This is a genomic window from Bartonella sp. AP9QHHD, assembly GCF_042195625.1.
Lineage (GTDB): Bacteria > Pseudomonadota > Alphaproteobacteria > Rhizobiales > Rhizobiaceae > Bartonella.
In genome coordinates, this window is sequence record NZ_JBHIOP010000082.1 from 115344 (window position 1) to 173014 (window position 57671).

Consider the following 57671-nt stretch of genomic DNA (forward strand, 5'->3'; position numbering starts at 1 on the left):
TTTATATTCATAACCAATGAGTTGTTTTGATGGGACAAACCACGAAACAACAGTGTTAAATAAAGCAAAAGCAGCATCGATAGCAGGAAAAAGCGCCAATCCAGTAAAGCAAAAAGACATCCATTGTGTCATGCCAGATAGCTGTAAAAGGGCGTAAATTACCAGCAAAAGAGCAAGCGTCAGAAGAGAGACAGGAACGGCGATGACTCTCAATTTTGAGCAACAGGAAGCGCGTGTCCATTTTATGAGAAAGGGCGGAATATACCCACAAGCCTTTTCAAATATGCCACGACCATCATCAACAAGGTACCACCCCACACAAGAATGATGAGGCATATCTTTAGAAGTGGAATTTGCCATTTCTACAACTTTATGTGCAACTTCCAGTTCACTAAGAGGCGAAAAGCGAGAAACTTTTTCAATGACTTGTCGATAAATATTGCGTGAGTGAGCATCAATTTCAGAAAAATCACTATTTTTACGCAAAATAGAATCGACACAACTCACTGTTTCAAACCATGCTGTCCAATCAACATCATCTATAGCTTTAAGAGAACAGATAATATTTCCCATGGTCACACCATCTGCTGCTTGTCGGGTATGTTCATCAGCTGTTGCAATCTCTAAGCTACTGCCTTGGCTTTTCAATTGCTTTTCAAGCCAAGTTAATGCTACGGTTGAATCGACAGATGCACTGCGCAGGCGATAGAATAAATGTGCTGAAAAAGTTGGATCAACAGTAAATGGTTTATACTGCGTAAAAAGAGAGTGTAGATTTGTTTTATTTTCTACAAGAGAAATTTTATCAGCTACTTGACTAGCAAGATGGCGCATATGTCGCGCTTTTTCGATACGTACTGAAAGACGACGGACATTTTCAATGAGCAGCATTTGCATAACTGAAGGAAGAGCCCACAATTCACCAATTGTGAGCGCACAAACTTCTTGAAATCCGTTGGTCATAGCCATGAGTGTTTCTTGTGAAAAGCTGCTATCGGTATGCGCAATATAAAGCCAAGTTAAAGCAAAAATTCGTGGTATTCCGGCTTTGTGTGTAGAAAGAGGAAGTTGCTTTATGAAGGACTTGGGTAGATTACGACGTAGCTTTTGTATGGTTTTATCAATGGTGTAATGATTATCAATGAGCCATTGAGCAGATGGTGCGATGGTTTCATCATTTCGAGCAGCAAAATCACTGGTATGAAAGGCATGAAGAATAAGTTTAGCATTTTCATTCAATCTCTTGCGAAAATCTCCTACTCCTTCATATTCAGGGAGTAAAATTTCTTTACCAGAAGCTATATCATGCCCTAAGTTATAAAGATCTTCCTGTACCTTATAAATTGCACGAAGAGGAAAATCCGTATTAATAAAATGATCTTTTTTCTCTTTTTGAGAAAAAAAGCACTTTATGAAAGGTATTATGCACGTCATAGTGTCCCATTGTTATTCAATTACATTGTTTTTTATTTAAATTTTAAGCATTTTATCTGAATAGTGAACCGTTGTTAGACAAAAAACAAACTTTTTGTTTTTATTTGCAAGCATTTATAATTTTTGTTTCAATAATTTAAAAATAAGCAGACAATTTTTTTATAAAATAAAAAGGTCACTCCTAATGAGTGACCTTAATAATAAAACCAACTTTAATGATTGATGATTAATCTTGTTCTTGTTTTTTCAAAGCTGCACCCAGAATATCACCAAGAGAAGCACCTGAATCTGTAGAACCATATTGTGCAACAGCTTCTTTTTCCTCTGCAATTTCTAAAGCTTTAATCGATACTGAAATTTTACGTGTTTTTTTATCAAATGCTGTGATGCGAGCATCAACCTTTTGCCCAATTGCGAAACGCTCAGGACGTTGCTCATCACGATCACGCGCAAGATCAGCACGCCGAATGGTTGTCTCAAGGTTGTGGTCAATCAATTTCACACCAATGTCATTGTCGTTAACAGCAATCACTTCGCATGTTACAACTGCACCTTTTCGCAATTCGCCAGAAGCAGCTGCTTCTCCAACTTTATCGCTGGAAAGCTGCTTAATTCCAAGAGAAATGCGCTCTTTTTCAATGTCAACATCAAGGACCACAGCCTTAACGATATCGCCTTTATTATAAGTATCAATAACTTGTTCACCAGGACGGTTCCAATCAAGATCAGACAAATGAACCATACCGTCAACATCGCCTTCAAGCCCAATAAACAGACCAAATTCTGTTTTATTTTTAACCTCTCCTTCAATTTGCGAATTGACAGGAAATTTATTGGCAAAAGCTTCCCATGGATTTTCAAATGTTTGTTTTAAGCCAAGAGAAATACGCCGTTTAGAAGGATCAATCTCAAGAACAACCACTTCTACTTCTTGTGATGTAGACAGAATTTTTCCAGGATGAACATTTTTCTTTGTCCAGCTCATTTCAGAAACATGGATCAGCCCTTCGATTCCTGGTTCAATTTCAACAAAACCACCGTAATCAGTAATGTTGGTAACAGCACCCGTAATTTTTTTACCAATCGGATACCGGACACTGATGCTTTCCCAAGGATCACTTTCAAGCTGTTTCATTCCAAGAGAAATACGGTGCGTATCTTGATTAATGCGAATAATCTGCACTTTAATCGTTTGGCCAATTGTGAGCACTTCAGATGGGTGATTAACACGCCGCCATGCCATATCTGTAACGTGCAAGAGACCATCAATCCCACCAAGATCAACAAAGGCACCATAATCTGTAATATTTTTCACCACACCTTCAACGATTTGATTTTCTTCAAGATTTTGTACGATTTCTGAACGTTGCTCAGCGCGACTTTCTTCTAAAACAGTGCGGCGTGAGACCACAATATTGCCACGACGACGATCCATCTTCAAAATTTCAAAGGACTGTGAATTATGCATGAGGGGTGAAACATCACGAATGGGACGAATATCAACTTGGCTGCGAGGCAAGAAAGCAACGGCACCATCAAGATCAACTGTAAAACCACCTTTTACTTGGCTAAAGATCACTCCATCAACGCGTGCACCAGCATTGAATTTTTCCTCCAAACGGACCCAACTTTCTTCGCGCCGTGCTTTTTCACGCGATAAAACAGCTTCACCCATCGCATTTTCAATGCGTTCAATGTAAACCTCAACTTCATCGCCAACTTGCAAAGAACCATCTTTTGCTTTAGCTCCAAATTCTTTGAGAGGAATACGTCCTTCGACTTTAAGACCAGCATCAATAATGGCCATGTCTTTTTCGATTGCAATAACACGACCTTTAACAACAGATCCTTCATTAAGATCATTAGTTTGAAAAGATTCTGTTAAAAGGGCTTCAAAATCCGCTGTTGTGGGATTGTATTGTGACATAAGAACTCCTAATATATACCTTGTATTATAAGGTATGAGCGCTAGGTTAGTGTTAACATGAGTAACTCCCTAGCCTTTTCCTTGAATAAAGGAAAAAAGTTAGCGCTAGGCTGGAAGTTACCTTAACGAATTTATCCAATTATATGCATTTTTATGATTGGATCAACAAAACTGCATGCAATTTCAAATGTTGCTTCTATACTCAATTCTGACGTATCAAGCAAGTGGGCGTTTTTTGCTGGTTTTAGTGGACTTTGTTTGCGCGTTATATCGCGACTGTCGCGCTGTTCAAGTTGAGCTAGGATTTCATGATAATTTGCTTGAACACCTTTTTTTAAAATCTCTTGGTAGCGGCGTTTGGCGCGTGTTTGAACATTGGCTAGAATATAAAACTTGATATCGGCATCAGGACAAACAATCGTTCCGATATCACGCCCATCAAGCACACAGCCGGGCAAAACTTTAGCAAAGTTGCGTTGTTTTTCGACAAGAATTTTGCGTACAGCAGGGTTAATTGCTATTTTTGAAGCCGCTTCACCAAGTTCATGAGAAGAAAGAAAAGAAGGATTTAAGGTATTAAAATCAAGTTCTTTAGCATAAATAATAGCATTTTTTTCATCATTAAGAGCTAAATTTTGTTGTAAAAGCGTATGAGCAACACTACGATAAGTAAGACCAGTATCGAGATGACGAAGGCGATAATGTGCAGCAATTTTGCGTGCTAAGGTTCCTTTGCCTGAGGCAGCAGGTCCATCAATGGCGATAACAAAAGGCTTCAAGCGATTTTTCCCCCAAGTTGTTTTATAAAAGGAATAAATTCTGGAAAGCTCGTAGCGATCATTCGTTTATCATCAATGGTAACAGGTTTTTCTGACACAAGCCCAAAAATGAGAAAACACATAGCAATTCGATGATCAAGATGTGTGGCAACATACCCACCCCCCAAACCTTTGGCAGAACCTTTTCCATAAACAATAAGAAAATCTTGACCTTCTTCACAGTCTACGCAATTAATTTTTAATCCTTGAGCAACAGCAGACAATCGATCCGATTCTTTTACACGCAATTCTTCAATTCCTAGCATAACTGTTTTGCCTTCTGCAAAGGCAGCTGCTACTGCCAAAGCAGGATATTCATCTATCATCGATGGAGCACGTTCTTTGGGCACCGTAACGCCTCTAAGGACCGATGATTTTATCCGTAGATCAGCAACATCCTCTCCACCTGTTTGACGTCGGTTCAAAAATTCAATTTGAGCACCCATTTCCCACAATGTTTCGATAAGTCCTATTCGAGAGTTATTTATCAAAACATTTTCAATGGTGATATCAGAGTCTTCTATAAGAAGGGCTGCGATAATTGGAAAAGCAGCAGAAGAAGGATCACCCGGAATATGAATCGTTTGTCCAGTAAGATGGGGTTGACCATTAAGATGAATCAAACGCGCACCTTCGTTATCTTTTTCTATTTCAAGTTGCGCACCGAATGCTTTTAACATTTTTTCCGTATGATCTCGTGTCAGAACTGGTTCAATAACAGTTGTAGTGCCGGCGGTATTGAGTCCAGCAAGCAGGATTGCTGATTTAATTTGGGAGGAAGCTATTGGAACACGGTAACGAATCGGATTAGCCATTTTCGGACCATAAAGCGTTAAAGGAAGGTGATCGTCGCGCGTTGCCTCAATTTCAACCCCCATGAGACGCAGTGGATCAAGGATACGTCCCATTGGACGTTTAGAGAGAGAAGCATCACCAATAAAGGTTGTTTTCATATGATACGGACCAACCATTCCCATAACCAAACGAGCACCTGTTCCAGCGTTTCCAAAGTCTAAAGGTTTTTGTGCAGCTAAAAGGCAACCATTCCCTGTTCCTCGTATGATCCAAAAGTCTTCTTTTTTAATAATACAGGCACCCATAGCTTGCATAGCAGCAGCTGTATTGAGTACATCAGCGCTTTCAAGTAATCCATGAATATATGTCTCACCACTTGCTAATCCTCCCAATATAAGAGAGCGATGAGAGATTGATTTATCTCCTGGTATTTGAATTTTTCCAGAGAGACTACTCGATTTATAGGTGGTTATAGGGATTGCTTTTTGCATGGAAATTCTATTTAATTCTATCTAACTTTTATGAAATTGTGCATCCTTTAGCACATGCTTTAAAAGACGTCATGAAAAAATCACTGTGGAACAGTGTATTTATCTTTGACAAAGGTATTATTTTTCGATTAAGCACCATAAAATTTATCTTTTAATGGAATAATAGTTAATCAAAGAGGCACGGTTTATGGCAAAACAAGAACTTGGAACTAAACGTGTTGATCCAGAAACAGGAAAAAAATTTTACGATCTAAATCGCGATCCTATTGTGTCGCCCTATACAGGGATTTCTTATCCGCGTTCTTACTTTGAAGTTGCAGCAGCGGAAGCAAATAATGAAGAAGAAGTTGATACTGAAGAGCTTGATACAGCACTTGAAAAATCTGCTTTTATGCTTCTTGAAGATGATGATGTGGATTCTAAAGATGACGATCTTCCTGATTTAGAAGATAGTGATGTAGATCTTGGTGATGATGATGATACATTTTTGTCTCATGATGGTGACGATGAAGATGATGACGTTACTGATATTCTCGGAGGCGGTGTTTCTAATGATGACGATGCTTAAAAGAAGTAAAAGAGGACATCTTTTCTATTGAATGTAAATTCTTCTTGATCTTCAATTTTGATCGTTCTAGAAAAGCTGGAATTGTATACTGTCTTTTTGGGACAATTTGTTTTTATAGGGGCTATAGCTCAGCTGGGAGAGCGCTTGCATGGCATGCAAGAGGTCAGCGGTTCGATCCCGCTTAGCTCCACCAAAAAGACCAACTGTTCTATCAAGGGAATCAATTATAATAAAAGATGTGTGCATCAATTTAAAAGGTTTATGTGCTATTTAATTATCATTCCAATAGCGCCTGTTCCTTGCATCTTAATGATATTATAATACATTTTTAATCATTTGTTGGATTATAAAATTTACTGTCGCAACCGTGAAAGTAGATAATTTTTTATGCTTTGCACAGAAATAGAAAATGAGCTGTTTAACCTGCGCCTTGTCTTAAAGGACAAAATTTGAATTTCCTTTACCACAATATTTCCACAAATATCATAATATGTTGGTTACCGGTATCTTTTTTAAAGATATGAAGTACTTAAACAAAGAGTAGAGAATAAAATATTAAAATATACTTCTCAATTATTGCGAATCAGAACTTTTTTCGAGTATTTTTAGCCTGATCAGATGTTCTGCCAATTAAAAATTATCCACCTTGAGTAGCGTATACCTGCTCAATACTAAGGTATATTAACACTTAAATAATATATTGAATCAATTAATTTTTTTCCCTGCACGTCATAAACAAGGTCGAGGTGTAAGAGCAAAGTGGTGCTATCATTATATGTGCTAATTCCCAATGTTACGGATAATTCTTACATTTGAGAATGTATGTTCATAAAAAAACATTTTTAGTCTTTTCTTTCACAGTTTTTATCCACATACCCATTGTGCTTGTTATGTGCAAGCCAATGGTTTTATTGATTCAACCTCAAGAGATCTGAAACGATAAAACCCTACGCCATTCGAGATTCTTACTTTAATATGAATAACGATATATTATCTTTATAAATCAATATCTTAAATCATTTAAGAAAAAGAATAAAAATGCTTCTCATAAATATTCTCAAATGCAAAAGCTATCACAACATTGGAGACTGACTTGTTACTTCATAGGCGTTACAAATCTTTCTCTGAATATTCCCTACCCTGAATATTCATTGTGTATAAAGTTGCATATACCTTATCATCCTATAAACAGGAGTATTTTTACAATACAATAAGATAACTTCTTTCAATTAAGATGAACTGGATGGACGACTATGTTTTATTTCATACAATACTAAATACACTTAGTTTTTTTGAAGACTGTAGCGCCCTCTTTATACAAAACAACGTTTTTTCGTTTAATGCATTTCTCGTTTTTTTATATTGAATATTTTACCCTTTTTATGATGCCCGAATTGCATTTGTTTTAATTGCTATTTTATACGCTTAACAAAGAAAATATTCATATAATAATCAGCCAGTAATACGCATAATGAAAATAAAAAATGATATTATATTTTAAAATTTTTCTTCAATAACCTCTAGTACTTAGCCCAATGCGAAATGCCAACACTAAATAGAAAATGGTTTCTATTATAAATTTTTTTAACAAAGGAAGTAAAAATGTCGAGAGTATCTTCAAATATATTGTGTATTGCAAAAACTTTCTGTTGCTTGAGTTTATTCTAAAAAATAACAATTTATTTCATTGAACGATCGGAAAACGACACTATTTTATCATATCATGCGGAATTTTGCTTTCGAATAATTTTATCCCATCAATTCCCTGATTGAGATTTTCAAAAATCTTCCCTAATGCCATCCACATCTTTTTAATTGCTGTTCATAGAGCCTCGATATCCTTGCCATGCGCTGTGCTGTCTGTGAAAGCGCAGCACTGACATGCCCACCACTACGTGCATAAGCACCATGCCCCATATGATAATTTAAATAAAGGCTATATGCATCATCAAACCTCACCCCATTGCGTTGAACACTTTGGCTATGATACCAAGCAACAAAATCAGCAGCATCTGCGAAATTCGTACGCCATGCAAAAGACTTTCCTGTAGAGCGAAGATACATTGCCCATGTACTATCAAGCGCTTGAGCATAACCATAAGCTGTCGACCGACGCTTCCATGGGATAAAACCAAGTAGTTTTTTGCGTGGAGGGCGTGCATTGTGACGAAAGCTCGATTCCATCTTAATGGTTGCAAGAATAATAGGCATAGGAATTCCATAGCGCATTTCCGCTCTTTGAGACACCTTACCCCAATTGTCAAAAAAACCATTTTTTTGTGCTAAAATAGCACAAGCATTATTTGTGTGGATGGGAGTGGTTGTTGCGCATCCCTCTAGCAAAAACACCAGTGCCCCTAAAAACAAAAGGTGTCGCATATTCCTATTCCTCTCGTTTAAGAAATAAAACAAGATAGAGATACTAAAAAATGATTACCAATCAATAAAGAACATGATCTAACTTGTAATATCTAAGAAGCTTGCTTTGCTTTATTCCTCATCAGCAAAACGCAATGTTTGCGACTGAGCCAATGTTGTCATTTTTGTTGGTTCAGAGTAATTTTCTTTTAATTCGACAGTTTCAATGCGATTTGCCCGTTTCATGATTTTGGAGGACGATATCAAAATTCCCTCTATATCTTCACCTGCTTTATGAAAGTGCTTCTGTAGTGCGCGAACACGCGTATCCATTCGTCCAAAATCTTCCATCAATTTTGCTACTTCTGATTGAATTAAATGCGCTTGTTCACGCATACGCGCATCTTTCATAATGGTTTGTACCACTTGGACAGAGAGCATCAACAAAGATGGTGAAACAATAATCACATGGGCTCTATTGGATTTTTGTACCAATGCCTCAAAGTCCTCATAAATTGTTGCGAAAATCGATTCAGATGGCACAAAAAGGAAAGCAGTGTCATGGGTTTCTCCAGGAATCAAATATTTTTGTGCAATATCACGAATATGAACTTCCATATCGGTACGAAATTGGCGTTCTGCCTCTTGACGCTCTTGCGCTGATTCTGCCTTACGCATAGCATTCCAAGCTTCCAGAGGAAATTTAGCATCAACAACAAGAGAAGGAGCTTTATTGGGCATATGAATGAGACAATCTGGGCGCTTTCCATTGGAAAGAACAGCCTGAAAAGCATAAGCGTTTGTTGGTAAGGCATCGGCAATAATTGCTTCCATCCGCCCTTGACCGAAAGTACCACGCGTCTGCTTATTGCTTAAAATGGACTGCAACTGAACAACTTGTCCCGTAAGCGATTGAATATTATTTTGTGCTGCATCAATCACTGCTAAACGCTCTTGCAAACGATTCAAATTTTCATAAGTAGATTTGGTCTGTACCTGAAGTGTTTGGCCTAAGCTTGTTGTCATCCCATTGAGTTGCTCACTGAGTGATTTATTCAATTCAGCCTGCCGTTGACCAAAAATTTCCGCCATCGTTTGCATTCGTCCTTGCATTTCAGCTTGTGTTTTCAGCAAGGTAGCCATCTGCATTTGTGCCTCACGTGCGCGTTCAGCAATTTCATTTTCCAAAAATGCTTTTTTTCGATGAGAATGTATCAACATAAAAAATGCCAAACAGACAAGTATAAATAAAAGCAAAAGCATTAGTTTAGAAAAAAAATCACCAGCGAGTATGGAAAAAAACGAATCAAACATAAATTGTAATATAACGCTCTTATTGTAAAAAAACGCAAGAATCCGTTATTCAATATTGACCAATAACAAACCATTGATTAATCTCTACTTATGCCAATGAGATCTTTAGTTACTTTACCTGATCCGATTTTACGGGAAGTGTCCAAACCTGTTGAGCAGGTCGATTCAGCTCTCCAAAAACTTGCGGATGACATGTTGGAAACCATGTATAATGCTAAAGGCGTTGGTCTTGCTGCTATTCAAATTGGTATACCGCTACGTATGTTGGTTATAGATGTCTCTGGAAATTCTGAAGATGAGCAGAAAAAACCACTTGTTATTATCAACCCTGAAATTTTATGGCTTTCAGATGAGCGTAATATTTACAAAGAAGGTTGTCTTTCTATTCCTGATTATTTTGCAGAGGTTGAACGTCCTAAACGCCTTCGTGTTCGCTATCAGAACCGTGAAGGAAAACAAACAGAAATTGAAGCAGACGATCTCTTAGCAACTTGCTTGCAGCATGAAATTGATCATTTAGATGGGCGCCTTTTTATTGATTACATTTCAAAGATCAAACGCGATATGGTGATACGAAAATTTAAAAAACGCGCAAAAGAAAAAAACATGCAGGAAGCAGTTTTGTAATGGCTTTACGATTAAGTTTTATGGGAACACCAGATTTTTCTGTTCCTATTTTACATGCTTTATTGGATGCAGGTCATGATGTTGTTGCTGTTTATAGTCAACCCCCTCGTCCAGCAGGACGTCGAGGACTTAAATTAATCCCCTCCGCTGTTCACACCGTAGCAAAAGAAAAATCCATTCCTGTCTTCACGCCTCAAACACTCAAAACAATCGAACAACAGGAGCAATTTGCAGCACTTTCTGTTGATGCTGCTATTGTGGTGGCTTATGGACTCCTTTTACCCAAAGCTATTCTCGAAACGCCACGTTTTGGTTGTTTTAATGCCCACGCTTCACTCTTACCACGTTGGCGTGGTGCTGCGCCTATTCAACGAGCAATTATGGCTGGTGATAAAGAAACAGGTATCATGATCATGAAAATGGATGAAGGACTTGATACGGGGCCTATCGCTCTTTCTCGCTCCATCCCCATTACTGATAACACCACCACTGCTGAGCTTTCAAACAGACTTTCACATATTGGCGCAGAACTTATGGTAGAGACTTTATCCACTCTTGAAAAAGGACAACTTAAACTGACCCCACAATCAGAAGAAGGCATCACCTATGCCGCCAAAATTAGAAAAGAAGAGACCCGCATTGATTGGACAAAACCTGCAGAGTTTATTCATAGGCATATTCGCGCGCTCTCTCCCTCTCCTAGTTGCTGGTGCAATATGAATATCGGTGGACGAGAAGAACGTGTAAAAATTCTTGATAGTCGTTTAACAACAGGTCCTTCTCTTGAAATTGGACGGATAGAACCAGATTCTTTGATTATCCATTGTGGGCAAGGACGGATAGAAATAACCTCTCTCCAAAGATCTGGCGGTAAAATTCTTGAGTGCGCAACCTTTTTGCGAGGTGCTCATATTTCTGCTGTTTTTTAAGATGCCACGTTTTAAACTCACTCTTGAATATGATGGTTCAAATTATGCTGGTTGGCAGCGTCAAGCAAAACTTCACACGATACAAGGAGCTCTTGAACAAGCAATTTTTTACTTTAGTGGACAACAATTGACCATAACAACAGCAGGAAGAACCGATGCGGGCGTACATGCTACGGGACAAGTTGCGCATGTTGATTTTGAAAAAAACTGGTTCTCCCATACTGTGCGTGACGCGCTCAATGCTCTTTTACGTAAACAGGGAGAGGCGATTTCAATCTTAAATGTAGAAAATGTCCCTGATGACTTTGATGCACGATTTTCCGCTGTAAAACGCCATTATCTTTTTAAAATACTTAATCGTCGCTCTCCACCAGCTTTAAATGCCAAACGCGTGTGGTGGATACCAAAACCTCTTCATGCTGAAGCCATGCATGAAGCTGCGCAAAAGCTTGTAGGACAACATGATTTTACAACTTTCCGTTCAGCACATTGCCAAGCCAAAAGCCCTATTCGCACCCTTGAACGTCTCGATATTCAAAGAGAAGGTGAAGAAATTTTCCTTTATGCACAAGCTCGTTCTTTTCTTCATCATCAAATCCGTTCATTCGCAGGAAGCCTCATGGAAGTGGGTATTGGACGTTGGACAGCTCAAGATCTCGAAACAGCTCTTCATGCTAAAGATCGTAAACGTTGTGGTGTTGTTGCCCCCCCCTCAGGACTTTATTTAACCAAAGTAGAGTATTAATTATCCTTCAAGAGTGAGCATCTCAAAAGTCGTTAAGGCAGTTTATAAAAAGAACGAATTTCTTCAAAAGCTTCTGCTGCTGTATTAACAAATTTCACAAAATTAATATCAGTAGGAGAAATTGTACCTTGTGCAGACAGATACTCAAAATTGACAGTATTGCTCCAAAATTCTTTGCCAAACAATAAAATTGGTACCTGTTTCATACGCCCCGTCTGTACTAAAGTTAGCGTCTCAAACAGTTCATCCAGAGTTCCAAATCCGCCAGGGAAAATGGCTAGGGCTTTCGCTCGTACTAAAAAATGCATTTTGCGCATCCCCAAATAGTGGAAATTAAAACACAAATGCGGTGACACATACGAATTAGGCTCCTGCTCATGTGGTAAAATAATATTCAAGCCAATCGTTGGGGCACCAACATCACAAGCACCACGATTTCCCGCCTCCATGATTCCTGGTCCGCCCCCCGTAACAACCACAAATTCACGATATTGTGTCGTAGCAGAATAGAGTGAGCACAAACGCGCAAACTCTCTTGCTTCATCGTAATAATGTGACATAGCATGCAAATTTTTCTTTTGTATTTCATTTTTTGCAGCCCACGCTGCTTGCCCAGGTTCAGGAATACGCGCACCACCAAACAAAACAACTGTTGATTGAATATCATATTCTTTAAGGGTTATTTCCGGCTTTAAAAATTCAAGACTAATACGTTGTGAACGCAGCTCTGGACGCATCATAAAATCTTGATCGATATAGGCTAAACGATAAGTAGACGAACGCACCTGTGCTGAATTAGAGACTTTATGGATCTGTTGTAGAGCATCCTTCGTATGGAGAAGTGGCGTCCAGTTTTCTTGCTCCCTTTTTCTTTTTTCTTTACAGCTTTTTTTCATGCACCTGTCCTACTTCCTCATCGTTTTATTGACTGAACACATTTCTTCGCGTAGTTCATAGAGAATAAATCTTGAAGCTTTCAACTTGTTTAACGGAACTCTCGTCATGACCCATATCACACAACTTGAAATTATTATCGAACAAGCTTTTGACGATCGCGATTCTATCGATACTACCACAAAAGGCGAAATACGTGAGAGTGTTGAACATGCATTGAACCTTCTTGATAAAGGTGAAATCCGTGTTGCAGAACGACAAAAAAATGGACAATGGCATGTTCATCAATGGTTGAAAAAAGCGGTTTTACTCTCTTTTCGGCTTAATCCTATGCAAATTATTACTGGTGGAATCAATGGGACACATTGGTGGGATAAAGTTCCTTCAAAATTCTCTGGTTGGCAAGAGGCAGATTTTAAAAGTGCTGATTTCCGTTCCGTTCCTGGAGCCATTGTACGTCATTCTGCTTACATTGCACCCAATGTTATATTGATGCCATCCTTTGTCAATCTTGGTGCTTTTATCGATGAGGGCACAATGGTTGATACATGGACCACCGTTGGTTCTTGTGCACAAATTGGTAAACATGTCCATCTTTCTGGCGGTGTTGGTATTGGAGGTGTTTTAGAACCACTGCAAGCAAATCCAACAATCATTGAAGATCATTGCTTTATCGGTGCTCGCTCTGAAATTGTTGAAGGCTGTATTATCCGTGAAGGTGCTGTTTTGGGAATGGGAGTCTTTATTGGAAAATCAACAAAGATTATTGACCGTACAACAGGTGAAATTTTTATTGGTGAAGTACCAGCCTATTCAGTGGTTGTACCAGGTTCTCTCCCCGGAAAACCTTTACCAAATGGTGAAGCAGGCCCAAACCTTTATTGTGCTGTTATTGTAAAACGCGTTGATCAAAAAACACGAGAAAAAACATCTATTAATGATCTTTTACGTTCTTAGACACAAGATTAATTCATAATAATATTTCATCGTTTTTTAACTTGAATAATAACCTCGAATACAAGGATTCTCTCATTTCAAATCCTTTCATAGTGAATCAATCACTATCATTTCCTTGCTCGTTACAAACACAGTTGGTATGTGGGTAAGAAACACTTCAAGAAAAGAGTGAAATACCTTTAATGAATTCTCTCAAGTGATAAGGACTGTCATAATATTTTGAGCTGAAAAAGAGTATGATAGGTGCGCTTTGCACCTTTCTGACGCGTAAAAGCGGTAATGCCAAATGGATTTTATATCATTCACAGTGTATTTTACGTTATATTTTTCATAGCCCCCGTTGTGAAATGGAGTTTGATGTATTGAGTGATGATTTACGAAAACGAGCACGCCAATATGCAACATAAATGTATTTTGTTTAAAGCATTCTGTTTTACGTGAGAAAGTGATACCATTATGCAATACACAAGAACATGAAGCACGACGCAATTCTATTTAAAAGTGTTCTTTAAACACCTGAACCAATCGACAAAAGCAAAAGCGCAATCAATGAGAGAAAATACCCCTTTTTTCATTATTTGTTCATTTTGAGCGCTTGAATAAATGCCGATTGTGGAATTTCTACTTTTCCAAATTGGCGCATCCGCTTTTTGCCTTCTTTTTGCTTTTCCAAAAGTTTGCGCTTACGCGTAACATCACCCCCGTAACATTTCGCTGTTACATCTTTACGCAAAGCACGAATCGTTTCGCGCGCTATAACTTTACCACCAATAGCCGCTTGAACTGGAATCTGAAACATATGCTGAGGAATAAGATCTTTCAGTTTTTCACACATTGAACGCCCGCGCTTTTCTGCAATCGTGCGGTGAACAAGCATCGATAATGCATCAATAGGCTCTCCATTCACCAAAATAGACATTTTAACTAAATCACCTTCTGCATAATCTGTCATTTGATAATCAAAAGAAGCATAACCCTTTGAAATCGATTTTAGCCGATCATAAAAATCAAAAACAACTTCATTCAGTGGTAAATCATACGTTACCATAGCACGGGTTCCAACATAGGACAAACCAACCTGTACCCCACGCCGCTCTTGGCATAGCTCTAAAATTGAACCAAGATAATTATCAGGAGTCATGATTGTCGCTCGAATCCATGGTTCTTCTATGGAAGAAATTTTAACCACATCAGGCATATCCGCTGGATTGTGCAACTCTTTAACAGAACCATCATTCATATTCATGCGATAAACAACTGAAGGTGCTGTCGCAATTAAATCCAAATTAAACTCACGCTCTAATCGCTCTTGAATAATTTCAAGATGCAGAAGTCCCAAAAAACCACAGCGAAAACCAAATCCCAAAGCCGCAGACGTTTCCATTTCAAAAGAAAAACTCGCATCATTTAAGCGTAATTTGCCCATGGCTGCACGCAAATCATCAAAATCAGCAGCATCAATTGGAAAAAGTCCACAAAAGACAACCGGTTGCGCCGGCTTAAAACCAGGCAAAGCATTTTCACAAGGACGACGCTCTTCAGTAATCGTATCCCCAACCCGTGTATCTGCTACCTCTTTGATAGAAGCAGTGATAAAACCAATCTCGCCTGGTCCTAATTCATCAACCTGTACCATTTTAGGTGTAAAAACCCCAACGCGCTCAACTGGATATTTTGCACCTGTACCCATCATACGAATGGTTTGGCCTTTTTTTAAAATACCATCTATCACCCGTACCAAAACAATGACACCAAGATATGCGTCATACCAGCTATCAACCAACATTGCTTTCAAGGGATTTGCAACATCGCCTGTATGTGGAGGTGGTAATTGTGCAACAATTGCCTCCAGAACATCAGGAACACCCAAACCTGTTTTTGCTGATATTTCTACTGCTTGAGATGTATCAATGCCTATCACATCTTCAATTTGTTCTTTAACACGCTCAGGTTCTGCTGCTGGAAGATCAACTTTATTGAGAACAACAACCAACTCATGGGAATTATCAATGGCTTGATAAACATTTGCTAACGTCTGCGCCTCTACGCCTTGGCTTGCATCCACCACCAACAGAGAACCTTCACAAGCTGCCAGTGAACGCGAAACCTCATAAGCAAAATCCACATGACCTGGTGTATCCATAAGATTTAAAATATAGGTTTCACCATTCTTTGCCTTATAGTGTAAACGTACCGTCTGTGCTTTAATAGTAATTCCACGTTCACGCTCAATATCCATGGAATCGAGTACTTGTTCTTTCATCTCACGTGTATCAAGCCCACCTGTTATTTGAATCAAACGATCAGCTAAAGTTGATTTGCCGTGATCAATATGCGCCACGATGGAAAAATTACGAATATAATTACGATCTATTGTCATATAAGGCGATTTAGCAAAGAATAATACAAAACGCAAAGACCAATTATGTTCCGGCTTCTATCAAAAGAATATAAACCTAAAAATCTTCTCAAAACACAACTTTTTATAGCCTAAAAAATGAGGCTTTTGTTTGCTAAATTAAATCCAAGGGTGATAAAATGATCCTTTCACATCTTATTTGATAACTCATATCTGTAGTAAGCCGGCACCATCACACACTTTGCCAGCCTCCAATATTACGACGATCCTTTACACTTGAAAAATTTTATAAGAGATATGCTTTTCTTGTACAGTCTTTACCCACATGCCCCCACCCACTTGTGATGTGTAAGCAAGTGATTTGGATTGATTTAACATGAAAATGATTTGACGTGAGAAAATTTTACGGTATTCAGGGTTCTAATTCAATTGTGAATAATGCTATATTATAATTATAAATCAATGTATTATCATATTTATATGATGGGCGTGTATATCACTTAGGCTTGCAATAAATTCGCAAGAAATGCTTTTTTATTTGTACGCAATAATCTTCTTTTTTAGCAATCTTATATAAGATAACATGAATATCGAGGGAGTTTCTTCTTAATTTTTAAAACTTTAGAAATAGGCTTTATTGAGCAAAGTTTTTATGTCCTTTTTATACAACTCCTCCCTTCCTTCATTAAATATAAAACACACAAATCCTCTTCGATTCATTGGATAACGCATTGATTTATAATGATCGTTTATTGTTTTGCAATTTAAATTAAAGCTCTGAATATCGCGAGCTTCTCTCATTTTAAATCTTCTCATAATGAATCAATAAATTTTTTGCTCCCCATTATAAAACAGAGCTAGTGTATGGATAAAAACGTTTAAGAAATGAGTAAAAATACCTCTCTCTTTCAAATGCCAAAAGCTATCGTAATATTGAGAACAGATAAAGAAAATGCTCGTGCCTTTTATTTTAAGTAAAATGATGATGCTCTGTGGTTTTTCTATACTTCATGCAAACCGTCAATGAATATGATGTATATTGAGAAAATTATCTTTTAAAAAACGCTTTAATGTACAACGTTATGGGGATACTTTGGGCGTTCTATTTTGCGTGAGAAGCGTAACTCTATTAAAGGACAAAAGAAATAACGTGCGACAGTGCGTAATTTTCATTATTCAAAAACATTACCGTAGATGTTTTTGAAAGTTGTTAAAGCCGAATTTAAAGATGAGCGTTAATTTTTACCTTTATATCACCTCATGCTTTGGCTCAATGAAGGTTGTCTGCCCGGTTCAGAAATCTGACAAACAGATAGAAGCATACTATTTCTCCACTTTGGCATGCAAAAGCTGGAATAATTTATAGAACTTCTTAATCATCTTAGTATTAAAAAAGCTCCAAAAATGAAAACTCTACAAGCAAAAATCTCATGTAATAAAATCATAATAAAAAAATGTATAGCTAATCAATTTTTTTAATTGCTTTATTTTTTTTACGCCATTGTGAAGGTTGTAATTCAGCCACAATTATCCCAATCAGAATAAGCAAACCGCCCAATAAAGCTAAGGGAGATAAATGTTCGCCAGCCAAACGCCCAACAATACCAGCCCATACCGGTTCACCTGCGTAAATGAGTGTCGCACGCGTAGGGGAAATAGACTTTTGTGCCCAATTCATAGCTAATTGAATGATGGCACTCATTAATGCCAATCCTATACCAATATTAAACCACACCCACGAAAATTCAGGGATGCTTTCACCCATCAAAGGCATACAAGCAAATGAAAAAAAACCACTAAAAAATAACTGAATAATGGTTACACGCCGACTATCAACCTTGTTCGCAAAAATTCCGATGAGTATGACTTCTCCAGCAATCGCTAAAGCGCCTAACAAAGTTAAAATTTCGCCTTTTGAAAAATCAAAATTTCCCGGCTTTTGTCCTGAAATAAATACAAGCCCAATAAAAGCGAAAATAATACCAATCCAACAAGCTAAACGGGGAGGTTTTTTAAAAACAATCCATTGCAAGATTGGAACCATCGGTACATAAAGCGCTGTGATAAAAGCTGACTGACTACTAATAATTGTTTGAAGTCCAGCTGCTTGAAAAGCATAACCAAAAAACATGGCTAAACCTATCGCCATCCCAGCGAAAACTTCATAAACAGTTATACCTTTTATAGAGCGCCAAAAAATTACCCCACATATAAGAGATGCAACAATAAAACGAAATCCAACAAAAAACAGAGGACCACTATAGCGTACCGCAATGTGAATGACTAAAAATGTAACGCCCCACAATATTGTCGCAGTAAATATTGCCAATTCTGGCTTACTTAATAAAGGATATTTAAACTGTTTTAGATTCACCATGAAAAACTTTCTCTTCCAATTTTCCCCACAATTTATGAAACAATAAGCGTTCCAACTCCCTGTTCGGTAAACAGCTCTAGTAAAACAGAATGAGGAGTTTTACCATTTAAAATGACAACACCTTCCACGCCATTTTGAAGGGCTTTTATACAAGTCTCTACTTTTGGAATCATGCCTCCTGAAATTGTCCCATTTTTAATAAATTTCTCAGCTTCAGCAACTGTCAATTCTTTTAAAAGTTTACCCTGTTTATCCAAAACACCAGGAACATCAGTGAGAAATAAAAGGCGTTTAGCCTCTAATGCACCAGCAATAGCTCCAGCAAAAATATCAGCATTGATATTATAAGTTTTACCATCGCGTCCTGGAGCTACAGGAGCAAGAACTGGTATCATTTCAGAAGATGCTAAAAGATCTAGCAATGTGCGGTCAACTTCAACAGGCTCACCAACAAACCCCAAATCTAAAACACGTTCAATATGCGAATCAGGATCAATGACAGTTTTATAAGCCTTTTCGGCAAAAACCATATTGCCATCCTTGCCGCATAATCCTATTGCCCATTCACCCTCAGCATTGATGAGAGCAACAATTTCTTTATTTATGGAACCCGCTAAAACCATTTCAACCACTTCAACGATCCGCTCATCGGTTACCCGTAGTCCGTTTTCAAATCGTGATTCAATCCCCATTTTCATTAAAATTTCAGCAATTTGAGGACCACCACCATGAACAACAACAGGATTAATCCCCGATTGCTTTAATAGAGCAATATCACGCGCAAATGCTCGCCCCAAAGCAGGATCACCCATAGCATGGCCGCCATATTTTACCACGACCGTTTCATTTTCATATTTTTGCATATAAGGTAAAGCAGACGATAAAAATGCTGCTTGTTTTTCCAAAACATCTACATCACCGTTTTTAGCATCATCCATCAATAGAGCCTCCTCATCACTTTTTACCATCTCTTAATGAAATTTAGGAAAAGTGAAAACAATAAAACCAAACTTTACTCTATCCACCCCCTCCCCTGAAAATCGTCAATTTTCCTCTAAATTACGAAAAAGGAATAGCAAAATGAAATACAAAAAACTTCCTTTAAAAATTGACAGCGAAAAATTAAACAAAATAGACGTAAAAAAATGTCATTATTTTATGATCTTATATATAAAATTGAAAAGCAAAATTTTGAAGCTAAGCCGTACATTCAACTCATTAGTTTATCCCTATGGATACTTAACAATGAATAGGAATATATACAACCATTGATTTTGTAAGATAAAAATAAAGTTTCTTATAATAATAAAATTAACATATTCCCAAGATAAGAAATCACTCAACTGCTTTATAGCTTATCCCAATAAACTATAACTTTGGTTTTAAAAATTTGACTTTTTCTCAATCATTAAACATGAGGAAATGTCAATTGAACGCTCCTCATGGAGAATCATAATAAGTTGATTTATAATCATAATTTATCTTTTTATATCGTAAAATCGAAAAAAGGCTTTGCAAAATTATCATATATTGTGACTTTATTTCGATAACTCTTCAGAAGCATCTTCGTAAAAGCATTTAATTGTTTAGATTACTCTCTTCGTAAGGTTTTATAAAACTTCTCATTTTTCATGATCGGTCATTAAGTTTTTCTTTCTGCATAGCGATACATGCTTGAATTATTCAATGTTTTGTAGAATTTTTAATTCTTTTAATTATGTTATTTTATGAAAAAAGATTCATTTCGTATACTTCTCTTTCCATATCACTAACAATTTCAATAATATGTCGTGCTGTTTTCTAAGCATATTGTGCTATTTTTTTATTGTATTTGTTTTTTCTTTTTAAAGGTAACTTCCTCTATCTTCCCACCAACTTTTTATTATGCCAATAAATTCAATTAAGTGAATTCCATCGAATCTGTTTCCCCACAAGAGAGATACATCGAATACCTCAAAAAGTGTTTTGTTATGTCTTCTTTAGCATTCAACACACATTATCTCATTCCACAATTTCTTTGGAACAAAATAAACTTGATTATAGCGTTTTTATTATCTGGAAGAACTATTTATGACATCAGAAATACAAAACTAAATCCGCATCTAAAAAGACATGATTACTGCTAAAAGCTAAGATGAGGCATGTAAAAGCTATTCCGAACAAAATAACCCTTATTTTAAAGGAAGCAGTGATTAAAACTATGAAAAATGCCAAAAATAAAATCGGTTATAAGAAGTTGATACTTTATTTGAAAAAGATGGATTGCCTAACAGCTTATTTAGCGTTTCTTGGCAAGCCGCTACCTATTTTATAGTTTTATTATAGAGCCTTTAAAAAGAAATTTTGAGTGAAAAAATAAACACCAAAAATACTGAATGCATAAAGGCAGTTATCATGACACTGGCAATATTTATTATCAATCACTCAATTGCGTTCTTATATGGATAAGCCCTTTTTAAAATGTCATAGACACTCAAAAATAAGACTTATCCATAAAACTCATGAAATATAAAAACTATCAGCAGCAGGAGTTTATCCTAAATTAGCTGTCTCTCTCTTTTCTTTTCAAGAAAAAATGCTTTTCAAAGATAATGAGACAATAGAAAGCTTAATGAAAATAACTTTCCCACAGTTCTCTCTAATTATTCTGAGAACATTCACATAATTTTAACCAGAAATATTTTCAAAAAATTCTTTCATACGTGAAAAAAAACCATGTGATTGCGGTGAATTTTCATGATTTGAGAGTTTCTCAAATTTTTGCAACAATTCACGTTGTTCCTGCGTTAATTTCTGCGGTGTCTCAATCGTGATATGGATGTAAAGATCACCCCTTGCTTGCTGACGGCGCAACATGGGCATACCTTTGCCTCTAAGGCGGAATTGACGTCCATTTTGTGTCCCTTCTGGAATCTTAACGCGTGCTTTAACACCATCAAGGTCGGAAACTTCAAACTCTCCTCCTAAAGCAGCTGTTACCATTGAAATAGGAACGCGACAGTGAAGATCTGCTCCTTCTCGCTGAAAAAACTCATGCGGTTTAATGGAAAGGAAAATATAAAGATCACCATTGGGGCCACCACGAATACCAGCATCACCCTCACCAGAAAGGCGAATACGCGTTCCATCTTCAATACCAGCTGGAACATTTACGCTTAATGAACGTTTTTTCTCTATACGCCGTGTCCCCTGACATTTGGGGCATGGATCCGTAATAGTTTCACCACGTCCATGACATGTAGGACATGTCCGCTCAATAGAAAAGAACCCCTGTGCAGCACGCACACGACCAGATCCATGACATGTTCCACAAACTTGCGGCTTAGAGCCTTTTCTCGCTCCTGATCCTTCACAAACATCACACGTAACGGAACTGGGAATATTAATTTCTGCAGTTTTTCCTGAAAATGCTTCTTCTAAAGTCACTTCCATATTATAACTCAAATCTGCGCCACGTTCGCGACTATCACCACGCTTACGGTGTGTCCCTCCCATAATCTCACCAAAAAAGTCTTCGAAAATATCCGCAAATCCACCACCAGCAGCAAAACCACCAAAGGGATTTGCTCCCCCTTGACCACCGCTATTTTCAAAGGCCGCATGGCCAAATCGATCATAAGCAGCACGCTTCTGGGGATCTTTAAGAACTTCATAGGCTTCGCCAATTTCTTTGAATTTTCGCTCTGCCTCTTTATCCCCCGCGTTGCGATCAGGATGATATTGCATTGCCAACTTACGAAAAGCAGATTTCAACTTTTTATCATCACATTCGCGAGTCACGCCAAGAATTTCATAATAGTCAACCTTCATCATGTATTCCTGATAATTTTTCTGTCATCCATCTTTATGGATAATATTGCTTTTAATTTATATTTTTAGCAACAAAGTTGCAACTTATCTCAAATAATAAAGCCCAGCCTTATATTTCAAAGGCCGGGTTTATCAATTAATCAACACATATGCTGACACTATTTCTTCTTATCATTAACTTCTTCAAAATCAGCATCAACAACATCATCATTCTTTGCCTCTGTTTCAGTGTCAGCGCTCGCTGCTTGTGAGGCTTCGTACATAGCCTGTCCAAGCTTCATACTGACTTCTGCTAATTTTTGCATCTTTGTTGTTACTTCTTCCGTATCACTGCCTTCAAGCGCAGATTTCAAATCAGATATTGCTGTTTCAATCTGTCCCTTTTCTTCAGCTGATACTTTATCGCCATATTCATTGAGCGACTTTTCAGTTGAATGAATAAGAGCCTCCGCTTGATTTCTAGCTTCAACACCTTCACGGCGTTTTTTATCCTCAGCCGCGTGCTCTTCTGCATCCTTTACCATTTTTTCAATATCAGCATCACTTAAACCACCTGATGCCTGAATACGAATTTGATGCTCTTTACCTGTTCCCTTATCTTTGGCTGAAACATTAACAATACCATTCGCATCGATATCAAAAGTAACTTCAATTTGAGGTATACCACGTGGGGCTGGAGGAATACCAACAAGATCAAATTGAGCCAATAACTTATTATCACTTGCCATTTCCCGTTCACCTTGAAAAACACGAATCGTCACAGCACTCTGGTTATCATCAGCTGTCGAAAAAACTTGCGATTTTTTCGTCGGGATAGTGGTATTGCGCTCAATAAGGCGTGTGAAAACCCCACCCAAGGTTTCAATACCCAAAGATAAAGGTGTTACATCTAGCAACAATACATCTTTGACATCGCCTTGCAATACACCTCCTTGGATGGCAGCACCCATTGCGACCACTTCATCAGGATTAACGCCTTTGTGGGGATCCTTGCCAAAAAAGCTCTGCACAACTTGCTGAATCTTGGGCATACGTGTCATACCACCCACTAAAACAACTTCGTCAATTTCACCAGCCTTTAATCCAGCATCTTTCAACGCAGCTTTACAAGGCTCGATGGTACGCTGCACTAAATCATCAACCAGAGATTCAAATTTTGCCCGAGTCAATTTCATTGTTAAGTGCTTGGGACCGGATTGATCTGCCGTGATAAATGGTAAATTGATTTCTGTTTGCTGTGACGAAGAAAGCTCAATTTTTGCTTTTTCTGCCGCTTCTTTTAAGCGCTGTAAAGCGAGTTTATCATTTTTCAGATCAATTCCTTGCTCTTTTTTGAATTCATCTGCAAAATAACCGACCAAGCGCATATCAAAGTCTTCACCCCCTAAAAACGTATCCCCATTGGTTGATTTAACTTCAAAAACGCCATCTCCAATTTCAAGGACTGAAATATCAAATGTACCACCACCAAGGTCGTAAACAGCTATTGTCTTTCCGTCTTTTTTGTCCAAACCATAAGCTAAAGCAGCAGCAGTTGGCTCATTAATAATCCGTAAAACTTCAAGTCCAGCAATTTTACCTGCATCTTTCGTGGCTTGACGTTGCGCATCATTAAAATAAGCAGGAACCGTAATAACGGCTTGTTCAACTTTTTCACCAAGATAAGATTCTGCTGTTTCCTTCATCTTTTGCAAAATCATAGCTGAAATTTGTGACGGAGAATATTTCTTTCCCGCCTCTTCAACCCATGCATCACCATTGTCACCTTTAACAATTTTATAAGGAACAAGCGCTTTATCTTTTTCAACCATAGGGTCATCAAAACGGCGCCCTATCAAACGTTTAACTGCAAAAACTGTCCCTTCAGGATTTGTCACCGCCTGCCGTTTAGCAGGCTGCCCAACAAGCCGCTCCCCCCCATCAGTAAAGGCAACAACGGAAGGTGTTGTTCGCGCTCCTTCTGAGTTTTCAATAACTTTTGCGTTTTTGCCATCCATAACAGCCACACAAGAGTTCGTTGTCCCCAAATCAATACCAATTACTTTTGCCATATTATAATCTCCATTCAGCAAGCTACCTCAACCTTCATAAAGCATCTTTTTAAGATAGCTCCTCATAACACCTAAAGCCCGTATATTGCTTCAAGCAATATAAATAATAATAAACTGCAAGTCGCAACAAGCCTTGCTGCCTCGTATATAAGAACAGGCTTTTATTGCTACAAGAGAATAATGAGAGAAACATCTCCAAAATAAAAAATTTATTTTAAAATAGGCACTCTAATGACCCATAAATACCATATTTATGAGAGACTTGAGAGCATAATATATTTTTCTTGCAATTCTCAAAAAATATATCTTTCTATAAAAATTAAAAAATAAAAGAATGATTGCACTCTCGCTCTTGATCTTCTCATCATTGATAAAATCATACTCACGTAAAAGCTTTTTAAAAGGCGAATAATTTATATCACAAATATTATAAATTTTCCTTGGACTAAAATAGTCATCATATCTAATGCTCATATCAGTAAAGGTATTATCTATCGATCTCCTTTCAAAAATTCTCCTTCTAACGGTCTCATTGTTTGCGGCTATTTGAAATCTGTGCTTTAAATTCATCTAAAGCGTTTTTTCTTAACTGTATAATTTTGAACTTTGAAAATATATAAAAATACCTCTGTATAAACGCTTTAAAATGCCAAGAGCTGTCATAATATTAAAATTGGTAAAGTAGTTGATGATTGTTCTGTATTATATCTTCATTAAGTAAAATAGTAGTGCATCATAGATTTTATACCATTTGCAAATACTATTTATGAGATGAACACGGAAGCGTTAAGAGGTGTGTTGTCATTGTAAATCTTACTGTCTTCTTTTAAATTTCAAGAATTCTATGATTTTTATATTCAAATCAATTTCATTTTAGCATTTCTTTCTTTTATTTTAAATAAAAGCTCTGCTAAAATAAAAATATTCAAAGTGTGAATCTTATGAAGGAGGGTAAATCAATGATGACATCTATTATTAAAAAAATAACAAATCTCATCTTTAAGAATATAATACATACACAATATCCATACAAAAAGGTTATCATAAATATCGTGTGTGCTCTTCTCTTTGCTGGTATAACCTTGCCAGCAGGTGCTCAGCAATATAAACTTGGCGACATAGAAATTCTCAATCCTTGGACACGCGAAACACCTAGAGGTATAAGAGTTGGTAGCGGTTATCTCTACATTATTAATCACAGTAATACCCCAGACCGTTTGGTTTCTATTTCCACAAACGGAGTAAAAACAACAGAGATACACTCTATGGCTGTCGTTAATGATATTATGAAAATGGAAAAAATGCACAATGGCATTGAAATTCCGGGAAATGGCGAAATCACGCTTAAGCCTGGCGGTGATCATATTATGTTCATGGGGCTTTCACAACCATTTAAGTTAGGTGATAAAATTAGCGCAAAATTAACATTTGAGAAAGCAGGAACCATTGATGTTGATTTCTCTGTAAACGCTATGAAAGTACCATCACCTTCTAAATCCTCTCCTGTTCACTAAGCTCCTTTTATTATAAATACACACTTTATAAAATGAAGAAGCGTGAAATTTTTTACGCTTCTTTATTTTTTGTTTAATGCCATCAGTAAAAAATTATCCCCTTTGATGAATTAACTATGGTCAATTTCAGGAATACGTAAAACTTGTCCAGGATAAATTTTATCGGGAGATTTTAGCATTGGCTTATTGGCTTCAAAAATAAATGTGTTTTTATTACCTTGCCCTTTTCCATAAACCTCTTCAGCAATTTTCCAAAGATTATCACCAGATTTAACCTCATAAAAGCGAGAAGTTTTTCTAGGCGTTGTATCTATAACCTTTAATTGATTAACATCTACAGAAGAGATACCTTGTGAATTGCCAACAACCAGCAGTGCTTTTTCAAGTGTTTCCCTATCTGGAACTTCACCGCTTAAAATAGCTTTACCGTCTTCAACTTGAATATTGACTTTTTCTGTACCGAGTTGAAAATGATCAAATGCTCTCTTAAAATCCTTTTCTTTTGGTTCATGGTCCCCAATACCTAACTTTTCCCCTACGGTTTTAATAAAATTAAAAAATCCCATTACGACCTCCTTTCGTGTAGCAGAAACAAATTTTTGTGCATATATTGCCACATTCTTTTCTTTGCTCTTAAAACACATAGGCAGATTTTCTAAACTTCAACAATCAAAACTACATCTGTTCAATTATGAGACAAATACAATAATAAACTTTGTAATAAACCTTGATAAAAAAAGCCTTTATGAAAATTTTCTCTCAAATGAAGGGATCTTAATAGACGTAGAAACATTATAAATTATGAAAGCAAAACAAGATTTTACAGTAATGACAAAAGGTTTTTTACTTTGCTACAATTTGTATCATATTTGTTTTGCAAAAAAAATATGAACTCCCATATAAATAAGTGTGGGTAATTTGCTACCACAGCAATAGAAAGGTCTAAGAAACCATGAAAGATACACCAACAATCACGCAAACGATTGTACTTGTTGATGATGATCGCAATATTTTGACATCTTTATCTTTTGCGCTTGAGACAGAAGGATATCGGGTTGAAAGCTATACAGATGGAGCATCTGCACTCAAGGGTCTCACACTTCACCCTCCACACTTAGCTATTTTTGATATTAAAATGCCCCGAATGGATGGGATGGAACTTTTGCGTCGTTTGCGTCAAAAATCTGATCTTCCAGTTATTTTTCTTACCTCTAAAGATGATGAAATTGATGAATTATTTGGTCTCAAAATGGGAGCTGATGATTTTATTACTAAACCTTTCTCCCAACGTCTTCTTATTGAACGCGTGAAAGCTATTTTACGCCGTTCTAATGCACGTAACCAACCGCTTTCTACAGGAACTTCTTCCACCTCTTCTCTCAAACGCGGAGATCTTGTGATGGATCAAGAACGCCACACCTGTACATGGAAAGATAAACCTGTTATTTTAACCGTTACGGAATTTTTGATTCTGCAAACCTTAGCACAAAGACCAGGAGTTGTAAAAAGTCGTGATGCTTTAATGGATGCTGCTTATAGTGATCAAGTCTACGTAGATGATCGCACCATTGATAGTCACATTAAACGTCTGCGTAAAAAGTTTAAACAAGTGGATGATGATTTTGCAATGATTGAAACACTTTATGGTGTAGGTTATCGTTTCCACGAGGTATAAAACTACTTTGTCGCAAAAATTTGAATGGCAATCAAATCGATGACAGACAATTCTCAACTGGAAACTTTACAAAAAACAACCGTTAATGGTACATCCTCAACGCCATTTCTTATGTTCGCTCGTTTGCATCTTCGAACACAACGTCTCTTTAGACAATTGCTTTTTTCCAGCCTCACACGTCGCATTGTTATATTAAACATTGCTGCTCTTGCTGTTTTAGTTACAGGCATTTTATACCTTAACCAATTTCGCGATGGTTTAATTGAAGCAAAAATCAAAAGTTTATGTACCCAAGGAAAAATTATTGCTGGGGCTATTGCTGCTTCTGCAACAGTAGATACAAATTCTATCCTCATTGACCCTCAAAAACTCTTAGAGTTACAGACTGGTGAAAGCGTTACACCCGCTCCTCAATCAACCGATTCTTGGGATTTTCCTATTAACCCTGAGCAAGTTGCCCCTCTTTTACGGCGTCTTATTACACCTAAAACGACAAGAGCACGTATCTATGATCGTGATGCTACTCTCCTTCTTGATTCGCGCGTTCTTTATTCTAGTGGAGAAGTTTTTAGTTATGATTTACCCCCACTTAAAACAGAACAAAACATGTGGGATCGCCTTACTTCATGGTATTCAAGCGCATTTTATGGCAAAGGTATTGCTCTTGACAGAGAACAAACAAAAACCAGTGGTATTGCTTATCCAGAAGTGTACCGCGCATTAAACGGATCTCTTGCTACGGCTAAAAGACGCAACAGACAAGGGCAATTAATTGTTTCTGTTGCCGTTCCTGTTCAACGCTATCGCGCAGTGGTTGGAGCTCTTCTTCTTTCAACCACTGGTTCCGATATTGATAACATTGTAAAAGGCGAAAGACTGGTTATCTTTAAAGTTTTTGCCGTTGTAGGTAGCGTACTTTTGGTTCTTTCTCTCTTTTTGGCCCATACGATTGCCCATCCATTAAGTAAATTATCTGCCTCGGCTAATCGAGTGCGTAATGGTAATAATCAGCGTGTAGAAATTCCTGATTTTTCAATGCGTGAAGATGAAATTGGTCACCTTTCAACTTCTATTCGTGATATGACCAATGCCCTTTATATGCGTATTGAAGCCATTGAACGCTTTGCTGCTGATGTAAGCCACGAATTAAAAAATCCTCTCACCTCTCTACGCAGTGCTGTTGAAACGCTCCCTCTGGCTAAAAATGAAGAAGCACAAGAAAAATTGCTGGAAATTATTCAACATGATGTGCGCCGCCTTGATCGGTTGATTACAGATATTTCTGATGCATCGCGACTCGATGCAGAGCTTGCACGAGAAACCGCAGAGATTGTTGATATGACACCGCTTTTGGAAAGTCTTGTTCATGCTGTTCAGGAAGTGTATCGTAATACGCAAACTATTGATATAAGCCTTAATATTGTCCCACGTTCTCATGGAAAAGCTTATCTTGTATTGGGACATGAACTTCGTTTAGGACAAGTGATTTCAAATCTTCTTGAAAATGCGCGTTCTTTTATTCCTCGGAATCGTGGCAAAATTTGCATTACTATGAAAAGTCATGCTTCAATCCTTATTTTAACCATTGAAGATAATGGCCCAGGTATTCGTTCAGAAAATATTGAACGCATTTTTGAACGTTTTTACACAGATCGACCAAATGAAGATGCTTTTGGACAAAACTCTGGACTTGGCCTTTCTATTAGTCGGCAAATCATCGAGGCTCATAATGGGACAATTACAGCCGAAAATATTATTGATCCTACACTTGGGAAGTGTAAAACTGGTGCACGTTTTACTATCATGCTTCCGCTTGCTAAATAAATCTTTTATCCAAAGTAAAAGACATGAAAACAAAATGTGAAATACTCCACGCAAATTGCCTTCAACTAGGCGGCAAGGGGCTGTTAATTATAGGTCCATCCGGATCAGGAAAATCAACCATCACCCTTTCTTTGCTTGACCGCGCTGAGTGGTCAAAACGTGAAGCGAAGCTTATCAGTGATGATTATACAATGTTGCGTGCGGAAAATGGAAAGCTTCACGGATACACTCCCGATAATTTAGAGGGCGGCATCGAGATTCGTGGCGTTGGTCTTTATATGATAGAATTCAAAAAGCACACAACTATCGATTGTGTTATTTTTCTCGGTCCGGAATATGAACGTTTTTCCACAAATAAAACTTTTCAATTTGAAAATTTGCACATTCCTCTTTTAAAACTTCCCTCTCTTCGTGAAGCCGATTGTACAGCCATTTGTCAAGCTATTGAAGCATTTTTGTTTAGAAAAATATGGCAAAAATCTGTCTAATTTTTTTCTAAAGATAAAAAAATCACAATTTTTGCCTTTTTTTTGCAAATTTTTCTTGGCAGCAAGATAAAGCCTTGTACAATGTCTTTCCCACCAACTATGGTTGGGTCTTATTAGTTAACAGGAGTTTGCGTAAATGATTGGACTCGTGCTTGTAACGCACGGTGAGCTGGCTGTCGAATTTTTACATGCCGTGGAACATGTTGTTGGAGTACAAGAAAAGTTCGCAACAATATGCGTTTATCCCGATGACGATATAGATCAGCGCCGAGGTGATATTATAGCCGCAGTAACCGATACAGATACGGATCATGGCGTCATCATATTAACAGATGTGTTCGGTGGAACACCATCAAATATAGCTATTCCTGCTATTGAAAAAGGACGCGTTGAAATGATTGCGGGTGTTAATTTGCCCATGCTTATTAAACTAATTTCTATTCGCAAATGTCCTGATATTTCATTATCAGACGCGTTAAGAATAGCACAAGAAGCAGGGCGTAAATATATTAATGTACCAAGTATGATTTTATAGCGGATAATAAAATACCAATGTTTTCCAAAGATACCCTCCCATGTATAAGTCGTCATTTCAATATCTGTAATAAACGTGGGTTGCATGCACGTGCTTCTGCAAAATTTGTACAAACTGTTGACAATTTTAATGTTACTGTTGAAGTTGAAAAGGACGGGAAAATTGTTGGCGGATCATCAATTATGGGACTTATGATGCTAGCGGCTTCATCCGGTTGCAACCTCACCATTCGTGTTTCAGGACCAGAAGCAACAGATGCTCTTAATGCTCTTGAAAAGCTCATCAATAACAACTTTGGAGAGGAAAACTAGTGCTTTTTCATCATAAACAAAGATGATAATTCTTAGAAAATAGGAACTTTCGATCATTATTTTGAATTTTAATTTCTCTTCCCGCTTTTATACCAATATTCATATCCATTATAGATTGGCATAATTATCATAAATGTAAAAGCTTATAGTAATTTTGTTATGCTCGATTTTTTTCTTCCTTTCCTAACATTATTTGACCAATTTGAATAGTTTTGGTATTATGGCTATTCCCCGACTTAATCATATAATTAAATTTTTACAGAAAAGAGAACTCTTCACCTTGTATTAAAGTATGCTTTATTTTAGGCTAAAGATAAATGTCAAAATAATTTCGCACATCAAAAATCTATCAACTTTTCTTATTTTCTGCTAACTTTGTAGCCTTTATAATACACAAGTAATCTTCCATTGCACATCATTGTGATACAGATCCTGAAAACGCAATTCTTATCAATATCATAACCATTTTCTTAAAACGAATAAGCTTTGTACGACCATAATTATAGTAAGCATTTTTTAGACATTCTTTTTCTATACTATTGCCTTGTTTTCTGTGGTACGTGCCCCGCCCTTATTATCTATATTGCGCTTGGGATAGCATCTTTCATTATAAGGAGATAATATCATGGGTCGTCTATTTAGTGCTCTTCAGATTCCTCAACAAACGACAAAAGCCCTCGTATCATTGCAAAATGGCTTACCAAAAGCGCAATGGATCAACCCGCAAAATTTTCATGTCACCTTATCTTTTTTTGGCGAAGTTGAAAGCTCCTTAGCAGATGAAATTATGCATACCTTTAACACTATAGAACTTCCTTCTTTTACGCTACAGATAAAAGGTTTTGAAGTTTTTGGTTCAGAAAATGCTCCTCATTCTCTTGTGGTTCGCATTGAACCTTGTGAAAAGCTTACTCTTTTACATGAAAAGATGCAATATATTCGGAATAAATTAGAGTTAAAGCCTGATGAAAGACTGTTTATTCCGCATATCACTCTTGCACGAATATTTGATATTAATCTTAAAGATCTTTCTTCTTATCTATCTTTTCAAGATGATTTTTTTATCCCTCCTTTTGAAGTTGATCATTTTGTTTTATTGTTATCGGCCTCTCCCTTAAATAAGGCTCCCTATATTGTAAAAGGAAGTTGGGCGCTTCAAAGATAAAAGGGTGTTTATAACACCCTTTAAAAACCCTTTAAGAAAAGACTTCATATATGTGTAATTGCAGGGAATACTGCATTTTATGTTGGAGATTTATTATTGATGTGTTTTAAGCCGAATCAGCTTCAACAGAAGCTTCTTTTGCTCCTCCTTTAGCTACACCCACTATAGCTGGACGTAGTACCCTTTCCCCGATAATATAACCTGCCTGAACCACTTGTTGAACAGTATTATCTGGAACATCAGCATTGGGAATTTCAAACATCGCTTGATGAAAGTGAGGATCAAATTTTTGCCCCTCTGGATGAATTTTTTGCACCCCATGACGTTCTAATGCTGCCATCATGGCACGTTCAGTCATTTCAACGCCTTCTGCCAATGATTTCAAACCAGCATCACTCTCCCGTGCACCTTCTGGAATAGCTTCCAAAGCACGATTGAGATTGTCAGAAACCGATAACATATCCCGTGCAAAATTAGCAATGGAATAAGCTCTTGCATCCGCCACATCTCGCATAGTACGGCGTCGAAGATTTTCCATATCTGCAACAAGACGTAAAAGCTGATCTTTCAGTTCTTTATTTTCATCCTGCAAAGACGCTAAAAGATCACTAACCTCATTGCTTTCTGTTTCAACGACTTCGTGTTCCTCTGTTTTATGTGTTTTTAAAAATTCATCGGCTGCCTGTTTAAGTGTATTACGATCAGCTGGATTTTTTAAATCACAATTTTCAAATGAAGCGTCAGTAAATTTGTTTTTTTCATCAGACATAAAAATTTTATTCCTTCATAAGATTCGTTATTCTCGATATCGAAATTCTACAGACAAAAATCAAGGGGTAGCGATGTATATAATACAATGAGCTTTTATAGTACAAATACTTACTTGCATCGTTTTAACGCAATAACTGTGACACAAGTTGAGCTGTATAATCAACCATGGGCACAATCCTTGCATAATTAAGCCGTGTAGGACCAATAACACCTAAAGCACCAATGACTCTTTGTTGTGAATCTCGATAAGGTGCTACAACTAAAGAAGAACCAGAAAGTGAAAATAACTTATTTTCTGAACCAATAAAAATTCTAACCCCAGAACCTTCATCCGTTAAATCGAGAAGCTGTGCCATACTCTCGCGCGTTTCAAGATCATCAAACAAATGGCGTAACCGTTCTAAATCTTCTTCTGCTTTCACATCTTCAAGTAAATTGCTACGCCCGCGAACAATGAGGTGTATTTTATGATCAGCATCTTCTCCTCCCCAAAGAGCTAATCCCGTTTCAACAAGATGATGTGATAAATCATCAAGTGCGGCCCTTGTTTCTGCGCATAAGCGGGCAATTTCCCCTTTAGCTTCACTCAATGTACGCCCTTGAATATGGGCATTGAGAAAATTCGTTGCTTCCGTCAATTGTGCATGGGTAACCCCTTCTGGTAAATGAACAATACGATTTTCAACTTCACCTTGTTGAGTCACCAAAACGGCAAGAGCGTGCTCCCTATCAAGGCGCACAAATTCAATATGTTTCAATGTTCCTTCTTGTTTTGTTGCTAAAACAAGCCCTGCCCCACGTGAAAGATCTGAAAGAACTCGGCTTGCTTGAACAAGAAAATGTTCAACCGATTGTGCATGACCAGCCTCTTTGACTTGCATTTCAATATTTTCTCGCTCTTCGTTTGGCAAATCACCCGCTTCCATAAATGCATCAACAAAAAAGCGTAAACCTGATTGTGTTGGCATTCGACCCGCAGAAACATGTGGTGCATAAATCAAACCGAGGTGTTCAAGATCACTCATCACATTGCGAATCGTCGCAGGCGATAATGTCTGTTGTAAAAGCCGCGAAAGATTCCGTGATCCTACAGGTTCACCATCATTAAGATAAGCTTCAACAATATGGCGAAAAATATCACGCGAACGTTCATCAAGATATTTTAGTTCATTATCAATAGTTTTGTGCTTCATCACAATTGTTTCACTACTTTTAAAATCCTCATCTCTTATATAAGTTTTGCCAAGGTTTGGTCAAATAGTCTAAAGTAGTATAAAAACATATTATCCTATTGAGCTGTAAAATGCTACCTTTCAGAGTGATGCTTGATAAATTACGCAGGAAATATTTTTGTTAGAGTGTGTGAGAAATATTTAAGATTAAGAATTGATCTGTAAAGTGGTCTGCTGTAGGGACTTGTCAAGAGAATCTAGATTGATTAAAAACCGCTGTAAATAGAAAATTTCACCCTTTAGAGCAAGCAGAATGTGTGTGTATGAGCATTTAAACCGTTTTTAGCACAAAAATAATTCCCCTTTCATTTTTGGAGAAATCTATATGAGAAGCATAGCAGATAAAAAACTTGTCATTGCTACACATAACACCGGAAAATTGCATGAAATCACTACTTTAATTACGCCTTTCGGTTTAATAATACAATCGGCAAAAAAACTGGGCTTGCCAGAACCAAAAGAAACGGGAAAAACATTTGAAGAAAATGCTTATATTAAAGCTTTTTCAGCAGCAAAAAAAACAGGACTTCCTGCCCTCTCTGATGATTCAGGCTTAGAGATAGATGCATTGGAGGGTGCGCCAGGCGTTTATACCGCTGATTGGGCAATTCAAGCCGATGGTACACGTAATTTTCCAAAAGCTATGAAAAAAATAGAAAATGAACTCCAAAAAGTCGGAGCACGAGAAAAAAGTCAACGGAAATGCCGTTTTATATCCGTCATTTGCATTGCATGGCCTGATGCTCATGCAGATTACTTCCGTGGATGCGTTGAAGGAACGTTCATTTGGCCTCCACGGGGAGATAAAGGCTTTGGTTTTGATCCTATTTTTTTACCCGATGGATATGAAAATACCTTTGGAGAAATGTCAACAGAGCAAAAACACAACTGGAAACGTAATGATCTTCCCCCTCTTTCACATCGCGCACGTGCTTTCAAACTTTTGGCAGAAAACCTTTTAGCATTCTCATGAATGAACCTTTTGGCATTTACATTCATTGGCCCTTTTGTGTAGCTAAATGTCCTTATTGTGACTTTAATTCGCATGTTCGCATCCATGGTGTTGATCAACCACGTTTTGTCACCGCCTTTAAGCGCGAAATAGAAACGCAATACCACAAAATAGGCCCACGCCATATTACAAGTATTTTTATTGGTGGAGGAACCCCTTCCCTTATGGAGCCGCAAACTGTCGATGCCCTATTGCAAGCACTTGCAAAAAAATGGGTAGTCGATGATAAAGTTGAAATTACATTAGAAGCTAATCCATCCAGTGTGGAAGCAGAGCGCTTTCGTGGATACCGTGCGGCAGGTGTTAATCGCTTATCTCTAGGGATACAAGCGCTCAATGATAAAGTATTGCGCAAACTTGGCCGACTCCATAATGTGGAACAAGCTCTTTGCGCTATTACTTTAGCACGGCAAATTTTTCCACGTTTATCTTTTGATCTCATTTATGCCCGCCCCGAACAAACCCTTGAACAATGGAAATCTGAACTTGTACAAGCAATTGATTTAGCAGCGGACCATCTTTCTCTTTATCAATTGACGATCGAAGAAGGAACCGCCTTTAAACGGCTTCATGATGCAGGAAGACTTATCCTTCCCCCATCAGAGCTAGCAGCAGATCTGTATCATCTTACTCAAGAAATAACGGCACTACATGGACTTCCTGCCTATGAAATCTCAAACCATGCAATGCCCGGTGCCGAATCAGCACACAATCTTCTTTATTGGCGTTATCACCAATATGCAGGCTTTGGTCCAGGAGCACATGGACGTTTCATTGAGCATACACCGAATCATTCCTCTTTCTGTTCAAAAACATTGTCATCACACCTTGAAAACCGCGAACGTTATGTCACAATAAATGAAAAGCATCCCGAACAGTGGCTTAATTTGGTAGAAACAACAGGACATGGCTGTATTGAAACGGAACATTTAACCACTGAACAACAGGCAAATGAAATGCTCCTTATGGGATTACGCCTTTGCGAAGGCTTAGAACTTATACGCTATGAAACCTTAAGCCCTAAACGCATTCCAATGGAAAAACTGATCGATTTACAACACCAAGAATTGATAGAAATGGTGGATAACCAACGCTTAAAAGCAACAACCAAAGGACGTATTGTTCTTGATCACATCATCAGCCAACTCGCAAACTAAAGTTTTTATAACAACATACTTATTTTAATCATAATTATCATTTTTCACAGCAAAGGTGAGATTAGAATATCGTGAGATTCTCTCATTTCAAAACTATTTATAGCAAGCTAGTTACCGCCATTTGCTTACACCTTAAAAAGGGAGAAGCATGTGGATAAAAACTATAAAAAAGGAGTAAAAAGGCCTCTTATGAACACTCTTAAGTGCTAAAAGCTATTGCAATATTTTGAGCTAGAAAGTGTATGGTGCTCTAACTTTATTTTTCATAAACATAAAGATGGGGAGGCATTATAGATTTTATATTACAACATTCATAAGCACCGTAGTAGCACAAATGTGACAAACATTGAGAAAATTTCTTTAAAACAAGTATGTGAATGCATAATACGATAATGTATTGTTCTTTATGAAATCGTGGCACCATTTAAAGAACCAGAGAAATAAGCATGAAGCCATGCATCAGTCTCTGATTATTTAAAAAGATATTACTCTAGTTACTTTTGAAAACCGTAAAGCCGAATAAAAAAGAAAGTAAAAAAAGCACGCTGATTTTCACCTTTATACCTTTTATATTTTCCCTCAATGAGGTTATGTTTGTATGTCTGTTTCAGAGATTATAAAAAATAGATATACACAATGCTTTTATCCTATTCTGGCATGTAAAAGCTGTTATCGCAAAAAATACTGAACCAATATTTATTTGAGATACGCGGCCGTATGATCGGTATTAATTTATAGGTAACAGCAACATCATGAGCTTTACTAAACAAATAATGCACTCAAATGACAAATATACTAAATATGAATCGGTATTGCTTTGTTAGCGAGTGAAACGATGTTAATCTCATATGATCTTACTTGTATGCGTATATGCTTATAAGTGTCTATACGCGTCCTTTAAAGTTATTTAATTAAAAAATTGAGAATAATACTAGGACAATCCTTGGCTAAAGAAGTCAACGTGATGCTACAAAAGAATTTCTGTGTACCTTTATCATAACCAATATTAAAGCTGATTAAATAACCTCACCTTCTATCTCGTAATGATATTGCAACGGAAGTTCTTGGGGACAAAAAAAGCAGAGCAAAATATATGAAATAAAATAAACTTAAAGCGCTTTTCCTATAGTCTTTATTCTAAGAGAGTCTAATTGGAACAAGAAGTGCCTTTTGTGAGAGCTCAGAAACCATATTAAAACATGAGCTGTGAATGAGCGCATTTATGTTGTACGAACTTTTTACAATAGCAGCATGTTTTTGTGTGTCTTCATGGCTTCAACCTGTCACTACACAATGATGATATAATATTCATTGTTTTCCATATATGATTGCACCGCCTTTCTACACCTTAAAGAACGAATATTTTCAATCCAATATGGTCTAAACAGTTCTGCTTCTTCAAGCAGGTCTCTTTTGGCTTTTCAATTATGTAATTCACTTAACTTAAAGACTCTACAGGCAAGAATCCCAACTTAAGAATATTCATTACTTACTCTAAGACTACTTAATATATTAAGTTTTACGAGTCTCGTATCACCACACCATAAATGGCAATATCTTATGGCACAACAAGATAAAGGTATTTTTGAACCAGCAACCTTTTCTTTATGCAAAAAATTCAATAATAAAACGCTCATAAATAGTAGTAAGTGTTTCTATTGCATCAAGGGCTACACACTCATCTACCATATGCATCGTTTGCCCCGGTAAGCCAAATTCGACCACTGGGCAATAATCCTTAATAAATCGTGCATCTGAAGTACCACCAGAAGTGGAACATTCTGGTATATTCCCTGTTACACTTTTAATAGCATTGGATAAAGTTTGAATGAGTTTATCATTTTTGGTCAAAAAAACATCTCCTAAACTTGGAATCCATTCAAGCTGATAAGAGGGATATTGGTCACCATTGTTTTTTGATTGCACCAAAGCAAGACGCTTTTCAATTTCCTTCATCAGTGTTTCTTTTGTCCAAAGATCATTGTAGCGTATATTAAAATGAACTGTTGTCTGCGCTGGAATAACATTGACCGCTAAATTACCGGTATCGATGCTTGTTAGCTCTAAATTACTGGGTTGAAAATTTTCTGTCCCTTTATCTAAAACGGTTTGTGTCAATGCTTGAATAAGCTTACTTGCCAAAGGCAAGGGATTGGCAGCCCTCTCTGGAAAAGCAACATGACCTTGACGACCCTTCACGGTAATGACACCAGAAATCGATCCGCGGCGACCAATTTTGATAATATCACCAACAGTCTTTACGCTTGTTGGTTCTCCCACAAGAGCCGCAGTCCATTTTTCGCCTTTTTTTTCTGCCCATTTGAGAAGTTTTACCGTACCATTAACAGCAGGCCCCTCTTCGTCACCAGTAATTAAAAGGCTTACCCTTCCTTTAATGGGTCGTTTCTCAAGAACTCGCGCTAGAGCCGCAATAAAACAAGCGATACCACCCTTCATATCAACAGCACCCCGCCCATATAATTTCCCCTGATCTATAACAGCTTCAAAAGGTGGGTAAGTCCAATCTTCCAATGCACCTGGCGGTACGACATCCGTATGACCCGCAAACATAAGATGGGGTCCTTCACTTCCCATTTTTGCATAAAGATTTTCAACATTATCTGTATTTTTATCCGTAAAAACAGGGCGATCGACGTGAAATCCCATTTTTTTCAAAAATTGTTCCAAAGTTGATAAAGCCCCTGCTTCATGAGGTGTAACAGAAGGACAACGAATAAGTGCCTGTAATAGCTGAAGTGGATCTGTAAGAACAGACATAAAAAACCTTCCCATTTTTTTATAAGTCATCGGAACTTAGGGTTATTACGCTGAATTACAAAAAAGATAAAGCAAAACATTGAAGACACTCAGCAAACCAAGCAGGGGAGAACAATCGTGCTGAGAGCTTCAATGGCTTCCTCATTATGCATGAGCAAGCACACACTCAACAAAACACTCAACAAAAAGTTCCGTTAAATATTGCCTTCATTTGAAAGTTTTTTACGCCTCTAAATTATATGAATCAAAATTAATTGCATGCAGTCTAGGAGCATTTTCTTTCAACCAAGCACGATATGTTTTACTATCAGGACATAGCTCTTCACAAAGAGCCCAAAATCTTGGCCCATGATTCATTTCAACAAGATGAGCAACTTCATGGGCAACAACATACTCAACAACTTCTTTTGGTGCCATAATAAGGCGCCAAGAAAAAGAAAGACGCTTATCGATTGAACAAGAGCCCCAACGACTTCTCGTATCTTTATAACAAATGGATTTGACTTTACGCTCTACCTGATGAGCATAATGTGCCACCAAAGGCGTTATAATAAGCGCCGCTTGTTTTTTCAAAACGTCAGCAATGCGTCTTGGGAGATATTCTAATTGACCATAAACAATAATTTCAGGCCCTTGCTCCGCATCTGCTGTAATGATTTCTGTTACCCCACGTCCCTCTCTATGCTTTATGGTATGAGAAACACCCAATAAGGGAATTGTCGCCCCCTCTTTGAGATAAGCATTTTTATGAGAGATTTGTACATGAGCAAGACGTGCCTCAATCCAAGATCGATGCTTTTCAATAAAATTTTCAACCGCATAGAGATTTATTGCTGGTGGTGTTGTTACACAAATCTCCTGACTTCTGGCATCAATACGTAAGGTAAGACGGCGCGCATACTTATTTTCCCGCACCCGTACAGGTACAGAGCGCTCAGAAAAAATAAAATGCTGTTTAGAAATGCTCATATATTTTTATCTTCATCAATAAATGTACCCCTTACTTTGCATTAATCTGATTAATAAAAGATCTCAATACTGTTTCAAGGCAATCTAAATCTTGTGGACGAGAAAAGCGATGATCCGCATCACGAACAAGTGTCAATGTTACATCATGGAGAGGTAAATGATCAAGTAAAGTCAATGTATGCTGATAGGGGATATCTTCATCTTCCATCCCTTGTAGAATATGGACTGGACATCCAACATCAATGCATCCTTTCATAACACAATTTTCGCGCCCATCTTCAATCAATGTTTTTGTAAAGGGCATTGGCTCTGTATCATCAACTGCAGGTCGTTCAATATAGCCTTTCTCCTCCAAAATCTTCCATTCTTCTGGGCCTAATTTTGGTTCCACCAATGTTTGTGTAAAATCAGGTGCTGGAGCAATCAATATCATGCCAGCAAGCTTCTTATTTTTCTGTGCTAGCATCATTGCAAGCCTTAGCGCAATCCACCCCCCCATAGAGGAACCAATCAAAATTTGTGGACCCTCACAATAGGTTTCAAAAGTCGCTAAACTTTCCTTAACCCAACGCGAAATTGTTCCTTGAAAAAAATCACCTTCAGATTCTCCATGTCCAGAATAATCAAAACGTAAACAAGACAAATCATTCTTCTGAGCAAACTGATCAACTAACGTTGCCTTACTTCCTAACATATCGGATTGATAGCCAGGAAGCCAAACCAAACCTGGAGATTGGCGCCCCTTGCGATAGCGTACTGCAAGTGCGGTGTTCTCAAATGAAAAAAACTGACAAGGAATATTTTGATCCATGATTTTTTATCCTCTATAAAACAATTTCTTTAAATTAAGAGAAAAACTTTTATAATCTAAATCATTCCAAAAAGTAATAAATCAAATAATGAAAATAACACGAATTATAGTTGTTTTTAGGTACATAATTGTATATTAAATTAACTGTAGTTGAATCAAAATTTAAGGAGCATAAACCATTCGTAAACCGTTTAAAATGACACCTACCCAAAAAGACGGACCACGTTCAAATCAGGATATTCGGGTACCTCATGTTCAGCTTATCAATGATGAGGGACAACATCAGGGAGTTGTTGCGATACAAGAAGCTCTTGCTATGGCTGCAGATGCGGGACTTGATTTGGTTGAAATTGTACCAAATGCGGAGCCACCTGTATGTAAAATCATCGATTTGGGAAAATTAAAATATCAAACCCAAAAAAAAGCTGCTGAAACACGTAAGAAGCAAAAAGTCATCGAAATCAAAGAGATTAAGATGCGCCCAAATGTTGATGTCCATGATTATGGAGTTAAACTCAAGGCTGTTCATCGCTTTATTGATCATGGTGATAAAGTAAAGATTACTTTGCGTTTTCGTGGTCGTGAGATGGCTCACCAAGATCTTGGATTAAAGCTTCTTCAGCGTGTGAAAGAAGATACAAGTGAAATTGCCAAAATCGAATTGGAGCCAAAGCTTGAAGGCCGGCAAATGATGATGGTGATAGCACCTAAATAGTTTTGCATTGGAATAATATTCGCATGCAATTCATCAAATGAGCGTATAGCTATAATTTAGAAGCACCACATGGAATTTGTTGTGGTGCTTTTAGGGGTTTTATAAGCGTGTATAAATCCTTTTAAGAGTTTAATAATGCTTTATCAATTTATAAGAAGAATTCGTTATTTTGCATATTAATGAGAAAGCTCAAACATTGTAAGGTCTTCTTATTTCAATCTCTCTTATCATGCAATGCGGCAAAATTGTTTGCTTACACATCACAAATGGAGATGATACATAAAATTATTAAAAAAGCAGAAATGTTTTTTGTGAACCATTTCAAGTGCCAAAGACTATCACAATATGGAAATTGGTAAATACAATAGAGAAACTCGCCGGTACCTTTTATTGAAAACTAAAAATAATGATGAACAACGAATTTTCGTTATACCTTTCACAGAAACTTTGCACTACATTCTTCACTCTCACCGTCGTGAAATTGATGTGATGAACCTTGAAAGAAAAAGCTATTTTTGTAAAAAAGATTAAGGGGCTTTTTAATTAAGAGTGTTTCAATCTTGCATAAAATAATGAGAGAATATAGAAGCTCTTCATGGCTAAAAAACAAATTTCCTCTTTTGACAAACATCTTATTATCCGCCTTTTGCGAGAAAATTTTCGTAAACATATGCGTTGGTACAGTGCGGCTATCTTCTCAATGATCATCATTTCTTGTACCACAGCAACCAGTGCATGGATTATGCGGGATGTTGTTAATCAGATTATTGATGCACAAAATTTTCCTATGATTGTTTTGATTTCTAGCTTCATTGCTTTTATCTTTATTCTCAAAGGAGTTGCAACTTTTTTCCAAACTTACTTTCTAAACAAAGCAGGCAATAGTATCATTGCTGAACAACAGCGTAAAATTTTTGCACGACTTATGGAACAAGGAGTCTCTTTTTATCATAATAACACTTCATCTGATCTTCTTGTTCGTGTAACTCATAACGCGACAGCCGTACGTAATATAATTGATACTATTATCACAACTTTTGTACGTGATTTGCTTTCCGTTAGTGGTCTGTTGCTTGTCATGTTCATTCAAAACTTTGTGTTAATCTCCATTACTTTAATTGTAGGACCACTAGCTTTTTTAGGCGTTCGAATGGCTTTAAAACGCGTTCGCAGCTTGATGGAAAAAGAGCTCCTTTCACTTGGTGAAATTATCAAAATCGTACAGGAAACGGCTGTTGGTATTCGAATCATCAAGGCCTTTTCACTAGAAGACGTCATGAAAAAACGGATGGACAAAGCCATTTGTGATGTTGAAAAACAAACAAACAGTATTGCAACACTCGAAGCTATTACCAATCCAATTATGGAAACACTCACGGGTGTTGCCATTGCAGGTATTATTTGTTTTTCCGGTTATCTTGCAACCCAACGCGCAGGTGTTCAAGGTGAATTTATGTCCTTTATTGTTGCTTTACTTTTAGCTTATGAACCCGCAAAAAGACTAGCAAATGTACGTGTTAAAATTGAATCTGGCTTGGTCAATATCCGTACGATGTTTGAAATACTCGATTGTCCCCTTACAGTTGTAGAACATAAAGAAGCTAAAGATCTGAATAAAACGCAAGGAACTATTCGTTTCGAACATGTTTCTTTTGCATACACTAATAACAAAATGATATTGAAAGACATCAACCTAGAAATAAAAGCCGGAAAAATGACAGCATTGGTGGGACCATCCGGTTCGGGAAAATCAACCCTTATCAACCTTATTATGCGCCTCTATGACCCCACAAAAGGACGCATATTGATTAATGATCAAGACATTCGCTACACAACATTTCGCTCTCTGAGAAACCTGATGGCCTATGTAGGACAGGATACTTTTCTCTTTCAAGGAACTGTTAAATATAATATCGGGCTTGGAAAAGAAGGGGCTAGTGATGACGAAATTATCGAAGCAGCAAAAGCAGCAAATGCTCATGACTTTATTATGAGTTTGCCAAATGGTTATGATACACAGATAGGTGATAATGGCTGTAATCTTTCAGGGGGGCAAAAACAACGACTCGCTATCGCTAGAGCAATGATTCACGATAGTGAAATTCTGATTCTTGATGAAGCAACAAGTGCGCTCGATTCACACACCGAAGCACAAATTAATGAAGCTATTCATCACCTTACTAAAGGACGCACAACGATCATTATTGCTCATCGCCTTTCAACGATTGCTCGTGCTCATAAAATTGTGGTCATACAAAATGGACAACTGATTGAACAAGGTACTCAAAAAGAATTGCTAGCAAAAGAACATGGGTTTTATAAAAAACTTCATAATATCCAGTTCAAAAAACATACCCCCTAATTTCTAGATCCTTAAATAAGATTTGAAATAAAAAATGGATAGAAGGTAATGCTCCATTTATAAAAAAAGACTTGTTATCAAGAAAAAGCATTACTTCAATCAAGAAGTGGTAAAGAATTTATGGTTTATTGAAAATAAAATTCTTGGATTTAGATGAAAACTTTACTCGTTGTTTTGTTGAATGCAAAAGATAAGATGTAATTTGCTTATTGCAAATTTTCTTTATATTTATGATGAATCAATCAAAAGCGCTTGTTGTACGTTATAAGAGATATTGGTATATGCATAAAAACTCTTAAGATAAGCAATAAAAATACCTCTACACTTTCAAATGAAAAGATTGTCAGCAACATGAGAAGCTGGAAAATAGAATGATAATGCCGGCTTATAGCTTTAGTAAATACTTATACCTTTATTAATAACGGTAGTGTAGATTTTATACCATTCATAAGAGATACTTTATACCATTTCACAAGCAATCTTATGAAATAGACTCAAGCGCACACTGAGAAATGTTCCTTTAAAACAAGTACATAAACTTGCAACACAATAATGTTATATTTTGGAGTATTCTGTTTGGGGAGCTATTCGTTATAAGAAAAGTGATCTTATTCCAGACACAATAAACAAAATCTAAAATAATAGGTAATTTTTATTATTAAAAAATATTGCTTTAAATGCGTTTGACAATAAAATCGATATCTTATGAATTCTCCGCTTAACGCTTTTGTTTATCACGTTCTTTAATGGAATCATGTCCTTCACGTAAAAACAGAATGCCATTGTGTTGCAAATTCACGTACTTGTTTTAAAGAGACCTCTCTCAAAGTCTTCCCTAAGCCCATTCGCAATAACATTCGTGAATTGTATAACGATAAATCCATTAACCCCCTCTATCTTTACGCTTATGGAGTAACAAGCCGGCACCACTCACACTATTCTGCCAGTCCCTAATGTTGCGACAGCTCTTAGCTCTCGAGATGATTCATAAGAGGCATTTTTAGTTATTTCTTAATAGTTTTATCCACACAGGATTCTCCGCTTGTAGCATACAAGCCGAATGATTTTGATTGATTCAATACGAAAGAGATTCGTACGATATTCAAAGTTCTAATTCAAGTTGAATAACAATAAATTATCTTTATAAATCAATATATTGCACACACTCCATTCTTTAGGCAACAGCACGATATGGGCTTGAAAACAAGGTAAGGTATTTCTCTAAAATAAATATATAGCAGCAAAATAACATACTATCTTTCGTGAAGATTTTGTCCCTTTAGAGAATAGCATAACAAAAATCAAATATTTCAGATATATCTCTTCACGCCTCAACAAAAAGCTTCTTCTTTTATAGGATTTCTAGTCTATGCCTCCTTCCTCAGATTTAGAAATGAGAGACAAAAAACGAAGAAATTGTTTTTTGTAAATTCAATCTTTAATAATCTCTTTCATAAAAGAGACCTATACTAGAATTTTGTTCATTTCCTATGGCACCTTTAGCTTTGAGATGACGCGAAATATCTAAATTAATTGTCCCTTTCGTCGTTCCATCAGACCCTGCTTCAAAACCCAAATAAATATTATTGTGTATGTAGCGTCCAATACGTAAGCCTGTATTCCCCTTCTCATTAACGATAACATCAAGATCATCAAGTCCAATTTTAGTTCGTAAAGTATTCAACAAAGATGTATTAGAACTACCTGCAAGATCAGCCGCTGCTGCTGCAAGTTGAGCAATCTGAAATGGTGATAATTCATTAAGAGAGCGATTAAAAATCAAACGCGCCAAAATCTCATCCTGGGGCAAATTTGGTTGTGATGAAAAATTAATATCAAGATTATCAACCGTCCCACTTACAGTTACAGTGACACGAATATCACCACTGTTATTGTTGGTTACAAAATAAACCGTAGGATTAAGATTACCACTAAAACTCGCTTGTCCTTGATCAAAATTAAGACGTTGCGACAGGATATCAAAACGTCCACGAATCATTCTAAATTCACCAACTGGATGCACATCATTCAATGGACCTGCTAGATTAATGCGTCCTCCCAGTTCAGCATCTAAGCCTTTTCCGCGTACAAAAAATTGATTGCGTGCTGTAATACGCATGTTTGATAGCACGACAGATGAAGATTCTTGTGTAACTATACGGCTTTTGCTTTTGTTCGTGTTCTTAACATCAGCACGTTCAAGTGTTGTTTGAATCGATTTAGTTAAATTCTTATTTCTAACATCAAGAAACTTGGCACTTTTAAAATGATCAGGAACAAAAACTTCAGCTTTTTCAACGATGATATCACCACCAAGAACAAGACTATTTAAAAAATGACCTGTCATTGTCATCTCACCTGATAATGTTGCCAGAATCATAGAACCATCATTATAATTGGCATTATCAAGATGAAATATCAAATCTGTCTCTAGACCATTAGAGATACGACCTGAAGCAGAAATTCCTCCCCCCTCAAACGAAGAAGCTGAAGCTTTTTCTATAAGGATATGATCACCTTTCAATTTGCCTTCAATCGTTATATTATTTAATCCTACATTTGTTTGTGAATCAAAAAAGCTACCGTCGCCTATAGAAATATTTCCTATCAATTGTGGCTTTGATAATGACCCATTAAGAGCTGTATCAATTCTTGCTGTACCCGTTATATGTGCACCACGCTTAGCTAATAAGAGATTAACAAAATCAAGAGGCATTATCCCTTTAACGTTTAATTTTGCCTCTGAACCATTAAGAGATACAGGCCCATGGATGGAAAGATCTAATCCTTTATCTCCAGTAGCTATCATATTTTCAATATGAAATGTCGATTTTTTATAAGAACCACGAGCATTTATATTGATTGACATCGGTCCTTTATGCGTCATAGCGGTTAAATTTTGACTAGAAAGCTCAAAATGAGCAGATGGATCCTTCATTGTTCCACCAATATCAACTTTACCTATCACTGTCCCATCAAGCGCTTGTCCTGCAATAAAACCATTCGCCAAACGTGCAGATAAATTTTGCAAATTAATATGAAGATCAAGCGCATTTTTCTCTAGAGATACACGCCCCTGAGCTTGTGCTTGTACTCCTTCTCCTGTTAAATTTGCATTCAAAGTAAGATTTTGATCTACAGTATTTCCCGTAGCAGAAAGAGAAAAAGGCATAATTTTTTTATCTTGAAAAGCAACGGTTGTCAGTCCCTCACCTTTTATATCGTAAGTTATATCAGGTTTTTTTAAATGACCACGAATCATAACCTGCCCTGTTACACTCCCTGCTGCTCCAAGATCGGATTTCCACAGATTGACTAAAGCAGCAGGAAGCGCATTCATTGTAAGTTGTAAATTCAGGGTATCTTGAATATTTCCTGCTAAAATGATGTTGCCTCCATTTATTGCAATTCCTAATTCATTGATTGTCATTCCATCTTTATCAAAAGAAATTATAGATGGCTTCGGCAATGTTGCATGAAAAGTATGTTGTTTTAAGTCCACAGCTTCAATTTGCACTTCTCGTTTTATACTTTCTGGAAGTTCCTCAACCATTAAACGACCAGAAAGCCTTGCATTGAGAGTATCATGCAACATCGCCTGGACAGTAAAAACCGTTTGTCCATTATTCCTATCAGCGTGAGCATTTAAACGATTGACCATTACCAAAGGTGTTTGAATATGTTCTGCATTGATAACTCCTTCAAACTGAGTCATGCCAAAAGGATCGAATATGTCAGCATCTATTGCCAATTTTTTTATTTTATTCTTGGAAAAATTCAAATGGTTAACATGCGCCTTCACATTGGTTTTTTGTCTGCCATTTTGTTCATCAAAAATAAAATCTCCTTTTACTTTTCCACTACCATCCTGCAAAAATAACGCTGAAAGTACGGAAATATCATCGGCATCAATATGCAGCGCTCCTTTCAAAAAACCGCCAAGTTGTTGAGAAAGATCACCCGTTATTTTTGCACTTCCCCCTCTAATATCGATATTTTCAAGTTTTCGAATTTTATGAGAATCTTCAAAAGAGGCCGATAAATGCAAAGGTTTCTTAGCAAAAATTCCTTCACCTTTTACCACCCCTGTTAAAGAAGTAACTGGTGCTGTATTATCTACAAATGCATCTATGTTAAATGTTGTGTTTTGAAGTTTCTTCCCTACAATTAATGCTTCAGAAATATGGGCACGTGTATTTAGTTTTATATGGCTATTGCGCCCTCTCGCCGTACTTTGAATTGTAAGTGCACCGCTTATCTTTGAGTCTAATTTGGACAAATCAGATATTTGAGCAGATAGATCCATTTTAGCGCTTTCATCTGAAAAATAACCATTAGCCTCTATATTTGTATATTGATTTTTCAAATTAAAATGACGTAAAGTGAAGCCCTTTGTATTTCGAGCAGTGCCACCTGAAAGAGTAGTATTTCCTTTGAATAAACGATCAAAAGACTGCACGCCTATTTTCATATCGTCAGCCATTCCTGATAATTGGAGATCAAAAATGCCACTCAATAAACTGATCGTTCCTTTGGCTTTAATATCTGCATTACCAGAAAGTGATTGTTTACTGAACACTTCCAAAGGAGTTAATGTTTGAGCTTTTAAACCGAGATCGCCTTTAAAAACAAAATTCTCCATTGTCCCTTTTAACCAAGAAGAAAAACCCTGAGCCGTAACACTCAGATCATGAATCAAAATTGGTTTGTTCGAAACAATATCCGTATCTAAATGCACATGAACCGCTTGGCTTAAATTTTCTACTAACGCTCCCTTAATCTTTTTAACCCCTTGAAGCGTCCCTTTAACCTGAACACCAACATGACGAGAAGCTGCATTATCAAGATTTTCGCTTACTCCTCCCATATCAAAAATTGCATCGCGAATATAAATATTTTTATTGCTTAAATGATTTACAACCAACCGCCCATTCCAAGATTGTTGACCTTCGCGACCATAGTCAATGTTCAAAGCAAGAGTATTCGCAGGTTTTGGCACTTCTGATATAGGTAAATGAATAGACTTCTTTTCGTTATCAAGAGCCATTTTGCCATCAACAAAAAGCCGTCGCAAGAATCCATCAGCGGTTATTTCAGCATTGGCTATAACATTCATTGCTTTGTTCTGAATAACCATCTGATCAAGGTGTGTCACACCTTCTTTTGTTCTTCTTGCCTTTGCTTTTAATGTTATATCAGATTCGAAGAGACTACGATATTGAACAGGTATTAAAGGGCTCAGTGTTCCCTCTAATTTCGTAGAAAAACTCTGTCCTTCTGGAACACTTGCAAGAATAACATTACCATCTAAAATAGAATGATGATCGGACTCTAAAGAAAGTTTGATAACCAAATCATCAAAAGTACCATCACCTTTCACGACGAGACTTAATGCTGGACGTTGTTCAATGTTAAAAATATTCGCCAAAATACCATTTTGTGGTTCGTTAGCAGAAATATCAATTTGAGCTGTACGATTACTATCAGATATCTTGGTGAGAACAGAAAAAGAACCCGGTGCATCTAAACGATGCGCCGCTATATCGACATCAAAATTACCACCAGCCAAGGTGAAATTGCCTTTTAAGGACATATCAGCAGAAAAACCAAAAAGATTCTGTTCAAATGTCACATGTTGAGCTGTAAGCGTATTGATAGAAAGAGCAAGCAGTAATTTTGGTAAAGAGAATTTACCAGTCTCAAGGGAAGAAACAAAAGAAGAATTGCCTTGCGGTTTGCGTAAAAATGTAACCTGTTCTGCCGAAAGCTGGTTAATATCCATCCGCCCTCTCAGCAACGCTAGACGATTCCAATCCATTTTAGCATTGGTAATTTTAAGCCAAACCCCTTTTTTATCACTGACAGTAATAGTATCAATTGATGTTTGAGAAGACAGTGTCCCTTGCATATTGTGTAAACGAACTTGACGATTAGGCGCTGAAAGCTTTCGTTCAATTAAAGAAACAAACCATGAGCGATCATCTGTTTTCATTTCGCTAGAGGGAAGAATGTCTCCTCTTTGCGCAAAAACAAAACTACCCACCCCAAAAAACAAAAATACAAAGAAGAAAGCTGATAAACGTACACCTTTTTTCATTAAAATGCTTGCCCTATACCCACATAAAAACCAATGCGAGGGTCACCCTTCTCTCTCTTTAAAGGAAAGGCTAAATCAACGCGTAAAGGACCAAGACCCGTCATATAACGACCTCCTATACCGGCTCCCCATTTAATTTTTTGAGAAAAATCAAAATTCGCCTTTTTCCCTACTAAACCTCCATCAAGAAAACTGACAAACCCTATTTTATCATTTAAAGAAACACGCAATTCTGCTGACCCCTCAATAAGCGCCCGTCCACCAACAACCCCATCATTTTCTGTTTTGATACCAATATTACGGTAAGCATAACCACGAACAGAGCCCCCACCACCAGCAAAAAAAAGCGTATTTGCGGGTACTTGTGCTGTATCATTCCCAAGAATTGTACCAAGCTTTGCCCGCGCAGCAACAACAAAACGATCCCCTTCATCCAACGCCCAATAAGAACGACCTTCTGCTGTTACTTTTGCAACAAAGTTGCTAAAACGCATCTCATAAAAAGGCTCAATGAAAACTTCACCATATAAACCTTTTGTTGCATTAAACTTATTATTACGACTATCGTAAATCAAGCCGCTAGGGAAACCGATTGTTGTAAAATTACGGCTCCCAAAATAGATATCACGTGAATAACCATTTGAAACTTCTACAGCAGCCTGTCCCGATAGATTACCATTAAAAATATGCGTAATACCTAATTTTCCTTTGATGGCTTTTGTCGTATAATTTTCTAAAACATCTTGTTGTATTTTTAATTCTGATCTGAAATCTGTATCTGGCGTGAGTACACCGGGCTTTACAAATGTACCACCGAAAAGATAATCAAAATTTTTAAAATTATATGATTGCTTTTTATTGCTACCAACACCACTTATTTTTGTTTCAATTTTAAGAGTCTCTGCATGACCCAAAAGATTATTATGCATCCAATAAGTCTCAAAACCAGCACCGTCTAAAGTTGAATAGCTACCGCCTACACCAAAACGACGCGGTTTACGTTCTTGTACAACAAGTGCAAGCGGTAAACTACCATCTAGATTAATAGTATCAGCCTCACGTATATTGATAGCACGAAAAACACCAAGGCGCGCAAGACGTTCATTTGCCTTAGCTAACGCATCAGAATCGTATATCTGCCCTGGTTTCAATCCGGTCATCCACGCGATATAAGCTGAATCTACACGTGGTTTCTTACTTATATTACGCACACTTAAAGGACCATAATAAGCCTTTTGTCCAGGACCAACAACAATCCGTCCTTCAACACGCAATGTAGCATGATCAGCCACGACTTCACTCTTCATAATTTTAGCTTTAGCATAACCTTGTTGCCGCCATCCTTCTATCGCCCATTTTTCTGCTTTCAAAATGGTTTCAGATTTAGCAATAGCCCCAAATTTATAGCCCAATTCTTCAATTGTGGGCATTTTATGCGCTTTACGTTTTTCAAACGGAGCTACTTTATCAATATTGGCAATACTAAAAACATATTGTGGACCAGCATTAATTGTAATAACGATATTCGATTGTGCTGGAAGTTGAGTTACCGGACTTAAATCAGCGACTTCTAAGCCATTAATTTTAATACTAATAACACCACCATAGCGTCCATCAGCATAAAGAGCAGAAAGAATTGCTCGATAATCTGAACGCGCCTTGGCGAGCAAACCAGAAGAACTGGCGGATGCTTTCTCTTTATCAGCAACAAGAGAAGAAACAGATTTAACTATTTTTATACCTTCTAATGGTGCACCTGGCGGTGCAACAACATCAACTTTATAAAATTTCTCTGTACTTTTGGTATAATGTGAAGAAGAATTTGTTTTCTTTTGACCAAAAAAAGGGATGCCGAAAAAATCAAATGCAGCAAGTGGCTGTGGAAAAGAAAAAGTAAAACACAAGCCTATAAATACACAGCGCACAGTCCCTGATTTTAACAAAATTCTTGTCTGGTATACCATAAAATCAGATACCTTATAATACACTTTGCATCTACTACGCTTTAAATAATATAAAAATAAGAAAGGTAAATATAATTACTTTGCACATTTTACACGTTTTATCACATCAAATAACACTCTGCGATACATAACGTTATCCTCCCCTTATATTTTCATAAAATTTTGCACTGTTGTATAACACGAACAGCCTCATTCTTTTTTTCTTAACATATTTATTTAGCTTATTATAAATGTTTTATTGCGTCCCATATCATCATGGTTAAATTTGTACAAATGACTTTCCATGGGAATGCTAAAAAACTGCCCACGTATATAGTTCTCTCTATAAAAAAAGCTATAGAGATGCTTCTTGATTTTTATAAATAGATATGATTGTCTCTACCAAGTCTAAAGGGGGAAAATAAATAAATGATCGCACGTATTACAACTGTTGCTTTTCGCGGTCTAGAAGCAGTCCCTGTCGATGTACAGGTTATGATTTCGTCTGGTAAAATAGGAATGGCTATTGTTGGATTAGCTGATAAAGCAGTTGCAGAAAGCCGTGAACGTGTACAAGCAGCCCTCCACGCTTGTGGACTTTCTATGCCTACTAAACGAATTACGATTAATCTTGCACCAGCTGATTTGCCTAAAGAGGGATCGCATTATGATTTGCCAATCGCCGTAGGCTTAATGCTTGCTATGGGAATCCTCCCTCCCGAAGTAGCTCAAGACTATGTCATTTTAGGAGAATTATCACTGGATGGTTCACTTACCGCCGTTAATGGTGTTTTACCAGCTGCCATGACAGCTTTATCACTCGATAAAGGACTGATTTGTCCCTTCCAATGTGGACCTGAAGCAGCATGGGCAAATGCAGAAATAAATATTCTTGCCCCAGAGACTCTGCTCACTATAGTCAACCATTTCAAAGGAACCCAAATTCAAAAACGTCCACAACCGCGCCAATATACTATCGAAACTGAACTTCCAGATCTTTGCGAAATCAAAGGACAAAAAACAGCCAAACGTGCCTTAGAAGTTTGTGCTGCTGGACGCCATAACCTTTTGTTTGTAGGTCCCCCTGGTGCTGGAAAATCTATGCTAGCGCAACGCTTACCTTCCATTTTGCCACCTCTTGATAGCCGTGAGCTTTTAGATGTCTCTCTGATTGCTTCTATTACAGGAGAAACGGTTCATAATACCATTTCACTTCATTGCCCCTTTCGTTCCCCACATCATTCTGCTTCCATGGCCGCAATGATTGGTGGAGGGCTTAAAGGACGACCGGGAGAGGTCTCCCTTGCTCATAATGGTGTGTTATTCCTTGATGAATTGCCTGAATTTTCTCCACGGGTTCTTGATTCTCTTCGTCAACCTTTAGAAAGTGGGGAGTCAGTTATCGCCCGTGCTAATCACCATATTAGCTATCCTGCTCGCTTCCAACTTATTGCCGCAATGAATCCTTGCCGTTGTGGTATGGCAGGCGAAAAAGACCATGTTTGCCCTAAAGGGATACGCTGTCAAATCGATTATCAGTCCCGTATTTCTGGTCCTCTGCTTGACCGAATTGATTTACGGATTGATGTCCCTGCTTTGACGGCTATGGACCTTATGCAACCAGAACAATCAGAAAAAAGCTGCGACGTTGCCAAACGCGTCGCACGGTGCCGTACCATTCAAGCTAAACGTTTTTCAACAATGGGGTTTGATCATATTCGTACCAATGGCGATTGCCCTGCCAAAATTATAGAACAGATTGCCATTCCTGATAAAAGTGCGACCATACTCTTACGAGATGTGAGTGAAAAAATGCACCTCTCCGCACGCGCTTATCATCGCATTCTCAAAGTTGCACGCACAATTGCTGATCTTGACGGATCAGATACTCTTTCACGCTATCATCTCGCAGAAGCTATTTCCTATCGACTAGGCGCAGAAAGATTAACAGCCCTTAATTAAAAAACTACTCATCAAAAAAACTTATTGGAAAATAACGCAAATAAAGTTCTGTAAGTTTACCATCCTCTTCTAGAGATTTCAGCGCATAATTGAGTATATCAACCAATTTTTCATTCTTTTTTGCAACAGCAAGCTGCATTCCTTGCCCCAATAACTGTGGCGCCATATATGCCCCCCCAACAAAATGGCAGCAATCAACAGATTTTTGTTTTTTGAACCATAATGATAAAGCAAATCCATCATCAAAAATAAGGTCAATTTTACGCTCTTGTAATGCTTTATAGAGCTCTTCTCTCTTTTTAAACCCTTGCCATTTGGCTTTAGGAAAATAATATTGAAAGAGTTTTTCGTGAACACTTTTAGACAAAACACCACTGGTTAAATGTATCAATTGATCGCTTATTGGCTCATCGAGATTTAAACGTCGAGAAGCAACAAATCGCGCTGGAAAGCGCAAATATGACTTTGTAAAAACAAGATCTTGCTGGGTTTTACTTGTTTCTTTTAAACCCGCAATAATGACTTCTGCACCACCATTTTTAACATGTTCTACAAGCTCTTTCCAAGGAATCACTTCTATTTCACAAAGCTTCTCTAATTTTAATTTTGAGCAAATAGCACGCAATAAATCGATATTATAACCTGCAAGATACCCCGATTGATCAATAAAATTAAAAGGAGGAAAATCAAAAGTTGTTACAAAACGCAAACGAAAGATATCCGTTGTATCAGGTTGTACCAAATGTTCATGCGAATCAAAAAAAGAAGGCAACCTTTCAGCTTCTGCGTAAGAGGAAAATAGAACCCCCCCCGCTACAAATAAAATACGAATAAAAATATTGTATGGATTATTGAATAAAAAGTACTGTAAACGCAATTGAAGATGTTTCACATATATAGATTTTTTTATTTTCAAAATCTCTCCCCCATTTTTCAAAACTAAGATGCAACACTTCTTAACTATTATCTAACGCACTTCACCAAAATATCTGGCGTTTAATAAATAAAATTCTTGCTATTTTTGAAACCATTGAAAATGCTTAGATTTCTGATGTTAATTTTCCAAAATGAATATATAAAAAGTAATTTTAGAGAAAAGCGATTTAATTTTTTAATATAAGAAATAAGCTGTATATACTTTATTGCGTATCTTAAAATATTAAGACCATTTCCTTGCGTATCACAACCTGGGAAGTATATAGATATATTGAAGAAAAGAGTAAAAATACCCCTCAAATGCCGAGGGTTTTCTCAACATTAAGGTTGCATCAACATTTAAGAGCTGAAAAATAAAATGATGATTCTGATTTGCACTTTATTGTCACGATGGGAAAGATGGGGGACATAAATCTTGTAGTATTCACAGGGTATTTTGCGTTATACTATTCAAACATCGTTGTAAAATGAGTTTGGGAACATTGAGAGATGCTCCTTAAAAAAGCGCGTGAATAAATAGTACAATGGCGTTTTGTTTTGAATGAGCGATGCAACCTCACGAGAATGCAAGAAACAAAAGCGTAAGATAATTCGTCATTACCCTCATTATTCAAAAACATCACCGTAGACGTTTTTTTAAATTGTAAAGTTGAATATAAAAGATGATCGTGGAAACGTGTTTTTACATTTACGCATTTATATTTTCCTCAAATGAAGCTTTTTTCACATTTTAAAGATGACACAAACCAATATACACAATATTTTCGCCTCAATCTAACATACAAAAGTTTGAACTGCTTAGAGAGCTCGCAACCTTTGTTTTAAATATATGGTAGAATTAGGATTGAAAAATTGATTTATGGATAAAACAAGTGAGACCTTTATTAGTGTAACACAAAAATGCATAACTAATTCTGAAACATTACGCATATGCAAAAATAAACAAAGTAAATAGCATCGTTTATGAAACAGCTTTTTGTATAAGTCATAAGTGTTTATTCGCCTTATATCACCGCCCTAGTGTTTTACAGCATAACAGTACACTATCATTTTATCATTCTCTCCATTATATATCGACAGATATTGAATCTAGATCTGATATACGGTAAATATTTAATGTGGTTATTCCATAAATAACTGATCAGAACATTGAGCTTTAAAGAAAGCGGATAAAATATTGTAAATTGAACACAGGAATGGACTAACTTATGAGTGATGAAATAACCTCACCAGCACAAAGCAATAACTATGATGCCGCTTCTATCAAAGTTCTCAAAGGTCTTGATGCTGTACGCAAACGTCCTGGTATGTATATCGGTGACACTGATGATGGATCGGGGTTACACCATATGGTCTATGAAGTTGTAGACAATGCTATCGATGAAGCTTTAGCCGGTCATGCAACTCTTGTAAACGTCACACTCCATGCTGATGGTTCTTGTTCTGTTCGTGATAATGGACGTGGAATTCCGACAGATATCCATCCAACAGAAGGTATTTCTGCCGCTGAAGTTATTATGACACAGCTTCATGCCGGTGGAAAGTTTGATCAAAACTCTTATAAAGTTTCAGGCGGATTACACGGTGTTGGCGTCTCTGTTGTGAATGCATTATCCGTTTGGCTTAAATTGCAAATCAAACGCAATGGTAAAATTCATGAAATATCATTTACCCACGGGGTAGCTGATGCTCCATTAAAAGTTGTTGGCGATTGCGATCAAGAAAGTGGAACAGAAATTAGATTTTTACCAAGCTCTGAAACCTTTACTATGGTTGAGTTTGATTTTGAAACTTTAGAGCGTCGTTTACGGGAATTAGCTTTTCTAAATTCTGGGGTTTATATTCTTCTTGTTGACGAGCGTCATGCTGATATTAAATCCGTTGAATTGCATTATGAAGGTGGATTAATAGAGTTTGTGAAATATATTGATCAATCAAAAAAAGCTCTGCTTGATACTCCTATTTATATTGCAAGTGAAAAGGATGGTATGAGCGTTGATGTTGCCCTGTGGTGGAATGATTCCTATCATGAGAAGGTCTTGTGTTTTACCAATAATATCCCTCAGCGTGACGGTGGAACGCATTTGATAGGTTTCAGAAGTGCCCTTACACGCCAAATTAATGGCTATGCTGAATCTTCAGGTATTGCTAAAAAAGAAAAAGTGAACTTAACCGGTGATGACTGCCGTGAAGGATTAACAGCTATTCTTTCTGTCAAAGTTCCTGATCCAAAATTTTCTTCACAAACAAAGGATAAGTTAGTCTCTTCTGAAGTGCGCCCTATTGTTGAAAGTTTGGTCAATGAAGGTCTTTCAATATGGCTGGAAGAACATCCTCATGAAGCAAAACTTCTCATTAGTAAAGTGGTAGAAGCTGCAACAGCACGTGAAGCAGCACGCAAAGCACGTGAACTCACAAGACGAAAAGGGGCGCTTGATATCACTTCTCTACCAGGAAAGCTTGCCGATTGCCAAGAACGAGATCCCGCAAAATCAGAAATCTTTATTGTCGAGGGGGATTCGGCTGGCGGTTCAGCAAAAAGTGGGCGCTCACGTCAAAATCAAGCAATTTTACCCCTTCGTGGTAAAATCCTCAATGTTGAACGAGCACGTTTCGACCGCATGCTCTCATCTGATATGATTGGAACACTTATTACAGCTCTTGGAACGTCTATCGGTAAGGATGAATTTTCACCAGATAAATTACGTTATCATAAGATTATTATCATGACGGATGCGGACGTTGATGGAGCCCATATTCGTACTCTGCTGCTCACTTTCTTTTTTAGACAAATGCCCGAGTTGATTGAACGTGGACATCTTTATATTGCTCAGCCTCCTCTTTATAAAGTATCGCGTGGAAAATCTTCCCAATATATTAAAAATGAAGCAGCGTTTGAAGAATTCTTGATCGATACTGGATTAGAAGAAACAACGCTTGAGCTTTCAACGGGAGAAGTT

General features: G+C 37.2%; 40 protein-coding genes and 1 tRNA gene (2 of these 41 cut by a window edge). 19 read left to right on the plus strand and 22 right to left on the minus strand.

Features of this window, described 5'->3' with window-relative positions; genetic code table 11:
* From ACFIK4_RS06070 to aroA, 4 genes are all read right to left on the minus strand, one after another.
* Positions 1-1434: the 5' end (the start) of a GH36-type glycosyl hydrolase domain-containing protein gene (locus tag ACFIK4_RS06070; RefSeq protein WP_375675448.1), read on the minus strand. Its footprint begins 7137 nt before the window's first position; the window shows 1434 of its 8571 coding nt (coding positions 1-1434); it begins with the start codon at positions 1432-1434; its stop codon lies off the left edge, out of view.
* Between the two features lie 226 nt (positions 1435-1660).
* Positions 1661-3361: a 30S ribosomal protein S1 gene (rpsA, locus tag ACFIK4_RS06075; protein ID WP_026500132.1), complete on the minus strand. Its 1701-nt coding sequence runs from the start codon at positions 3359-3361 to the stop codon at positions 1661-1663.
* A 131-nt stretch (positions 3362-3492) separates the two neighbouring features.
* A complete protein-coding gene (gene cmk, locus ACFIK4_RS06080; RefSeq protein WP_375668151.1) occupies positions 3493-4140 on the minus strand; it encodes a (d)CMP kinase in 648 nt (215 codons plus the stop codon).
* Entirely contained in the window at positions 4137-5465 is a 1329-nt protein-coding gene (gene aroA / locus ACFIK4_RS06085; RefSeq protein WP_375611401.1) for a 3-phosphoshikimate 1-carboxyvinyltransferase, read from the minus strand. The genes cmk and aroA overlap by 4 nt, the downstream gene beginning before the upstream one ends.
* Before the next feature lie 187 nt (positions 5466-5652).
* On the opposite strand from aroA, the gene ACFIK4_RS06090 reads away from it, so the two are divergent.
* Complete coding sequence (locus tag ACFIK4_RS06090) at positions 5653-6033, plus strand: TIGR02300 family protein (protein WP_375611400.1); 381 nt, start codon at positions 5653-5655, stop codon at positions 6031-6033.
* A gap of 117 nt (positions 6034-6150) precedes the next feature.
* Positions 6151-6226, plus strand: a tRNA-Ala gene (locus ACFIK4_RS06095).
* Between the two features lie 1598 nt (positions 6227-7824).
* Here ACFIK4_RS06095 and ACFIK4_RS06100 read toward each other — a convergent pair.
* Together ACFIK4_RS06100 and ACFIK4_RS06105 are read right to left on the minus strand one after the other, a co-directional pair.
* The gene (locus ACFIK4_RS06100; RefSeq protein ID WP_375612813.1) at positions 7825-8412 is read right to left on the minus strand and encodes a hypothetical protein; all 588 of its coding nucleotides are present in this window, start codon (positions 8410-8412) and stop codon (positions 7825-7827) included.
* 111 nt (positions 8413-8523) lie between these two features.
* On the minus strand, positions 8524-9705 hold the full coding sequence (locus tag ACFIK4_RS06105; RefSeq protein WP_375612812.1) for a DNA recombination protein RmuC: 1182 nt from the start codon (positions 9703-9705) through the stop codon (positions 8524-8526).
* 90 nt (positions 9706-9795) lie between these two features.
* On the opposite strand from ACFIK4_RS06105, the gene def reads away from it, so the two are divergent.
* Genes def through truA form a run of 3 tightly spaced genes read left to right on the plus strand, consistent with a single transcriptional unit; the run spans position 9796 to position 12006 of the window.
* Entirely contained in the window at positions 9796-10332 is a 537-nt protein-coding gene (gene def, locus ACFIK4_RS06110) for a peptide deformylase (RefSeq protein ID WP_375620854.1), read from the plus strand.
* Entirely contained in the window at positions 10332-11261 is a 930-nt protein-coding gene (gene fmt / locus ACFIK4_RS06115; protein ID WP_375620855.1) for a methionyl-tRNA formyltransferase, read from the plus strand. The genes def and fmt overlap by 1 nt, the downstream gene beginning before the upstream one ends.
* 1 nt (position 11262) lies before the next feature.
* Positions 11263-12006: a tRNA pseudouridine(38-40) synthase TruA gene (gene truA / locus ACFIK4_RS06120; protein ID WP_375675453.1), complete on the plus strand. Its 744-nt coding sequence runs from the start codon at positions 11263-11265 to the stop codon at positions 12004-12006.
* Between the two features lie 32 nt (positions 12007-12038).
* Here truA and ACFIK4_RS06125 read toward each other — a convergent pair whose 3' ends face one another.
* Complete coding sequence (locus ACFIK4_RS06125) at positions 12039-12902, minus strand: LOG family protein (protein WP_375611394.1); 864 nt, start codon at positions 12900-12902, stop codon at positions 12039-12041.
* A gap of 106 nt (positions 12903-13008) precedes the next feature.
* Between ACFIK4_RS06125 and dapD the strand changes: the two genes are divergently transcribed.
* The gene (dapD, locus tag ACFIK4_RS06130) at positions 13009-13857 is read left to right on the plus strand and encodes a 2,3,4,5-tetrahydropyridine-2,6-dicarboxylate N-succinyltransferase (protein WP_375611393.1); all 849 of its coding nucleotides are present in this window, start codon (positions 13009-13011) and stop codon (positions 13855-13857) included.
* Positions 13858-14431: 574 nt separating this feature from the next.
* Here the strand turns inward: dapD and lepA are convergent.
* The 5 genes from lepA to dnaK form a co-directional block, all read right to left on the minus strand.
* Complete coding sequence (gene lepA, locus ACFIK4_RS06135; RefSeq protein ID WP_375611467.1) at positions 14432-16237, minus strand: translation elongation factor 4; 1806 nt, start codon at positions 16235-16237, stop codon at positions 14432-14434.
* A 1441-nt stretch (positions 16238-17678) separates the two neighbouring features.
* Entirely contained in the window at positions 17679-18593 is a 915-nt protein-coding gene (locus ACFIK4_RS06140) for a DMT family transporter (protein ID WP_273790236.1), read from the minus strand.
* Between the two features lie 32 nt (positions 18594-18625).
* Entirely contained in the window at positions 18626-19531 is a 906-nt protein-coding gene (gene argB, locus ACFIK4_RS06145; protein WP_375612884.1) for an acetylglutamate kinase, read from the minus strand.
* Between the two features lie 1729 nt (positions 19532-21260).
* Positions 21261-22403, minus strand: coding sequence for a molecular chaperone DnaJ (gene dnaJ, locus ACFIK4_RS06150; protein WP_375611466.1), 1143 nt, complete (start codon positions 22401-22403; stop codon positions 21261-21263).
* A 158-nt stretch (positions 22404-22561) separates the two neighbouring features.
* On the minus strand, positions 22562-24454 hold the full coding sequence (dnaK, locus tag ACFIK4_RS06155) for a molecular chaperone DnaK (RefSeq protein WP_273790233.1): 1893 nt from the start codon (positions 24452-24454) through the stop codon (positions 22562-22564).
* A 959-nt stretch (positions 24455-25413) separates the two neighbouring features.
* Here dnaK and ACFIK4_RS06160 point away from each other — a divergent pair.
* Positions 25414-25968 (plus strand): copper chaperone PCu(A)C, encoded by a 555-nt coding sequence (locus ACFIK4_RS06160; protein WP_375611390.1) that lies wholly within the window; start codon positions 25414-25416, stop codon positions 25966-25968.
* Positions 25969-26078: 110 nt separating this feature from the next.
* On the opposite strand, the gene lysM is transcribed toward ACFIK4_RS06160, so the two are convergent.
* On the minus strand, positions 26079-26534 hold the full coding sequence (gene lysM, locus ACFIK4_RS06165; protein ID WP_375611389.1) for a peptidoglycan-binding protein LysM: 456 nt from the start codon (positions 26532-26534) through the stop codon (positions 26079-26081).
* A 386-nt stretch (positions 26535-26920) separates the two neighbouring features.
* Between lysM and ACFIK4_RS06170 the strand changes: the two genes are divergently transcribed.
* The 6 genes from ACFIK4_RS06170 (at position 26921) to thpR (ending at position 31966) form a co-directional block, all read left to right on the plus strand.
* Positions 26921-27643: a response regulator transcription factor gene (locus ACFIK4_RS06170; RefSeq protein ID WP_005774392.1), complete on the plus strand. Its 723-nt coding sequence runs from the start codon at positions 26921-26923 to the stop codon at positions 27641-27643.
* A gap of 39 nt (positions 27644-27682) precedes the next feature.
* On the plus strand, positions 27683-29467 hold the full coding sequence (locus tag ACFIK4_RS06175; RefSeq protein ID WP_375628484.1) for a stimulus-sensing domain-containing protein: 1785 nt from the start codon (positions 27683-27685) through the stop codon (positions 29465-29467).
* 23 nt (positions 29468-29490) lie between these two features.
* Positions 29491-29955 (plus strand): HPr kinase/phosphatase C-terminal domain-containing protein, encoded by a 465-nt coding sequence (locus ACFIK4_RS06180; RefSeq protein WP_375612806.1) that lies wholly within the window; start codon positions 29491-29493, stop codon positions 29953-29955.
* A gap of 136 nt (positions 29956-30091) precedes the next feature.
* Complete coding sequence (locus ACFIK4_RS06185) at positions 30092-30490, plus strand: PTS sugar transporter subunit IIA (RefSeq protein ID WP_375611386.1); 399 nt, start codon at positions 30092-30094, stop codon at positions 30488-30490.
* Positions 30491-30507: 17 nt separating this feature from the next.
* The gene (locus ACFIK4_RS06190; protein WP_012754483.1) at positions 30508-30801 is read left to right on the plus strand and encodes an HPr family phosphocarrier protein; all 294 of its coding nucleotides are present in this window, start codon (positions 30508-30510) and stop codon (positions 30799-30801) included.
* A gap of 625 nt (positions 30802-31426) precedes the next feature.
* A complete protein-coding gene (gene thpR, locus ACFIK4_RS06195) occupies positions 31427-31966 on the plus strand; it encodes an RNA 2',3'-cyclic phosphodiesterase (RefSeq protein WP_375675459.1) in 540 nt (179 codons plus the stop codon).
* A gap of 106 nt (positions 31967-32072) precedes the next feature.
* Here the strand turns inward: thpR and grpE are convergent, their stop codons facing one another.
* Positions 32073-32735: a nucleotide exchange factor GrpE gene (gene grpE / locus ACFIK4_RS06200; RefSeq protein ID WP_375611384.1), complete on the minus strand. Its 663-nt coding sequence runs from the start codon at positions 32733-32735 to the stop codon at positions 32073-32075.
* A gap of 124 nt (positions 32736-32859) precedes the next feature.
* Entirely contained in the window at positions 32860-33930 is a 1071-nt protein-coding gene (hrcA, locus tag ACFIK4_RS06205) for a heat-inducible transcriptional repressor HrcA (RefSeq protein WP_273790224.1), read from the minus strand.
* 364 nt (positions 33931-34294) lie between these two features.
* Here hrcA and rdgB point away from each other — a divergent pair, with 364 nt between their 5' ends.
* Together rdgB and hemW are read left to right on the plus strand one after the other, a co-directional pair.
* Complete coding sequence (gene rdgB / locus ACFIK4_RS06210) at positions 34295-34942, plus strand: RdgB/HAM1 family non-canonical purine NTP pyrophosphatase (protein WP_375675462.1); 648 nt, start codon at positions 34295-34297, stop codon at positions 34940-34942.
* Positions 34939-36138, plus strand: coding sequence for a radical SAM family heme chaperone HemW (hemW, locus tag ACFIK4_RS06215; protein ID WP_375675464.1), 1200 nt, complete (start codon positions 34939-34941; stop codon positions 36136-36138). The genes rdgB and hemW overlap by 4 nt, the downstream gene beginning before the upstream one ends.
* 1605 nt (positions 36139-37743) lie before the next feature.
* Here hemW and dapE read toward each other — a convergent pair.
* The 3 genes from dapE to ACFIK4_RS06230 all read right to left on the minus strand — a co-directional run bounded on the left by dapE (position 37744) and on the right by ACFIK4_RS06230 (position 40696).
* Entirely contained in the window at positions 37744-38916 is a 1173-nt protein-coding gene (gene dapE / locus ACFIK4_RS06220; RefSeq protein ID WP_375652392.1) for a succinyl-diaminopimelate desuccinylase, read from the minus strand.
* Between the two features lie 222 nt (positions 38917-39138).
* Positions 39139-39885 (minus strand): M48 family metallopeptidase, encoded by a 747-nt coding sequence (locus ACFIK4_RS06225; RefSeq protein ID WP_375611379.1) that lies wholly within the window; start codon positions 39883-39885, stop codon positions 39139-39141.
* Positions 39886-39916: 31 nt separating this feature from the next.
* On the minus strand, positions 39917-40696 hold the full coding sequence (locus ACFIK4_RS06230; protein WP_375612802.1) for an alpha/beta hydrolase: 780 nt from the start codon (positions 40694-40696) through the stop codon (positions 39917-39919).
* Between the two features lie 196 nt (positions 40697-40892).
* Here ACFIK4_RS06230 and infC point away from each other — a divergent pair, with 196 nt between their 5' ends.
* On the plus strand, positions 40893-41411 hold the full coding sequence (gene infC / locus ACFIK4_RS06235) for a translation initiation factor IF-3 (RefSeq protein WP_026500140.1): 519 nt from the start codon (positions 40893-40895) through the stop codon (positions 41409-41411).
* A 595-nt stretch (positions 41412-42006) separates the two neighbouring features.
* Positions 42007-43773 (plus strand): ABC transporter ATP-binding protein, encoded by a 1767-nt coding sequence (locus tag ACFIK4_RS06240; protein WP_375675467.1) that lies wholly within the window; start codon positions 42007-42009, stop codon positions 43771-43773.
* Between the two features lie 761 nt (positions 43774-44534).
* Here ACFIK4_RS06240 and ACFIK4_RS06245 read toward each other — a convergent pair.
* From ACFIK4_RS06245 to ACFIK4_RS06255, 3 genes are all read right to left on the minus strand, one after another.
* On the minus strand, positions 44535-44657 hold the full coding sequence (locus tag ACFIK4_RS06245) for a hypothetical protein (protein ID WP_375611376.1): 123 nt from the start codon (positions 44655-44657) through the stop codon (positions 44535-44537).
* A gap of 554 nt (positions 44658-45211) precedes the next feature.
* Positions 45212-49870 carry a translocation/assembly module TamB domain-containing protein gene (locus tag ACFIK4_RS06250; protein ID WP_375675470.1) on the minus strand — a complete coding sequence of 1553 codons (4659 nt, stop codon included), beginning with the start codon at positions 49868-49870 and terminating at the stop codon, positions 45212-45214.
* Entirely contained in the window at positions 49870-51834 is a 1965-nt protein-coding gene (locus ACFIK4_RS06255; RefSeq protein WP_375628501.1) for an autotransporter assembly complex family protein, read from the minus strand. The genes ACFIK4_RS06250 and ACFIK4_RS06255 overlap by 1 nt, the downstream gene beginning before the upstream one ends.
* A 408-nt stretch (positions 51835-52242) precedes the next feature.
* Here ACFIK4_RS06255 and ACFIK4_RS06260 point away from each other — a divergent pair, with 408 nt between their 5' ends.
* On the plus strand, positions 52243-53775 hold the full coding sequence (locus tag ACFIK4_RS06260) for a YifB family Mg chelatase-like AAA ATPase (protein ID WP_375612798.1): 1533 nt from the start codon (positions 52243-52245) through the stop codon (positions 53773-53775).
* A 4-nt stretch (positions 53776-53779) separates the two neighbouring features.
* On the opposite strand, the gene ACFIK4_RS06265 is transcribed toward ACFIK4_RS06260, so the two are convergent.
* A complete protein-coding gene (locus ACFIK4_RS06265; RefSeq protein WP_375675473.1) occupies positions 53780-54691 on the minus strand; it encodes a transporter substrate-binding domain-containing protein in 912 nt (303 codons plus the stop codon).
* Between the two features lie 1228 nt (positions 54692-55919).
* On the opposite strand from ACFIK4_RS06265, the gene gyrB reads away from it, so the two are divergent.
* Positions 55920-57671 carry the 5' portion of a DNA topoisomerase (ATP-hydrolyzing) subunit B gene (gyrB, locus tag ACFIK4_RS06270; RefSeq protein ID WP_375611371.1) on the plus strand. It continues 681 nt past the right edge of the window, so the window shows 1752 of its 2433 coding nt (coding positions 1-1752); it begins with the start codon at positions 55920-55922; its stop codon lies beyond the right edge, outside the window.

Coding starts and splice junctions, on each gene's coding strand:
- def (WP_375620854.1), top strand. CDS start 9,796: ATGCCAATGAGATCTTTAGTTACTTTACCTGATCCGATTTTACGGGAA.
- dnaJ (WP_375611466.1), bottom strand. CDS start 22,403: ATGAAGGTTGACTATTATGAAATTCTTGGCGTGACTCGCGAATGTGAT.
- ACFIK4_RS06175 (WP_375628484.1), top strand. CDS start 27,683: ATGACAGACAATTCTCAACTGGAAACTTTACAAAAAACAACCGTTAAT.
- ACFIK4_RS06250 (WP_375675470.1), bottom strand. CDS start 49,870: ATGAAAAAAGGTGTACGTTTATCAGCTTTCTTCTTTGTATTTTTGTTT.
- ACFIK4_RS06230 (WP_375612802.1), bottom strand. CDS start 40,696: ATGGATCAAAATATTCCTTGTCAGTTTTTTTCATTTGAGAACACCGCA.
- fmt (WP_375620855.1), top strand. CDS start 10,332: ATGGCTTTACGATTAAGTTTTATGGGAACACCAGATTTTTCTGTTCCT.
- thpR (WP_375675459.1), top strand. CDS start 31,427: ATGGGTCGTCTATTTAGTGCTCTTCAGATTCCTCAACAAACGACAAAA.
- aroA (WP_375611401.1), bottom strand. CDS start 5,465: ATGCAAAAAGCAATCCCTATAACCACCTATAAATCGAGTAGTCTCTCT.
- ACFIK4_RS06170 (WP_005774392.1), top strand. CDS start 26,921: ATGAAAGATACACCAACAATCACGCAAACGATTGTACTTGTTGATGAT.
- ACFIK4_RS06255 (WP_375628501.1), bottom strand. CDS start 51,834: ATGGTATACCAGACAAGAATTTTGTTAAAATCAGGGACTGTGCGCTGT.
- truA (WP_375675453.1), top strand. CDS start 11,263: ATGCCACGTTTTAAACTCACTCTTGAATATGATGGTTCAAATTATGCT.
- lysM (WP_375611389.1), bottom strand. CDS start 26,534: ATGGGATTTTTTAATTTTATTAAAACCGTAGGGGAAAAGTTAGGTATT.
- lepA (WP_375611467.1), bottom strand. CDS start 16,237: ATGACAATAGATCGTAATTATATTCGTAATTTTTCCATCGTGGCGCAT.
- dapE (WP_375652392.1), bottom strand. CDS start 38,916: ATGTCTGTTCTTACAGATCCACTTCAGCTATTACAGGCACTTATTCGT.
- dapD (WP_375611393.1), top strand. CDS start 13,009: ATGACCCATATCACACAACTTGAAATTATTATCGAACAAGCTTTTGAC.
- hrcA (WP_273790224.1), bottom strand. CDS start 33,930: ATGAAGCACAAAACTATTGATAATGAACTAAAATATCTTGATGAACGT.
- ACFIK4_RS06140 (WP_273790236.1), bottom strand. CDS start 18,593: ATGGTGAATCTAAAACAGTTTAAATATCCTTTATTAAGTAAGCCAGAA.
- dnaK (WP_273790233.1), bottom strand. CDS start 24,454: ATGGCAAAAGTAATTGGTATTGATTTGGGGACAACGAACTCTTGTGTG.
- ACFIK4_RS06260 (WP_375612798.1), top strand. CDS start 52,243: ATGATCGCACGTATTACAACTGTTGCTTTTCGCGGTCTAGAAGCAGTC.
- ACFIK4_RS06100 (WP_375612813.1), bottom strand. CDS start 8,412: ATGCGACACCTTTTGTTTTTAGGGGCACTGGTGTTTTTGCTAGAGGGA.
- ACFIK4_RS06105 (WP_375612812.1), bottom strand. CDS start 9,705: ATGTTTGATTCGTTTTTTTCCATACTCGCTGGTGATTTTTTTTCTAAA.
- rpsA (WP_026500132.1), bottom strand. CDS start 3,361: ATGTCACAATACAATCCCACAACAGCGGATTTTGAAGCCCTTTTAACA.
- rdgB (WP_375675462.1), top strand. CDS start 34,295: ATGAGAAGCATAGCAGATAAAAAACTTGTCATTGCTACACATAACACC.
- ACFIK4_RS06180 (WP_375612806.1), top strand. CDS start 29,491: ATGAAAACAAAATGTGAAATACTCCACGCAAATTGCCTTCAACTAGGC.
- ACFIK4_RS06160 (WP_375611390.1), top strand. CDS start 25,414: ATGATGACATCTATTATTAAAAAAATAACAAATCTCATCTTTAAGAAT.
- ACFIK4_RS06245 (WP_375611376.1), bottom strand. CDS start 44,657: ATGGATTTATCGTTATACAATTCACGAATGTTATTGCGAATGGGCTTA.
- ACFIK4_RS06090 (WP_375611400.1), top strand. CDS start 5,653: ATGGCAAAACAAGAACTTGGAACTAAACGTGTTGATCCAGAAACAGGA.
- ACFIK4_RS06185 (WP_375611386.1), top strand. CDS start 30,092: ATGATTGGACTCGTGCTTGTAACGCACGGTGAGCTGGCTGTCGAATTT.
- argB (WP_375612884.1), bottom strand. CDS start 19,531: ATGGATGATGCTAAAAACGGTGATGTAGATGTTTTGGAAAAACAAGCA.
- ACFIK4_RS06125 (WP_375611394.1), bottom strand. CDS start 12,902: ATGAAAAAAAGCTGTAAAGAAAAAAGAAAAAGGGAGCAAGAAAACTGG.
- infC (WP_026500140.1), top strand. CDS start 40,893: ATGACACCTACCCAAAAAGACGGACCACGTTCAAATCAGGATATTCGG.
- ACFIK4_RS06240 (WP_375675467.1), top strand. CDS start 42,007: ATGGCTAAAAAACAAATTTCCTCTTTTGACAAACATCTTATTATCCGC.
- grpE (WP_375611384.1), bottom strand. CDS start 32,735: ATGTCTGATGAAAAAAACAAATTTACTGACGCTTCATTTGAAAATTGT.
- ACFIK4_RS06225 (WP_375611379.1), bottom strand. CDS start 39,885: ATGAGCATTTCTAAACAGCATTTTATTTTTTCTGAGCGCTCTGTACCT.
- ACFIK4_RS06190 (WP_012754483.1), top strand. CDS start 30,508: ATGTTTTCCAAAGATACCCTCCCATGTATAAGTCGTCATTTCAATATC.
- hemW (WP_375675464.1), top strand. CDS start 34,939: ATGAATGAACCTTTTGGCATTTACATTCATTGGCCCTTTTGTGTAGCT.